Source organism: Paenibacillus rhizolycopersici (genome assembly GCF_014947195.2).
GTDB classification, from domain to species: domain Bacteria; phylum Bacillota; class Bacilli; order Paenibacillales; family Paenibacillaceae; genus Fontibacillus; species Fontibacillus rhizolycopersici.
In genome coordinates this window covers 57,672-101,960 of the sequence record NZ_JADCNN020000017.1, presented here as the reverse complement: position 1 = coordinate 101,960, position 44,289 = coordinate 57,672, and the positions used below count along the sequence as shown (strand labels likewise).

Below are 44,289 nucleotides of genomic sequence, written 5' to 3'. Positions count from 1 at the left end.
GCTTTTTGGCGGCGGGCGGCGGCATTCGCCAATTTATCAGGCGGGCGGGTAGTCGTCCATGATGCACGTGTCCCCTCAGCATATATTTATTAAGACCCAGGAAACGCAAGATAGAATTCCACGAAGATAGGATGAAGAACCTTGGAGAACGTCAAGGAAAATCGGTACGGCGAGGCATATCAAGTCGGATACGAAGAAGGGATCCGGTATGGCGGGTGCCAGGCCGTACTCGAACGAATTCCGCAGGTTACCCGGCCAAAGGTGGATCTGCGGGTGCTATATGTACCCCAGGGGTTCGACGCGATCGACGAAGGGGTTCAAGCGGCACTCAAGGAGCTCACGCGCGAGTGCGTCGTCGCTTCACCGGAAATGATGCTGCAGGAGACGCTGCGCGTCCATCCCGATCTGGTGCTGGTCATGAATTCGCTGCACGTCTTTCCGCCCGACCATGCCTCGCAAATGGCACAGATTCGGAGTATGGGCATTCGGACAGCGGTTTGGTTCGTCGATGACCCTTATTTTACCGACGATTCGATCGAGCTGGCTTTAAGCTACGACGTGGTGTTTACGCACGAAATCGAATGCGTGCCGCTTTACCGGTCCATCGGAGTTCGAAGCGTTTACCATCTTCCGTTGGCTGCCAATCCTCACCAATTTCGGCCCATTCCGGCCAAACCGGAATATCGCTATGACGTGTGCTTTATCGGTAATGCTTTTTGGAATCGAGTCGGCCTGTTCGACCGTTTAAGTTCGTTCCTGCAGGACAAACGGGTCCTGATCGCCGGGTTTCATTGGGACCGACTGCCCCGTTACGAACAGTTGTCGCGATTTATCCGTCCGGGTTGGGTTCCCGTCGAGGAGACGGTTCGTTATTACAACGCCTCCAAAATCGTGCTCAACATCCACCGGCCTACACAAGCCGGCCAAGATAACCGGAACGGACGCGATACCCCGGGGGGATCAATTAATCCACGCACCTATGAGATTGCAGGCTGCGGCGCTTTCCAGATCACGGACATCCGCAGCGATTTGGTCTCCTATTACCAACCGGGTTACGACATCGAGACATTCAGAGATGAAGTGGAGCTGGAGGCAAAGATACGTTATTACCTCGAACACGAGGAAGAACGACGGCAGATTGCCTGGCGTTCGCTGTGGACGACGACGGCCGCCCATACCTATTCGGATCGGGTCAGTCGTCTGCTGGACGCAATCGCTGGAAGCTAGTTCAAGAACCAACCCCAAAAGGAGTGACATTATGTTTATTGAGGAAGCGGATGGTCAAATGACTCAAACCGTTTTGGACCCGGCCGAGAGCGGAAGAAAGAACGGGCTCCGCGACGGCTATGCCGAAGGGTACCTTAGGGGGAGAGCCAGCTATATCGTGAGTCAACCGAAGCCGGCTTTTCCGGTTCGCAAAGTGAAAGTGTTATACGTCAGTTCGGGGAAAGGCTTTCCGTATTCTCCGCTCGACGAGGCGGTATCGTCTACGCTCCGCACCTTAACCACCGAACTGATCGCCACAGTACCGGGCGACCCGATTCCGGATTTGGCTGCGCAGCATAAACCCGATCTGCTGCTCGCTCTCGACGGGCTGGAGCTCCCCGCGGAGCAATTGAACGCCGTACGGGCGATGGGGATTCCGACCGCCGTTTGGTTTACGGATGATCCTTATTACACCGATCTGACCATTCCGTTAAGTTCTCACTACGATTATGTATTTACGCTTGAACGTAATTGCGTCGATCCCTATCGCGCCGCCGGGTGCAGCCAGGTCCATTATCTGCCGTTCGCAGCGTTTCCGGAACACTACCGGCCAACGTTGATCCCCTCCCCACACCGTCGCAATTTGAGCTTTATCGGCTCGGCTTACTGGAACCGGGTGATCTATCTTCAACCGGTGCTTCCCGCGCTGATGGAGCAAGGCTTATTGATCAACGGAATCTGGTGGGATCGTCTGCCCGAGTTCCCGGCGTATTCGGACCGGATCGAGTTGGGCAAGTGGATGGGGCCAGTAGAGACCTCCGAAGTATACAGCGGGTCGAAAATCGTCCTGAACCTTCACCGTTCTCCGTTCGAGGAGTACATCAATAACAACCAAGCTGGGATTCCGGCGGCATCGCCGAATCCGCGGACATTCGAAATCTCGGCCTGTGCCACGCTCCAATTAGTTGATGCGCGCGACGACTTAACCTCGTTTTACCGTCCGGACGAGGAAATCGTAACCTTCTCCTCGCCGGAGGAATTGGTTGATAAAGTGCGCTATTACCTGACCCACGAGGAAGAAAGAAGAGAAATCGCGTTGCGTGCATTGGATCGGACCTTGCGGGATCACACGTATGCCAATCGGTTGGATCAGTTGCTGTCTGTGATTTTCGGGTGATCCCTGCAGTTGAGAGACCTGTTCCGGAACGCCTGGACTTCGTGCAAAAAAAGGAGGGGCAATCGTGCCGGATAAGAAGAAGCTGCTGCTGTTTTCGCATGTATGCAATTCAAGAAACGTAACCGGTGCCGAGAAATTGTTGTTGTTCAACGCGAGGAAGCTATCGGCTTATTACGACTGTACGATTGTAGTTCCTCGGCAGGGCAGTTTGTCCGTTCTGGCCAAACGTTACGGGATCCGTTCCCTCCTGTGCGAAAACGCGCTGCTTTACAGCATGTGTGCCCCGCACGCCAACTTGGCCGATGAACTCCAGTCCATCGCCTGGAGCGAACAGGTGCAGCGCACGATAGAGCTGCTGAATAAGGAGCGGCCAGATGCCGTGCTTGTGAATACCAGCGTGAATGTTTCGTCGGCGATCGCCGCTAAACAGCTGGGAATTCCCGTCATTTGGCAGATCACGGAGGTGATTGCGTCCAACGAATTCACCGCGGAGGCGGTGAATTTGATCGACAAGTACAGCGATCTGATCATCGGGATTTCCGATTCGGTGCTGCTTCCTTTCCTCGGAACGCAGGCTGCGGACAAAACCGTACTGCTGTACCCTTCGTGGAATCCCGAGGATGTCCACCCCGACATCTGGCCGGCACAGCGCTGGCATAAGCGAGCTTGGTGGAAAGTCAAATCGACGGAAGTGCTGGTAGGCTATATTTCTTCTTACTTGATTCCGGAGAAAGGAGCCGATCACTTCATCGACGCGGCGTTAAGTCTGGCCGGCCGATTCCCGGAGGCGAAGTTCGTTATCATAGGTGCGGAGATTCATCCAGAGTATTACCGGAACTTAAAGCGAGCGGTTCAGGGCTCGCCGTATCCGAATCGGTTTAAATTCGTGAGCTTTGAAGATCATGTGGAATCCGCCTTTAGCGCGATGGATATCGTTGTCGTCCCGGGGATTCTTCCGGAAGGGTTTGGGCTAACCGCGCTGGAGGCAATGGTCTTCGGCAAACCGGTTGTCGCTTATGCTTCGGGCGGTTTGCGCGAGATATTGGAAGCGGTGGGCAGCGGGGCTTACCTGGTGCCAACGCGGGACAGCGGTGGACTCGCGGAAAAATGTGCGGAGCTGCTGTCTTCCATGGAATTGACTCGTAGTGTGGGGGAAAGGAATCGGGGTCAAGTAGAAGCGGTGTTCGGCCCGGCAGCCTATGATTTGCGGCTTCAAGGGTTGGTTCAGCGCATACAGGGGCTTTCGGGTCTTGTGGTCCCACTGCCCGAACCGGCACCGATCATGCCCTCTCCGGATGCGGCGGACCTCCGTGTCTCGGACTCGGAGGGATTACCTATCGGGCAAACCACGCTTCCGATGTCCGTCAAACCCGCCGGGCGCCGCAGAAGGATCAAGCTGAAGCGAGCCAAGCGATCACGCAGTAGAAGATTCGGTGCCGGTAGAAGCTTGACCGCCCGGCGCGGCGGAACCGGTCACGTTCGTAGCAAGCCGGCCCATCGCCGCCGCAAGCCCGGCCAGCGCACAGCAAGGGCTCGTACGAAACGCGTGCGCGGGCGTCATAAGTCTGCAAGGAGATGAGACCGTGAAGATCATGACCATTTTAGGAACCCGGCCGGAGATCATCCGGCTTAGCCGGATCATCCCGCTGCTGGACCGGTGGGCCGACAACCACGTGCTGGTGCACACGGGGCAGAATTTTACGGCCAGTCTCAGCGATGTTTTTTTCCAAGAGCTTGGTTTGAGACAACCGGACTATATCTTTCAAGATCATCAAACGACGCTGGGCAGCCAGCTATCGGCTATGTTTGCCCAGATGGAGCGAATCTTAGATGCTGAACGACCGGATCGCGTGCTGCTGCTGGGAGATACGAACAGTGCACTATGTGCGGTTCTGGCCGAGCGGCTGGGCTACCCGGCGATCCACATGGAAGCGGGTAACCGCTGCTTTGACCTGGAGGTCCCCGAGGAGAAGAATCGGAAAGTCATCGATGCGGTGTCGACCATCAACATGCCATATACCCCGCAAAGTAAAGCTCATCTGATCGCTGAGGGCGTTCCGAGCAATCGCATCGTACTGACCGGCAATCCGATTTATGAGGTGATGAAGCATTACGAGCCGCAGATCGAAGCGAGTGACATCCTGCAACGCTTGGGGCTTCAGGAAGGAGAGTATTATCTCGTCACAGCCCACCGCGCCGAGAATGTCGATCGCCCGGCTTCCCTGCACGCCATTATGGAGGGGTTGAACCGGGTGGCAGCCGCCTCGTCCAAACGGTTGGTATGCAGCATTCATCCCCGCACGAGATCACGGATCGAACGCGATTTGAAGCTGGAAATGCATCCTTTGGTGGAATTTTATGAGCCGTTTGGGTTTTTCGATTTCGTGAAGCTGGAAAAGCATGCGTTATGCGCGTTAACCGACAGCGGTACCGTACAGGAGGAATGCTGTATCATGCAGGTGCCTACGGTAACGATTCGCCGAACCACGGAGCGGCCGGAAACGGTAGATTGCGGCAGTAACGTCGTTTCCGGCGTGGACGCCCGCAGCATCGCTGAAGCGGCGGAGATGATGGCGGGGATGGAGCGTTCGTGGCCTTGTCCCGAGGGCTATCTGGAGGAGAAGGTTTCGCAAAAAGTGGTCAAATTCGTGCTTGGAGGGAAATTGAATGTTTAAAGATCAAGTAATTCTGGTCACCGGGGGGACAGGGTCCTGGGGATATGAGTTGATCCGCCAGATCCTCCCTCAGGAGCCGAAGGAGATCATCGTATATTCCAGGGGGGAGGCAGCTCAGGTCGCTATGAGCCGCGCTTTTGACGATGAGCGGCTTACGTTTCGCATTGGAGATATCCGCGATAAGGAGGCGCTGACGGCGGCTTGCCGAAACGTGGACATCATCTACCATCTGGCTGCCTTGAAGCATGTGCCCATTTGCGAAGAGCAACCGGGCGAAGCGCTGAAAACGAATGTGGTCGGCACGCAAAACGTCATCGAAGCCGCCATCGAAAACAAAGTCAAGAAAGTCCTCTACATCTCCACCGACAAAGCCTCCAATCCGTCCAACTTTTACGGTATGACCAAAGCCATCGGCGAAAAGCTGATCGTTTATGCCAATCTGCTTCAGGAGGAGACCCGGTTTGTGTGCATCCGGGGCGGCAATGTGCTGGGCACGAACGGCAGCGTGATCCATCTGTTTAAGCAGCAAATCCGCGAGAAGAAGGTTCGGATCACCGATATGGAAATGACTCGGTTTTTCCTGACGATGCCGGAGGCGATCCAGCTTCTGTTTAAGGCTTCTCAGGAAAGCGAAGGCGGTGAAATCTTCGTCATGCTGATGCCGACCTGTCGGATCGTGGAGCTGGCGGAGGTGCTGATCGAGGATTCGGGAGAAGCGGACATATCGATCGTTGAGTCGGGGATTCGGCCCGGAGAGCGGATTCATGAGCTGCTGCTCAGCGAATACGAGAGCCGGACGACCGTGGTGTACGACAAGGAGTATCTAGTGATTTTACCGGCGCTGGACATCGCGGGCTTGAAGGAACGGTACGGTCATTTGCCGCTTGTCCCTTTCGGCGAGCTGAGCTCGGAGCATGGGCTGATGAGTAAGGAAGAGATCCGCAGCATGCTGAGTAAAGGAGGATTCCTTTCATGAAAATGCTGATCCTCGGGGGCCACGGAATGGCGGGTCATGTCCTGGTACGGCATTTTCGAGAACAGGGGGGTCACCAGGTGTTCTATACCTCGCGTGATCCCGGGGACCCAGGCTCCTTGATCTTGGATGCCGGTGATATCGTTGCCGTTGATCAGGCGGTTCAGTTGGTTCGTCCAGACGTCATTATTAACGCGGTCGGGGTGCTGAACCAGTTTGCCGACCAAGACAAAATCATGGCCTACCATATTAATGGATTCCTTCCCCACCGATTGCGGCATTTGGCGGATAAAACAGGCGCGCGTCTGATTCATATCAGTACGGACTGCGTCTTTCGCGGCGACCGCGGCGGATATCGGGAGGAGGATCAACCCGATGGCGTTACGACGTATGCCGTGACCAAAGCGCTCGGGGAGGTGCAAGACGAAGGACACTTGACGATCCGCACCTCGATTATTGGACCTGAAATTCGCCGTCAGGGCATCGGATTGTTTCAGTGGTTTATGAGTCAGGAAGGCAAGGTATCCGGATATCGCCGGGTCAAATGGAACGGCGTGACCACGGTACAGTTGGCTAAGACGATCGAGTGGCTGCTGGATCGTCCGGTGTCCGGCTTGATCCATCTGGCACATCCGGAGGTTGTCAGCAAATACGAGATGCTTCATCTGTTTCAAGAGATCTGGGGAAAAACCGATCTTGAGATCGAACCGGACGACGGTCCCGCCCTCGATCGAACGCTGGTGAACACCCGTCCGGAGGCGGCGGCCCCTCTCCCTCCATTCCGGCAGATGTTGGAGGAAATGGCCGACTGGATGAGACGGCATGGGTGACGGGGCGGCGGTTCTGGTCACGGGGGCTGGCGGGTTTACCGGCCGCCACGCCAGCCGCCGTCTTGCCGCCAAGGGATACAACGTCTTCGCTTTAGTGAGAAGCGAAGCCGGACTGCCTGCAATCGAAGGTGTCGAGTACGTCATCTGCGATTTGACGGACAAAGTGGGAGTCAAACGCGTCATCGATCGGACCCGGCCGCAGTTCGTGCTGCACCTGGGCGGCAAGAACTCGGTCCCAGACTCCTGGTCCGAACCGCTTCTTTATATAGAAACTAATGTCATGACAACCCTGTACCTGCTCGATGGCCTGCTGGCTTTCGGACTGGAGGATACCCGCATTCTCGTTGTCGGATCACGCCTCAAATTCGGACTAGATAGACCGCTTCACCCAACACACCCTTACGGATTGAGCAAATCGTTACAAGAAGCCGCAGCTCTGGCCTGGGGAAAGCTGTACCGTCTCAGCGTCATGATCGCCGAACCGGGCAACTTGATCGGAGCCGGACCGTCCACGGGCGTCTGCTCTCTGCTTGCCCGGCATATCGTCGGGTTAGAGCGAGGGGAAGCCCCTCCCCCTTTCCTCTTGTCGTCGGCGGAGGCTCGGCGTGACTTCCTTGATGTGCGCGACGCGGTGGATGCCTACGAGATCCTGCTTCGCAAAGGTGAGGTTGGCGAGGTATACCCGGTTTGCTCGGGGCAAGAGAGGAGTTTGGCTGAGCTGGCGGAGGATTTCTCGCAGCTGACGGAAGTTGCGGATTTGAAATTAATGATGGGTCGCCCGTCAGGAGGAGAACCCCTTGTTAGCACTGGGCCGCTCCTTCCCGAAGCGCTTCAGGCTTTAGGGTGGCGCTCAAGTTTGGCCTGGGAACAATCCCTGCAGGATGTACTGGACTATTTTCGCAAGGAGGGAACCGCTTCGTCATGAATCCACGTGTAAGTATCATTATTCCGTTCTATAACTGTCCGTATATTGAACAGGCCGTGCAAAGCGCGCTGAACCAAACGTACCCGCATACGGAGATTATCGTCGTTGATGACGGTTCGACTGTGCATGCCGAGCGGCTCGCTCCGTACCGGGGGCATATTTATTATCTGGGAAAAGCCAACGGGGGGACCGCCTCCGCCTTAAACCACGGAATCCGCCATGCTTCCGGAGAGTATATCGCTTGGCTCAGCTCGGACGATCTGTTCTCGCCAGAGAAAGTTGCGGTACAGTTGAATTTCATGCGGGAGCAAGGCGCTGAAATTTCCCACACCAACTTCCATTATATCGACGAATACGGCCGAATCACCCAATACAATGCCGGCATGCAGCCTCTGGGGATGCGGGAGCTGGCGAACACGTTATACAGCGGCAATCCCGTGAACGGCTGTACCGTGATGATTCGCCGCAGCCTGATCGAGCGCGTCGGTTTGTTTGATGAGGCCCTGCCGTATACTCATGATTACGATTTGTGGCACCGGGTGTTGCTGTCCCGCGCCGCTTTTCCTTATTTAAACGTACCGTTAGTGAATTACCGGCGCCATTCGGGGATGGGAACGCTGCGCCATGAAGCGGCGATCACGGCGGAAATTGCCTTCCTACAGAACCGCTACCGCGGTGCCCTGACTCATCTCATCGCTACTTCTTGACGAATGAGGTGAACCCCTGATTGGGAAGAGAGACAAAATAAGCGGTTATCTTGATCAAGTTGTCTATACCAAAACGGAGCTCCGATCATAACCTGTACTAGATTACAAGAAGGTGGTGATTAAGAGATGGGTGTCTTTCTTGATGCCAGAAGCTCCGTAAACTCCAACCAACCTGGGTTCCCTGGGACTCCGCTCACAGATACTCCCGCTTTGTTCGGGGTTATCGGCCTGCAGACGCAAAACGTACCGAATCCGATCGTCATTCTGTCCGGATCCGTTGGGATTTTGGGAGGAGTCGGCGATACGTTTACGATCGAAATCGTCCGCGGCTTGACGTTTGCTCCGGCCAATGTCATTTTTACCCTCGACGGTGTCGTCAATAGTGCTACGTCGACGGAGGTTACGTCCTTCGTAGCTGCCGATTTGCAAGCTCCTGCTGCTCCCGAAACGATCTATACGTCCTATATTTCCGGGGCTACAACAGCTATCCGTAACGGCCCAGAATCATTTACTGGCATTGCCGAACAGGGCTAGGTTATGCCCAGAAAACCTGCCTCGGGGTGTCCCGGGCAGGTTTTCTGCTAAATGAAATCGTCGACCTCTGACAGAAAAGGACTTGAAGGGATGAAGCGTCTAAAAATCTTGTTTGTAACGAAGGATTTCAGTCATTATCTGGAGCGGAATATTCATTACATGCAATTGGAACTAAGAAAACATGCCGATTTGGCATTGGATTATAGAGGCGGGGAGGTACGTTCGATTCTCCGGCGGACTCCCTTTCAACCCGATTTTATTCTGTTTAACGACATGTTCCATGCATCCTACTGCCCGCCCGTAAATGGGCTTGCCCAGTTGAAGGTGCCCTGGGGCATGATCATGCATGATCTGCACGCTAGGCCTGAGCAACGTCGGGAGTTCTTACATCGGTTTCCGTCCGCGAATATCTTTGCGATGTATAGGCAAGCGTTCCGGCAGCGGTTTCCCGAGTTCAAGAGTCGTCTGTTTTGGCTCCCCCACTTTGTGGAGCCGACCGTGTTCAGGGATTACCAACGTCGAAAAAACATCAATGTTTTGCTCATGGGGGCAACCAACCCTAAGGTGTACCCGCTTCGCCATAAGATGAAGATGGCCTTGTCCGGGCATCCCGGCTTTGTATCCCACAATCACCCCGGGTACACGGATTTCGGCTCCGACGCTCAGGCGCACGTAGCGCGCGGCTTTGCGCTTGAAGTGAACCGAACCAAGATCTTCCTGACCTGTGATTCGATTTACCATTATCCGCTGCGCAAGTATTTTGAGGTCCCCGCTTGCAACACGCTGCTGCTAGCTTCCGACAACGCCGATTTGCAGGCCCTTGGCTTCAGATCTGGCGTTCATTATGCGGCTGTGACGGAAAGGGATTTCCTGGCTAAGCTTCACTTCTATCTGCATCCGAACAACGAATCGCTGCGGGCCAAGATCAGCCGGCAAGGTTATGAGTTCGTCAGGGAGAAACATACGACCTCCGTCCGTACCCTGCAGCTTCTCGAAATGATAGGTTCGATCGTCGGCTGAATTTCCGGGATCGACCTATAACCCAACAACAAGCGAAAGGGGAGATGGATATTGTCACGTATCATCGCCATCGTAGGCATGGGCTATGTCGGCCTGCCCCTGGCAGAAACGTTCCTGGACCAGGGCTTTCGCGTCATCGGCCTTGACAAGGACGAAGAGAAATTACGGCTATTGCGAGCGGGACGCAGTTACATCGCGGACGTTCCCGATGTGAAGATCAAACGATATGCCGATGCTCAGCAATTGACGGTAACTTCGGACTTCGGCGGGATCGCAAGCGCAGAAGCCATCATTATTTGCGTGCCGACCCCATTGACGGATCAGCATGTCCCGGACATGACCTATCTGATCGATGCCGCGGAAAAAATCGGGGAGCATCTGCAGCCCGGGCAGTTGGTCGCGTTGGAAAGTTCTACTTACCCCGGAACTACCCGGGAAGTGATCTTACCTCTTCTGCAAAAAAACGGTTTAAACTCGGGAACGGATTTTTTTGTCGGGTTTTCACCGGAACGGGTTAATCCCGGAAGTCGCCGCTATTCGCTGCGGGATATCCCCAAAATCGTCAGCGGCATCACCGACGCTTGCACGGATCGGATGGAGGAACTCTATCGCGCGGCTTTTCAAACCATCGTACGGGTTTCCTCGACGGAAACGGCTGAAATGGCCAAACTGCTGGAAAACACCTTCCGCTTCGTCAATATTTCATTTATTAATGAGTTCGCTTTGCTCTGTGATCAACTGGGAATCAACGTTTGGGAAGTGGTGGAGGCGGCTTCATCCAAGCCGTTTGGATTTAAGCCGTTTTATCCCGGTCCCGGCGTCGGTGGACATTGCATCCCGGTAGATCCGATCTACTTGCAATGGAAAGCGCAACAGATGGGGGCGACCAGCTCGTTTATCGAGATCAGCGCGCGGATTAACCGCGAGATGCCGGCGTACATCGTTTCCCGGCTACAGGAGGAATTGAACAGTTCCACTCTTTCCGGAAAGCGGATTTTAGTGATTGGCATTACGTTTAAGGAAGATGTCGCCGATATCCGCGAATCGAGCGTGATCGAGTTGATCCGGCTGTTGATGGCCGCAGGGGCAAAGATCGATTATCACGACCCGCTGATACCGGAGGTGGAGATCGACGGAGTTAAGCTACATTCGGTGGAGTTGGAGGAGGAGCGTTTGGCTACCTCAGATGGCGTGGTTCTGGCGGTTCATCACCATGGATTACCGCTAAAGGAGGTTATGGAGCACGCGCCATTCGTGTTCGATACGCGAAACGCGGCCGCCGGCATTCAAGGTAAAGCGCGGATTGCTACGCTGGGGGGCGGGAAGTCGGGTTTCAGAGAAAAAAAAGCCGATTCATAAACGGAAATTCACGGGCGAATATAGTCACGAAAGGAAGGTAGAAGGATGTTTAGAGACAAGACGATTTTGATTACCGGGGGAACTGGATCTTGGGGGAAAACGCTGACAAGGAGGCTGCTGCAGGAGGGGCCGCGGGAGATCCGCATTTTCTCGAGAAATGAATATGCGCAGGTTTTGATGCAGCGGGAATTTGGCGGGCATGCCTCCGTGCGGTACCTCATCGGTGATGTCCGCGACTATGCTGCGGTGGATGCGGCCTGCAAAGGGGTCGACTATGTCTTCCATCTTGCAGCGCTTAAACATGTGCCGGTTTGCGAATTTCAGCCGGAGGAAGCGCTCAAGACCAATGTGCTTGGATCGGAAAACATCATTCGAGCGAGTATCGCGCACAAAGTAACCAAGGTGATAGACGTATCCACCGACAAAGCGGTAGATCCGACGAACACGTACGGGATGACGAAAGCGATCGGAGAAAAACTGATGATCCGCGCAAACGATTTAAGCGAACATACTCGGTTTACTTGTATTCGTGGGGGGAATGTGCTTGGAACGAACGGCAGCGTCGTCCCTTTGTTCATCAACCAACTGCGGGAAGGGAAGGATTTGACCCTTACGGTTCGGGAGATGACTCGGTTCTTTCTGACCTTAGCCCAAGCGATCGACCTGCTACTCAAAGCAGCCACGACGGCGATTGGGGGCGAAACCTTCGTCATGAAAATGAAGGCATGCCGCATCATCGATATTGCGGAGGTGCTGGCTGAGCATTATCGTGGGCATCGCGTTCCCGTTAAGGAAATAGGGATTCGGCCCGGAGAGAAGCTGCATGAGGTGCTGGTCTCCCGCTATGAGGCTCCTTATACGTTGAAATATAGCGGTCAATATTACGTCATCCTTCCTCCTGGCTCCAAGGAGCTGGCCGCCCATTATTCGGACTTCTCACGCGCTCAGTTCTCCGAGTACCATTCCAATGCTTCCTTGCTCAATAAGGCCGATGTAGCCGAGCTGCTGAAGGAGGGAGGTTTTCTCAACTGATTACCATCAGCTTATGCATGATTGTCAAAAATGAAGAGGCTCGTCTTCCCGTCTGCTTAACCTCCGTTGCCGATTTGGTGGACGAAATCGTGATTGTGGATACGGGATCCAGCGACCGTACCCAGGAGGTCGCCGCAGATTATGGAGCTAAAATTTTTGAGTTCGCCTGGCAAGATGACTTCGCGGCTGCGCGGAATTATGCCTTCTCGCTGGCGTCCTGCGATTATATTCTCTGGTTGGACGCCGACGACGTCATCACCGAGCCCAACCGCATCAAGTTCCTTCAATTGAAGCAAGAGTTGCCCTCCGATATCGATGCGGTTCTGATGAAATACGTGCTTCGCGAGCAGGAGAAGACCGGGGAACCCTTGGCTTCAACGCGCCGCAACCGGTTGGTCAAGCGAAGCCGAAACTACCGTTGGATCGGTATCGTGCACGAATATCTTGATGTCACCGAAGGGAAACAGATGTTGACGGATATCTCCGTCACCCATCGCGGTGTCGAGAGCCATTCCGGACGGAATCTACAGATTATTGAACACTATTTGGCTTCCGGCGGTATGTTGGAAGGGCGCTTGCGCTTTCATTTGGCATGTGAGCTAGCCGATGCGGGACGTTATGAGGAGGCGGTGCCGCATTTTGCGGAGTTCCTCCTCGACCCGAAGGCGAATCGGGATGACCTGGTTCTGGCCTGCGCTCGTTTAAGCGATTGTCATGGCCATTTGGGGCACGAACGGGAGAAGCTGGAGATGCTGTTGCAAACCTTCCAATTTGAAATTCCGCAGCCGGAAATTTGCTGTGCCATAGGCAAATGTATGGAAGACCGCCAGGAGTGGACCCTGGCCGTGTATTGGTATGTTCAGGCGCTGCAGAACGCAAATGGCAGCAACTGGACGGCCATCGTACATGCGGCTTCCCGGACATGGCTGCCCCATAGCCGGCTATGCCTGTGCTATGCGCGGCTTGGCCATTTGGGCAAGGCTTATGAGCATAATCGGGAGGCGCTTCGCTATTTACCGAACGACCCCGGGCTTCTCGATAATGAGAAGAAGCTGAAGTTGGCTTTAGACACGGCATCTCCCCAATAGTATATGTCATTTTGCTAAAAAAATTTGCCAAGCAAAAAACCTCCAGCGATCTGGAGGTTCTTTGGCTTTTTCTTATTGCACCCCTAAACGCTTCAGCATTTGACGGAACGAATCGGCATATTGCTGCGGCGACAACCACTGGTGAATATGGCTTTGTCCTGAGCTGCGGATATTCTCCCGCACTGCGGAATTGTCCATCAGCTCCAAAGCGCCGGTTACCGCTTGGCCTACTTGCGGATAAGCGAAGAACTTGCCCGTTTGATTATGCTTAATAAAAAGACGAACCCCGTCGGAATCGGTGGTAAGAACGGGGCAGCGGCAAGCCAATGCCTCGGCGACGGCATAGCCAAAGCCCTCCAAGGTAGATGTGGAGATCAAGAGCCCCCCGGAATCCCCAACCCGCGATAAATAATAAGGCATCTCCCGGTTGGGTGTATTCGGGTATAGCTTTATGATGGATTGAAGTCCAAGCCGACTGACATGTTGCCAAAAGGCGTTTTTGGTGTCCTCGGTCGGTAGTTGATAATCGAGAAACACCCATATTTCCATCTTGGGACGCTGACGATGCAGCGCGGCGGCAATTTCTAAGAATAACCCCCAATTTTTGTTGGGCTCCAGCCTTCCGACCCATGCGATGATCGGCACCGGATATTTGGACTGGGCCTTGTAATGGAAGTGCTGCGTATCCAGCGGATTCGGGAACACGAACCTGGGCAGCGACGGGTAATAGGAGGAAGCGAGCTCCATCAGATGGGGCGTCGGCGGCATCAGTGAAGCCTGGCAATGACGAAGAATTTCTTGCGTCCCTTCTCGCAGTGTCTTCTCTGCTTCATCCCGGGTTCCCAAACCCTGAATTTCATAAACAATCGGTTTCTGAAATCCAAGCCGGCGCAGCCTTCCCGGCATCCAGAAATCCGAAGTAGCCACTACCGCATCATATTGAGGTAATCGTTGACTCAGTTCGACATCCCCTGGTTCCACCATAACGGGAATGTTCGCCAACTGTGTATTCACAAGACCGGATCCGGGGCGTAAATACATAATATGTCCTTCAATGTCCCGACTCTTCAGCGCGATGCAGCGCAAGCGGTTTAGGGTCTCAACCCCTCCGCTCGGAACATAGAACGTAAACAGTACTTTCATGGGCTAGCACCCCTTGAAGTTATTGAGCGTCTTAGGATTAGTTTACGCGCTGTCCGAATCGGACGTGTGGGTTGATTTACCTTGATAACGCCCGCCTTCAGGCAAGCGTTAGGTGGGTCGCTCGGTTATGTTTACCTGTATGACGACTACGGGATTTGGCGCATGATAAGTCCTGTTTCATACATCAATTATTACGGATGGAGGATGACTACATGCGAGGAGCGAAAGTCGTTAACTTATCGTTGTCCGCAGCATTACTGGCCGGGGTTGCTTTGGTGGCAGGTTGTGGTGACGGTAAAGACAACAATAATGTGCGCACGCAAAGCTTGCGGGGCAATAACCGTAACTATGACGTCAATTCCCTGAACCAGGGTAACCGCCTGTTCTCCCGCAGCGCCGGCAACGGCCAGGATCAGCGCATCCGTTCCCTGCGCTATAGCCCCGCGCTGAGCAATAAAGTCGCGCAGCTTCGCGATGTTCAAACGGCACATGTCGTTGTTACCGACCGTGATGCTTATGTCGGCGTCACGCTCCACGGCAATCATACGACAGGACGCACCACCGCTTACGGCATGCAGCGCCCGAACGGAATCGGTCTCGGGACGACCAATGTTGGCGGACCTTACGGCGCGGACTACGGAACTCGCGGTGCAGCGGATAACGGATTGTCACGCGGCACTGACCGTACAGGTACCGGGAGCCTCTTTGATCTTGGACGGGGCGGTTTGTTCGGGGCGGGGTATGACAACCGCAGCGATAACAGCTCCATGCTAGGCAATGGAACGACCGGTTACCGCAGTGGGAACGGCTCCATGCTAGGTACCGGCACCACTGGAAACCGCTTCGGATCGATGTATCCTGGGGGCAGCATGGGAATGTCCAGCGTAAACCGCGGGACGGGGACATCGGCTTATGGAACCAGTACGAATAGGGGGACGATGAACAACACCCCTACCGGTTTTACGACAGGAAATGGAGCCTTGGGTGCCGGTACAGATAACGTATCCCAAGATGTAAAGAACCGGATAACGGCTGCCATTAAGCAATCGGCACCGCACATCCGCAATGTCTATGTGTCCGGAGACGCCGACTTTGTCTCCCGCATTGGAGATTACGGGACGCAATCCCGAGGCGGCGGAACGCTGAACAATTTCATTAGCGATTTCGAAACGATGATCAATCGCGTCTTTCCCGGACGCACAGGAACAATGACCGGCCCGAACGGCTATGCGCCGACAGGTCCTAACGCCGGCATGGGCAACGGGACAAGCAATATGGGGACTACCGGTACTGGTGCACGAGGGACGAATGCTGGCTTCACCGGCGGAACGACCCGCTAATAGCAGCCCACACGAATCACAAAAAGCGCGAGAAGCGGGAGGTTCACTTATCCCTGCTGCTCGCGCTTTATCTTTTGAATGGAGGTGTCGCCTTATTCGTTCTCGCGGAAAGAACGCCCTTTGACCCAAACCCGCTGCAAATCCAAATCCCGGTCAACCAGCAGCAAGTCGGCTTGCTTACCGGTTTCCACTGAACCGGTTAGGTGGTCGATGCGAATCAGCTTCGCTGGATTGCCGCTGGCGGCTTCCGACGCACGCTCCACCGATAATCCAACCTCACGTACGAGATGACGGAAGCCTCGGATCATTGTCAACGTACTTCCAGCCAACGTCCCCTCGCTATCACGCAATGTGCAGACATTATCCTTGACGACAACCGGCAAATCGCCCAGCATGTAATCCCCGTTGCCAAGCCCCGCTGCCGACATCGCGTCGGTGATGAGAATCAGGTTGCCGCCGGTTTTTACGCTGGCCAGCAGCCGGATCGCCGCATGATGAACGTGGATGCCGTCGGCGATAATTTCTGCGCTGATTCCAGGCGTGCTAAGGATCGCGCCCGCAGTGCCCGGTTTACGATGATGCAACGGGGTCATGGCGTTAAACATATGAACGGAGTGGTTTAGGCCCACTTCGTAAGCGGCCATGATTTCCTCGTAGGTGGCATCGGTATGGCCTGCCGCGGCGACGATTCCCTGCTTCCGCAAATAGCGAATCAGCTCATGAGCCCCTTCTCGTTCGGGCGCGAACGTCACCTGCTTGATCAATCCCGGATATTGCTGGTCCCAGGCCTCAACCCATTCCCGGTTAGGCGGGACAATGTGCTCGGGATTTTGCGCCCCCGGCCATTTCGGACTGATGAACGGTCCTTCCAAGTGGACGCCAACCAATTGGGCATAAGGCATCCCCCCGGTGATATATTGATGGACTTCCGCCAGCACGTTGTCGATCATCGCTTTGGGGAGAGTCATCGTGGTAGCCAGCATCGAGGTGGTACCCTGGCTGCAATGGAGCTTAGTGATGGCATCGAGACCTTGCTTGCTGGGTTTCGAGAAATCCTCCAGCATTCCGCCATGCACATGCACATCGATAAAGCCGGGCAGCACGTAGCTGCCTCCCGCATCGATGGTCTCGGCCTCGGCAGGGTTTGGCAATCCGGCGGTCGTGCCGACGTAAGTAATTACGCCATCTTCAACCGCAACGGCGCCGTCCCGGAACGTTCCACGCGGGGTTACGACTTCGGCGTGAACGAGGTTGAAAGTTCGATCGTTTCCGCTCATTACAGATATCTCCCTGCGGCTTGGTCGACGACCACAACGACGTTGGAGTGGGTTTGCAGCAGCGACGCCGGACATTGGGTCGTGATCGGACCTTTCAACGCTTTAGCGATAACCTCCGCCTTGTCTTCGCCTTTGGCCATCAACAGGATTTGCTTGGCCTGAAGGATCGAGCCGATCCCCATCGTCAACGCATGCGTTGGCACCTCATCGATGGATGAGAAGAAGCGTGCATTCGCGAGGCGCGTGCGTTCTTCCAGCTTCACGACATGCGGCGGCCCTGTAAGTTCTTCGCCCGGCTCATTGAAGCCGATATGCCCATTATGGCCGAGTCCTAGCAACTGCAAATCGATTTGGCCAACTTCGTCCAGCAGCTTCGTATAATCTTTGGCAGCTTGCTCGGGGTCCGCTGCAGCACCGGATGGCACATGCGTATTTTCGGACAAAATATCGATATGGTTAAACAGCTTCTCGTCCATGAAGCGACGATAGCTCTCCGGATGGCCCGCCGGCAATCCGATATATTCATCCAAATTATAGCTGCTGGCTTGTTTGAAGCTCACGCTGCCTTCCTTATAAAGCTCTATCAGCTTCTCGTACACCCCGACCGGCGTACTGCCCGTAGCAAGGCCTAGGATCGCCCGGGGGTTGGATTGCAAGAGACTGGCGATGATGCCTGCCCCGGTTTCATTGAACTGCTGTTCGCTGTTTGTTTTGATAATATTCAACATTAGTGTTGCCCTCCTTGGATTTTACGGTAAATTTGAACATTCTGGTACGAGGTTTCCAGCTTCGGAATGAAGTCTTGAAACTCGAGGCTGACCATGCCTGTAAACAAAATATCGATGACATGCAGCTGTGCGATCCGTGAGGCCATATCCCCTCGGCGCATGCCTTCCTCCAGCGATGACGAGAATAAAGAGGTATCCGCCAGCGAAGCGAGAGAGTTGTTGCTGTACTGCGTGAGTGACAGCGTAGTCGCGCCGCTGTCCTTGGCGCATCGAAGGGCGTCGATGGTTTCCGGCGTTTCCCCCGAATACGAGATCGCCAGCGCCACGTCTCCTTCGCTTAGCGAGGAAGCCGAGGTAATCTGCATATGCGAATCGGCGAAAGCCGTGCAGTTCTTACCGATTCGAACCAGCTTCTGATAGAAGTCCTGGGCGACGATGGAGGAGGTTGCGACGCCGTACAGATCGATGCGTTTCGCGTGGCATAACGCCTCTACGGCGCGGGAAAGCTGATTCATATCCAGCAGCCGAGTGGTGTCGGTAATGGAGGCCACGTGATTGGCTTCCATCGCTTCGACGATTTTTTGCAGGTCGTTGCCGGCGATGATGTCTTGGTAGTGGTTCTCCGCGGGCTTATGGGCCAGCTCAGAGGCCAGCTTCATTTTGAAATCGGGGAATCCTTTAAAGTGAAAGGTTTTGCAGAACCTGGTCACCGTTGAAGGGCTGATTCCACACGCGTTCGCCAGCTCCGTGATCCCCTGGTGAACGACGGAGGCAGGCGCTTCCAAAATGTATTCGCCGAGCTTGCGCTCCTGAGCCGACAACGTCTCCAGATGGCTGGATACGGCATGCAATATGGGTGTCATAGTTTGGATCCTCCCTTAAGGAAGTGCGGCAATGGAATTCGTTCATCGCGAAAATTATTTTTATTTACCATGCCTTAATCGTGAAAATTATTTCTATTTACGGTTTCATCATAAAGGAATTCTAGAGCTTTTTCAAGTAGGGTAACCCGTCAAATGACGACAGATTCCTTGTATTTTCGGGGGTTGCATAATAAACTAAAAAATAGGGTTATTTTCCGGAGAGAGGAATGGTTTGGTTGTCCTTTGATCTCGACAATTACATAGATCGGATCGATTCGGTGTGGTCCAATTCGTTTCGCAAAATGAAAACCGAATTAATGCATCACCATGAGCTTGGCCTGACCGGCCCGCAATTTCATATGTTGACGCTGATTGCTCGGAAGAAAACGTGTAATGTCAGCTATTTGGCGGACAAGCTTGAGGTTAAGCCCAGCGCGATCACGGTGATGATCGACCGGCTTGTCCAAAGCGGTTACGTGGAGCGGCGGCACGACGAGCAGGACCGGAGGGCTGTGCTGCTGTCGGTGACTGAGCGCGGGGCAGAGGTGCTTGGGGAAGCTCGGAAGAAGTCGCGGGAAGTGTTGAAAACGCATTTATCCGTGCTAAGCCAGCAGGAATTGGAAATGATGATCACGATTCTGGAGAAGCTCTCCAAGAGTTACAAGCCGTAAGGTTGGCGGTTGGGAAAGAACCACGGGGTATCCCCGTGGTTCTTTGTTTCATTCCGTTCCTTTATTGGGAAGCTGATAGCGCACCCGAGGCTTGTCGGGTTATGATAGGAGTAGAAATGTAAGCGTTACTTCACCAACTGAAACGGGGGAGATCGATGGAGAAGTATATCTTGGCCTTGGATCAAGGCACGACAAGTTCGCGGGCAATCCTGTTCAACCGGCAGGGGGACATCGTCTACTCGGCGCAGCGGGAGTTTCCGCAGTATTTTCCCGAACCTGGCTGGGTAGAGCAAAATCCGAACGAAATCTGGGGATCTATCCTATCGGTCATCGCCTCCTGCCTATCGGAATCCGGCATCAAGCCGAGGCTAATCGCCGGTATTGGCATTACGAACCAGCGGGAGACCACGGTCGTTTGGGAGAAAGAGAGCGGCAACCCGATTTATCCGGCGATTGTCTGGCAATCCCGGCAGACGGCCTCCATCTGTGAGGAACTGCGCGAAGCGGGACATGACGCCCTGTTCCGGGCAAAGACCGGCCTGCTGCTCGACCCGTATTTTTCTGGCACCAAGGTCAAGTGGATCCTCGACCATGTCGAAGGCTCACGGGAACGGGCGGCAAACGGAGAATTGCTGTTCGGCACTATCGATACGTGGTTGATCTGGAAGCTGTCCGGCGGACGCCTGCATGTGACGGATTACTCCAACGCATCCCGGACGCTAATGTACAACATCCACGAGCTGACCTGGGATGACGAGTTGCTGGCGCTGCTCGATGTACCGAAGGCGATGCTGCCTGAAGTCAAGTCCTCCTCCGAGGTGTACGGTACGACCATTCCCTATCATTTCTTCGGGGAAGAGGTACCGATCGCAGGAGCGGCGGGGGACCAGCAAGCCGCGTTGTTCGGGCAGGCTTGCTTCCAACCGGGAATGGTCAAGACGACCTACGGAACCGGTTGCTTCATGCTCATGAATACGGGGAGTACCCCCGTCGTATCCGAGCATGGGTTGATCACCTCGTTGGCTTGGGGATTAAACGGAAAAGTGGAATATGCGCTGGAGGGCAGCATTTTTGTGTCCGGTTCGGCGATCCAGTGGCTGCGCGACGGGCTGCGTCTATTTCGGGATGCGAAGGACAGTGAGGTATACGCCTCGCGCGTCGCCTCGACGGAAGGCGTCTATGTTGTTCCCGCATTCGTTGGCCTCGGCAGCCCTTACTGGGACAGCGATGTACGCGGGGCCGTATTTGGCCTGACGCGAGGAACAAAGAAGGAGCACTTCATTCGGGCGACGCTTGAGGCGTTAGCTTACCAGACTAGAGATGTCCTTAGCGCGATGGAGCAGGACTCCGGGCATGCCGTACAGTCCATGCAGGTGGACGGAGGGGCCGTCTCGAACGGATTCCTGATGCAGTTCCAAAGCGATATTCTCGGGGTTCCTGTAGAACGTCCGGCGATTGGCGAAACGACGGCGTTGGGGGCGGCCTTTTTAGCGGGGCTGGCGGTAGGCTACTGGAGTCATCTGGATGAAATTTCGCAGTGCAAAAGGCTGGATCGCCGGTTTGAACCGGCCATGTCGCAGCCTACTCGGGAAGTCCTCTATCAAGGCTGGCTGAAAGCGGTTCATGCCGCGATGGCCTTTAAATAACAGACCGCCCATTTCTAAATGGCACCGCACCATTGCCCCTGTTCTTTCATAAGATGTGTTGACTGTATCCCTGAACCTTGTTAAAACCACAAAACCCGAGCAAGGAGGGGTGACGCATTTTGAAGAGCAGCGATCGTAACAGCAAATTTCTGTTAACTCATCGTGAACGGGAGGTCTTTGAACTTCTCGTGCAGGATAAAACGACGCGCGACATTGCCGGGCAACTATTCATCAGTGAGAAAACCGTCCGTAACCACATTTCTAACGTCATGCAAAAGTTGAATGTCAAAGGTCGCGCGCAGGCGGTTGTCGAGCTGATCAAGCTTGGGGAGCTGAAAATCTGACGGTAGACTACGCGTGCGTAGAAAGCCGCAAGCCTTCTTTTTCATCCCGTAAGGGGGGAGAGAGGAGGTTTTTTTGTATTTTCAGGCGAATATCTACTTGTTTATCCCGTTTTCAATGAAAGGAATCGGAATGAAGAACAGAGTTGTGGAAGATCTGAATACGGAATACCATAAATTATCTTTCTATAATGCAGTGATCAAACAAAGCCGGTCTCAGGTCCATTTCTGGCTGTCAATTAGCTTCGGTGTCCAAGGATATCTGGGATATCTCTATTTTGTCATGAAGATGAGTAACTACCCGCTTTCGTTTACCTATTTAAGCGTTTCTCTGCTGATTGCTTTCCTGTTTCTCTTGTTCACGGTTGCCCGAATGAGCAAGTTTATGAAGCGAGATGCCCGTTACCGTGCATATTGCAATACATGGAAGTCGGGATGGTCTATGTTTCGTTACCGGGCGGCTCTCGATGCCTATCGTTATGATCGGATCAAGGCTTACCTCGGTCATAAGAATATGGACCGTAACGATAAGCTCGAACAATTGATCGCTTTATTGGAAACAGAACAACAGGCCTGGACCCAAGCGAATTGGAAACCTATTGCGATCATTGGGTTAATGCTATTTCCTTTAGTCGGGGAGTATGTCGGATTTCGATATAATTTAGTTTTGGAGAAGCAAAATGCTTCATTAGCCCATATGCTCGAACAATACCCGGACGAACTCAAACAAAACACGGTTTACGAATCGATATTTAGAGATGCAATGGATTTTTGGAGCCGTCAGGCACAATGGGATGGGCTAGCCTTAATGCTGCATGGTTTAGCTCCATTTCTAATCAGTCTTGGTTTATACATATGGGGGATTAATATAATGCTGGAGAGAGTGGTTTTGAGGAAAAGGCATGAACGGCTTGCGTTAATTCGAATCCTCAGATTAATTCGTATCAACCAATGATGGCGAAAAAACGAAAACCTCCGAGCTCCCTTAGTAGGGTGCCGGAGGTTTTTGATGTCCAATGCCTTACAGCGATTTCAAATAATGAACGATCGTGAGCAGCCCTTTGTCGAAGTTCTCCAGGTTGAAATGCTCGTTAGGCGCGTGCAGGTTCTCGTCCGGCAGCCCAAAGCCCATCATTACAGCCGGAGCCGAAAGGACGCGGGACAAGGTCTCGACAATCGGAATCGAACCGCCGTCCTTGGTGAACAGCGCCCGCGTGCCGTAAACGGATTCGTAGGCATCGGCCGCTTTTTGCAGCATCGGATCTTCCGGATTGCACGTAAAGGCTCGGGCTTTCTCGGTTGCTCTAACCTTCAGGGTCGCTCCCGACTGCAGGTGTTTGTTCAGATGACGCTCAATGCGGTCAATCGTGGCCTGCGGATCCTGGTCGTCGACGAGGCGGCAGGTGATTTTGGCGTGGGCTTCCTTCGGCAAGACCGTCTTGGTCCCTTCTCCTTGAAATCCGCCGTAGACCCCGTTGAGTTCCAGCGTCGGCCGGGCACCCGTCCGTTCGACGAAAGAGTAACCTGTTTCGCCGTAAAGCTCGTTCAAGCCGAGGTCGCTCTTCAGCTTCTCTTCGTCAAATTGCTGCTTGACGAATTCTTCGCGTTCCAGCGCGGACAGTTCGTGAACGCCTTCGTAGAAGCCCTCGACCGTTACCCGGCCCTGATCATCGTGAAGGGAGGCGAGCAACGCCACGAGTGCGTGCAGTGCGTTAGGCACACCGCCGCCAAACGTCCCGGAGTGCAGATCGGTATTCGCGGTGAACACCGAGACCTCCATCGCACATAAGCCGCGAAGACCGATGCAGATGGCCGGTTTGCCCGGTGCCATCAGGGCCGTATCGGAGATCAGGATTACGTCGGCGGCCAGCTTCTCCTGATTGTTTTCCAGGAAGGAGGGCAGGTTTGGACTCGTGACTTCCTCTTCCCCCTCGATACAGAATTTGATGTTGATTGGAAGCTCTTTCTCCTGTTTCAAAATGGCTTCTACCGCCTTGATATGCATAAACACTTGGCCTTTATCGTCTGTCGCCCCGCGAGCGTAAAGCTTGCCGTTCCGGATAGACGGCTCGAAAGGCGGCGTTTCCCACAGATTCAGCGGGTCCACCGGCTGGACGTCATAGTGTCCGTACACCAAAACGGTCGGCTTGCCCGGAGCATGCAAATGCTCTGCATAAACGACGGGGTGTCCGGCGGTTGGATGGACCTCCACCGCTTCCATGCCGGCCTGGCGCAGCGCCTCGGCGATCCATTCGGCCGCCTTCAGCACATCGCCTTTGTGTTCGGACAAAGCGGAGATGCTGGGAATCCGAAGCAAGTCGCCAAGTTCTTTCAAATGTTGTTCGCGGTTCGTAGAAAAGTATGCTTGATAATCCATCGTCGATTCGTTCCTCCCGAACTAGTTTTACCCGTATATTCTACACCTTTTTTGCCGAGAACACGAATGACGGGGTTCACGCTGATCGCCAAGGTTTCTGGAGCTACCTTAAATTCTTCTTAAAAACAGCCAAGCTTTTTTTAGGAATATTTAAGGTAAGGCCGGATAATTTCTGGTAAAGTCAAGAAAGTACGCTGAATAAAAAAGAATGCTTCAGAAGAAGGGAGTCGCAAAGACATATGGACGAAAAGGACAAAAAAGAGCTGGAGGTAACCGGGGGCGAAGCCGGAGCCGCTGAGGAGGAGACGCAGACACCGGATGGACAAGCTGAACCGGCGGACGTCGCAGCGGACGAGCCGAAGGAAGCGGAATACGATCCGGCAGACGATGCGGATTTTATCGCCGAAGCCGACGAGGATTCGACGCCGGTGATGGTCTCCCAATACGGGGAGCCTGAGGCCGCAGCGGTCCAAACATCCAAATCCGGCAGCAAGGTATGGCCGATCGTGTCGCTGATCTTAGCCGTTTTGCTGATCGTTGTGCTTATAAAACCACCGTTTGCCTCAACCAAAGCGGAGGCCGTGGCTACGGTCAACGGGGTGGAAATTACGAAGGATCGACTTTATGACGAATTGGCTGCCAGCGGCGGGGAACAAGCCCTAACGAACCTCATTAACCAGGAGCTCGTGAACCAAGAGGCTGCCAAGAAGAATATTACGGTCACGGACGCCGATATCGACGCCGAAATCGAAAGCTACAAAACCCAGTTCGGCTCGGAGGATGCCTTGAATCAAGCTTTGGTGCAGTACGGCATGAGCTTGGATGACTTGCGCAAGCAGGTTGTTATGGAACTCAAGATGACCAAGCTGCTGGAACCGCAAATCAAGGTAACCGACGATCAAATCAAGGAAACGTTTGAAACCTACAAGGAGTCCTTCAATACGCCGGAGCAGGTTCGGGCCTCAGTTATTTTGGTAGCTACCGAGCAAGAAGCGAAGGATATCGTGAAGCAGTTGAATGAAGGCGCAGACTTCGCGGAGCTGGCCAAGAGCCAATCGCTTGACACGGCAACGAAAGAGCAAGGTGGCGACACCAATTTCTTTGCTCGCGGCGAGAAGGAAGAAGCGGTGGAAACGGCAGCCTTTAAGCTGGCGAAAGGGGAAGTCAGCGAGCCTGTGAAGACGACCGAAGGTTACCAAGTCATCAAAGTGACCGACAAGAAGGAAGCTCACACGGCGACTCTAGAGGAGAAGAAGGAAGAGATCCGTAAAGGTCTCGTCTCCCAACAAGTATCCAGTTTGTCTGGTACGTGGCTGGAGGATGTGCGGGGCAAGGCGAAAATCACCAATACATTAACGGATGCAGCCGCTGCCGAGTAAGAAGGCGTCGGAGCTCGCGTGGTACCGCCGGAGCACAATGCTTCGGCGGTTTTTTGTATTGCCGACACGCTCCCCTAACGGCTTTGTGTTTCCAGGAGTCTGGCGGTACAATGAGGATAAAACGGTTCGTGACGTATCCGATCGGAATGGATGGTTTGGAGGCAGGGGTAAATGACGGATTGGTATGAGCTAAGTTTCGGTGATGACTATCTGCTGGTGTACAAACACCGCGATGCGCAGGGGGCCAAACAGGAAGTGGAGAGGATGATCGGTTGGCTGCGTCTGGCGCCCGGGGCGAAGGTGCTGGATTTATGCTGCGGCATGGGACGCCATTCGTTAGCGTTGGCCGAAGCCGGATACAGGGTCACCGGCGTGGATCTGTCTGAGGTGCTGTTACGTGAGGCGAAACGCTTCGACACCCGGGACCAGGTGACTTGGCACCAGGCCGACATGCGCCGTTTGCCGCTGGAACACGGAGAGTTTGACGCGGTGGTGAACTTGTTTACTTCGTTCGGATACTTTAGGGAAGACGTAGAGCAGATCAAGGTGTTGCGAGAGGCTGCACGCGTGCTGAAGCCGGGCGGACGCTTTCTGCTCGATTTCCTGAATCCCGCTTATACAACGACCCATCTTGTTCCGCATTCGGAACGGGAGGATGAGGGACAGCGGATCGTGGAACGGCGTCGGATTGAAGACAGGTATGTCATCAAGGATATCGTCATTACCTCCCCCGGCGGGGAACCGAGACATTACATAGAGCGGATTAAGCTATACGGGTTGGATGATTTTCGGCGTATGCTGAGGGAGGCTGGATTGGACTTGCAGAACGTTCATGGAAATTATGACGAAGAGATCTACGATCCGGAAACGTCACGGCGCATGATCCTAGTGGGGGTGCGCCAATGACGTTACTGCCGGAAATTCAGCTTTGGGAGCGGGAGGTCGTCGCCCGCGTTCCCATTTCCATGGCCCCTCCCCTTCGACGGGTGAACAGTTACGTGCTGCGAGGGGAAGAGGGGATTACGATCATTGACCCGGGGCCGCGGACGGACGAAACGATAGGCGAATGGCGGGCCGCCTGGCAGGAGCTCGGAATCACGCCCCGCGACATCACCCAGATCGTCCTAACCCATCATCATCCCGACCATTACGGTTTGGCGGGATATTTGCAGGAGGTTACCGGGGCGGTTATCCATATGTCCCCGCGGGCTTATGAGGAGACGCGGTTAATGTGGGGCAAAGACAGCCGAATGCACGAGGCACTCCCCGAATTGTTCCGGCGACACGGGATGCCGGAATCGTGGTGCGGTCAGCTGCCCGGGCATTTGAACGGTTTTATTGCCCAGGTGACTCCGGCTCCTGAGGTGACGTTCCTCCGTGAGGGAGAACCGATCTGGATGGGTGGACGAGCCTGGCTGCCGATTGAAACGGCCGGACATGCCCCGGGGCATCTGTCGTTTTACGATGCCGGGCATAAGCTGATGTTCTGTGGGGATGCGGTGCTGCCGCAAATCTCCCCCAACGTCAGCTTCCTGCCCGGCAGCGATCCACAGCCGCTGCAGTCGTTCCTGGATTCACTCGTGAAACTGAGCGCTTATGAGGTCGTGACCGCTTATCCGGGACACCGCAACCCGTTCGATTATTTCGCGGAGCGAATCCGATTGTTGCTTGAGCACCATGAAGAGCGGCTTCTGCGCATCGAAGGTTTGCTGCGGGAGCGGCCGCAGACGGCCTTCGATGTTTGTTCTACCTTGTTTGGCACAGAGCTCGGTATTCACCAAATGCGATTCGCGATGTCGGAGACGCTGGCGCATCTGGTGGAGCTGGTTCGGCAAGGGCGAGCTGAAGAGCAATCGTTTGGAGATCGTGATAACGAGGTCATCCGGTTTGCGCCGGTATAGTGAATCCAAAAGGAGGGCGGCATCGAATGCCGCCCTCCTTTATTCCCCGCGTGCGGATCACCGCTCTGAATCCAGTGACTCCTCGCCGCGTTCTTTTTCCCGCTCCGCTTGCTTGCGGTGGGCGATCCGGCTGCTGGCTGAGGCAGCGATCGCACCGACGATATCGTCCAGAAACGTGTTGCACGGTCCCAGAGACTTATCGTTAAGCTGTTCCAAGATGCCCGGCTTGAGCTTGTCGACATAGCCGTAGTTGGTAAAGCCGATGCTGCCGTATACGTTAACGATAGAGAAGGCCAAAATTTCGTCAACCCCGTACAAACCTTCATCATTGGCGATCATGTCCTGAAGCTCGGGGATCAACATCCCCTGCTCCGCCAAAATATCAAGCTGAATGCCGGTTAATACCGCATTTTGCACCTCGCGTTTGGTCAGCACTTGCTCCACGTTATGTATGCACTCTTCCATCGTCAGGTTCGGGTAGTATTTTTGCTGCAAAAACAGAACAAGTTCGGCGATTTGCTCCGTGGTGACGCCGCGCTTCTGCAACCATGCCTTGGTGGCGTCGGCGACCTTCTTACTGTTCAGGCTGTAAGGCGTTTTGGCTTTCGGTTGTTCCATCCCCATACACTCTACTCCTCGTGGTTGAATTGGATGACAAGATATGAAGCAGTTTGTCCAGATCCCGGAAAAATATAGTTATTTTTCGGGACAGGTCTCGTATATATAGTAATACAAACCTTAGCCAAATGAAAAACTCAGGGAGGCACGAGCAAAATGAATTGGAACCGTCGAATACGAAATACGGCTGCCGTCGGGGTAATCTCGCTTCCGTTATTGCTGTCGGGTTGCGGGTTGTTTGGGGGGAGCTCTGCCCAAATTGATCCTCCGCCCACAGATATGGAAACCCAGATGCTGAAGGGACTTGACGCTGTTGAACAGACAAGCTTTAGCCAAGAGGAAGCACTCTCCACGGTTTATTTGGTGAACGAGCATGGCAAGCTGGCACCGGTTGCCTTGCACCTGCCCGAGGGCGAAGCTTCGCTGAAGTTAAATCGGATGCTGGAGATGCTCGTGAAGAACGGCAAGTATGCGGGCCTGCTACCGGCGGGATTTAGCGGGATCCTTCCGGCGGGCAGCGAGGTCAAGGCGGTCACCGTCAAAAAGGACGAAAAGCTGGCCGTCGTCGAATTCAACAAGGCGTTTGCCGGCTACGAAGCAGCGGACGAGCGCAAAATCCTTGAGGCATTGACTTGGACGCTAACCGGAACGCCGGACGTGGAGAAGGTTCAGCTATGGGTTGAAGGAGAAAAGCTGAATGAGATGCCGGTGAACGGCACGCCGCTGGATCGTCCGCTCAGCCGCAACTTCGGCATCAACCTCGAATTGAAAGGGGAATCCGGCCTGTCTCAACTGAGCCCGGTGATCGTGTACTTCTCGGCGGCCACGCCGGATGGCGTCCAATATTTCGTCCCGGTGACCCGATTTGTTCCGGCTGATGGCGATTCCGTCAAATCGGCGCTGGGCGAGCTGCTAAAGGGGCCGCAACAGGGCGACGGCCTGGAGCGGGTTGTGACGGACAATACGAAGCTCGACAGCGTCGAGGTTTCGAAAGACGGCGTCGTTACCGTCGCGCTGACGGACGACATGTTCGAAGCCGGGGAGAAGCTGCCGGCGCAAATGCTGCAATCGCTGGTGCTCACGGTGACCGAAAACAAGGATGACAGCAAGGTACGCATTTGGCTAAACGGGCAAAAGGAAGTTGTTGGCCTGGACAACCAGACCTACAGCGAACCGGTGATGCGGCCGGAGACAATTAACGAAATTCCGCTGTAGACCGTGCTCATTAACGGTATGCTAAACCGCCGATAAAAGGGAACCCTGCGAGGTGCAGGGTTCTTTTTTTGGCCGAATGGAAAGGTGCTTTTATGACCACACTTTGGTAGAATAGGGAAAGCAAACAGACAGCAAGAAAACGTAGGAGGCAGTAATGATGAGAAGCAACGGACGCCAGGCGAATGATCGCCGGCCGATGAATTTAACCGTGAATATTAATAAATACGCGGAGGGTTCCGTTTACATTGAGGTAGGCGATACCAAAGTGATGTGTACCGCAACCGTCGAGGAGAAGGTCCCGATGTTTATGAAAGGCCAAGGCAAGGGTTGGGTAACGGCCGAGTATTCGATGCTGCCCCGTGCGACCCAAACGCGTAACCAACGGGAATCCGCCCGCGGCAAGCTGAGCGGCCGGACGATGGAAATCCAGCGTCTGATCGGACGCTCGCTGCGTTCGGTCGTTGATCTGCAGGCGTTGGGCGAACGCTCAGTCACGATCGACTGCGACGTGCTACAGGCGGACGGGGGAACGCGGACCACGTCGATTACCGGAGCCTTCGTGGCGATGGCGCTGGCGATGCACAAGATTGCTCAGAAGCATGCGCTGCCGAAGTTTCCGATCACCGATTTTCTGGCATCCGTCAGTGTGGGTATCGTCGGAGAAGATACATTGCTGGACCTCAACTATGAAGAGGATTCCAAAGCCAAGGTGGATATGAACGTTGTCATGACCGGGCGAGGCCAATTCGTTGAGATACAAGGAACCGGTGAGGAGAATCCGTTCTCCCGTTCGGAATTGGATGGCTTGCTGGCGATAGCTGAGAAAGGGATCCGGGAGATGATCGAGCTGCAGCGTGAAGCGCTCGGACCCATTGCGCTGCAGATCAGCAGCAGGCAGTCCGGATCGGCGGTGTAAGCATGATCGAAGGACCGGTGGTTATCGTTGCGACCCGCAATGCCGGGAAAGTGAAGGAGTTCGCCCATGCGTTGGCTCCGTTAGGCAAAGAGGTCCAGAGCTTGGCCGATTATCCGGAGGCACCGGAAGTTGAGGAAGATGGAACAACGTTCGCGGAGAATGCCCGTAAGAAGGCCAAAATGGTCGGCGACGCGCTTGGCCGGCCCGTGCTGGCCGACGATTCGGGGCTCTGCGTCGACCAGTTGGACGGCGCGCCGGGCGTTTACTCGGCAAGATATGCCGGGGAAGGCGCCAGCGACGAGGACAACAACGAGAAGTTGCTTGCCGAGCTGGAGAAGCGGCGGCTTGGCGAAGATACGGAACAGCCGCTGTTGAGCACGGCGCGTTTTGTCTGCCACCTGGCTTTGTATGATCCGGCTAATGGGCAGTTTATCGAAGCCTCCGGCGAAGCCCAAGGCTGGATCACTTCCGACCCAGCGGGCGGCGGCGGGTTTGGTTATGACCCGCTGTTTTATCTGCCGGCCTACGACAAGACGTTCGCCGAGCTGACGCTGGAGGAGAAGCAGGCTGTCAGCCATCGGGGCGCTGCATTGCGAGCGTTGTCGGAGAAGCTGAGCGGGGCAGCCGCAGGGAAGTAGGTCTACGGTTCATTTTGCCCCAAAGGCCCAAAAAGGCCTAGTCGCCCGAAATTAACGCCAGGAAATACCGTTAATTTGCGTCGAGGCGCTAGAATCGGTAAAATGAACATTAGGTTTTCCAGTTAGCGGCAGAAAAAAAGCAAGCCAGGTCCCCTGTGGGATCCCGGCTTGCTTTTTTGTGCTTTTTCTTAACGAATTTTCACGTTGTACTTGTTTAGCCAGAAGTTCACCTGCGACAAATAAGCGAACAATTGCGGGCCGCTCATCAGCTGGCCGAACCACGGCAGGTTGGAGGACGATTCCTTGGATGCGGCGATAGCGCGGATTTTGTCCGCATCGATCAGCGGCAGGATCGGCGAGGTGGGATCGTCGAGAATTTTCAGCATCTGATCGCGCACCGCGGTAAGGTAATTCGGATTATGCGTTTTGGGGTAAGGGCTTTTTTTGCGATACAACACGTCTTCAGGCAGGATGCCTTCGAGCGCTTTGCGCAGAATGCCTTTTTCCCGATTCCCCGTCGTTTTGATCTCCCACGGAATGTTCCAGACGTATTGCACCAGTCGATGGTCGCAATAAGGAACGCGAACCTCCAGTCCGGCAGCCATACTCATGCGGTCTTTGCGGTCGAGCAGTGTGGGCATGAACCGCGTGATGTTCAGGTATGACATCACTCGCATCCGGGCCCGTTCCCCCGTCTCCCCTTCCAGCTTCGGCGTCTCCCCTACCGCTTCGCTGTAACGATCGGCGATGTATTGTTCCGGTTTGATCCATTCGCGGATTTCCGGTGACAACAAATCGGCGCGCAGTCCCGTCGCCACCGACCATGGGAACGTTCCTGAATTCAGCAGCTCTTCACGGTGAAACCAGGGGTATCCGCCGAAAACTTCGTCCGCGGCTTCACCCGAGATGGCGACCGTCGCCCCTTTTTTGATTTCCCGGCAAAACAACAGCAGTGAAGCGTCAACGTCGGCCATCCCGGGAAGATCGCGGGCAATCGTCGAATCGGGCAGGGCATCGACCAGCTCGGGGGTATCGAATTGGATCGCGTGATGGGCGGTCTGTAACTCCTCCACCATGCGCTTAATCCATGGGCCATCCGCGCCAGGCTGGTAGCTGTGGGCCTGAAAATGCTTGTCATTGTCGACGTAATCGATCGAATACGTATGCACTTGCCCTTGGCCGGTCCGCTTGTAGTAATCAACGGCCAGCGCGGTCAACGCACTGGAGTCCAGACCGCCGGACAGCAAGGTGCACACCGGCACATCGGAGATGAGCTGGCGATCCATGGTATCCTGCAGCAGCTTTCGAATCGTAGCCGCGGTCTCTTCCACATTGTCCGTATGAGGCTCGGCTTCTAGCTTCCAATAGGCATATTTACGCAGCCCGTTGCGGCTGAAGATCATTACGTGGCCAGGACGTAGCTCCATCAAATCCTTGTATACGCCATGGCCGGGCGTCCGCGCCGGACCCATGACGAAAATTTCGGCAAGACCTTCGGGCCCAACGACAGGCTCCACCTTTGGATGGCGTAAAATCGCCTTCGGCTCGGAACCGAAGATCAGCGTACCGTCAATTTCGCTGTAGAATAGCGGTTTTACCCCAAGGCGGTCCCGGGCAAAAAAAACATGCTCCCGAACGCTGTCCCAAATCGCAAACGCATAGATCCCGTTCAGCCGGTACACGCAATCCGGCCCCCACTCGATATACGATTGCAGTAACACCTCCGTATCGCAGTTGGTACGAAACTTACGTCCTCTCCGCTGCAGCTCAGCCTTCAGTTCAGGAGCATTATAAATCTCCCCATTATATACAATCGTAAACACCGCATCGTCTTCATGAATGATCATCGGCTGGGCCCCATTCTCGGGGTCCATGACGCTAAGGCGCCGATGTCCGAAAGCACACGGACCGGAAATCCAAGTTCCCTGGGCATCGGGTCCCCGTTTTTCCAGACAGGACGTCATGGATAATACCAGATCCGATTCTTTGGTCAAGTCCCGGTTCCATTCGATAAAGCCGGTTATTCCGCACATTTTTGCTATCTCCTCTCCGCATTGCTTTACAGTCCCCGCTTGCCGACCGGGTGAAAAGTATTAACAAATTATGCCGAACAAGGGCATAAAATGTCTGTCCATTATGGAAAACTATGGCTTGAGGGCAGCAAGGCGCGAGGTGAATACAAGCAATAGGAAGGAGGAATTCACTTGGAAAAGAGGCCTTTTTTCGTTTCTGTTCAAGGGCGCTCGCTGCTTGAGGATCCTGGAGCCGCGGCGTACGAATGGGAGGTCCAAGCAACCCGCCAGGAGGCGGACACCTTAAGCCATATGCTCGAGCAGTTGGGGGAGAAGGAGGAAAGCGGCTTTCTGGCTTTTACGTACCCTTGGCCGGATACGCCGGAGGGCGAGGTGAACCGCAGCTACGACAGCCTCCTGAACGCGTTGTACCGTGAGATTTATCGGCTGGGTACGGCAGAGACCCGGGCGCAAATGGAGCGTTCCGGTTTTGCGGCTCAGCTGTAGTTTCTTTGGATTCCACCCGAAAGGAGCAACACCTGTGACGTATTATATCAAGGACGCTGAGTTTCGGCGGATGGACGAGCATCAAGACCGGCCCTGCGCGGTGATTCAGGTGTACCCGGGGGCGGTGGGCGACCCCGATCTATTTGTTTACGTGGCTCGTGCTAAGGCGGGAAATGAGTATGAAATCATCCGAATGATTCGCAGCGATGCCGATTTGGAGATCGACTGGTACGATAATAGCCTGCATCAGGCGTTCGCCGACGTGGCGGAAGACCAGTTCGGAGACCGGGGGTGGCCGGAACCGGAAGCTCAACGTAAGGAGTTTTTGCAGAACCTGCTCGCCAATGAGCAGATTGCCGCCCGGCTGGAGCAGTTGCCTACTTGAGACCACGCCAAGAATTTGCCAAAAAGCGCTTTGAAAAAACAAAAGGGATGCGCTATAATTATTAACGCATCCTTTTTTCATACCTGTGTCCCAGTAGCTCAGCTGGATAGAGCAACGGCCTTCTAAGCCGTCGGTCGGGGGTTCGAATCCCTCCTGGGACGTAACAAGAGAGCACCCGTAAGGGTGCTTTTTTTTGTTGCGTCCCAGGTTGGTATGAGAACCCCAACAGGGGTTCGTCGAAGCGAAACCGCCCGCGCAAGCGGGGCGGAGGAGCGGAGTTTCGTGTTCCCGATTTGGGTTGAGCTAGATGGATTTTCTACATCTATTTTCGTTGTTTTCAGGCAAAAGGAATAATTGAGTTGGAAATCCTACAGTTAAATCTACCCGAAATAGCCTCCGAACGAGAAATCAAGAAAAATAGCTGTAGATTTTCCACCTCGTACCGTCCCCAAGAGACAAAACCGAAAAATGAAGTGTAGGTTTTCCAGTTAATGATCCTTCCGGACCGAGGTATCACTCTACTTCATTACGTCCTAAATTGGGGCGAGCTCCCCTTAGGGGATTCATCGAAGCTAGGCTGCCCAAACGAGCAGGGCGGATGTGTGAAGTCTCGAGCGTTGCGTGAGAGTACCTCGATACAGGACCGTCGTCCAACTAAATTAAAAAATCAAAAACCCCTTTGAGATCAAAGGGGCTGGAGGTTACTAGGTTATGGAGCGGGTGAAGGGAATCGAACCCTCGCCTCAAGCTTGGGAAGCTGGCGTTCTACCATTGAACTACACCCGCAAAAGCTAAGCAAGAAATATTATAACGCGAACCAAGAAGAGAATCAAGCCCCGCCAAATATTACCGGTCGGGGCTTTTGCTTGTTACTTGACGATGATTCTTCGGGCTGCTGCCATCCCTCTTAACTCGATGTTTAGTTTCTCCTTTTCTTCGGGGTTCAATTCCAGGCGTAATCCGTAATGTTGGCTTGAGGGCTCAAGCTCCTTCTGCCAGCGAATTTCCCCTGGAAAGGTGCGCATCTCGTCACTTAACCGTACATGCAGTAGGATGCGCAAGTCGTGAGAAGACGCGTGCAGATTCAATTCGGTGCGGACCCGGCAGCCCGATTTACTGATGTCGATTAGATCGATCTGAGCGGGCTTGCAGGGCAGCGGTTGCCCATCAATGGATAGGATTTCAAGCGAGGCCTCGATCGGCGGATACAGAGAGTAACGGAAAGGTTCAGTTCTTCTAGTTGTTGTCATAAATAAGATTATAGCGAAATTTGTCGAGAGATACATGGATTTTTCAAAGGAGGAGAGGGCGAAATTTTTTTTACATTTTTACATAACCTTACAATCTACGAGAATTGATTTAACAATTGTATACGACAATCAAATCGTAGTTACATATGCCAATATAAAAGGGTGAAATGAATGAAGACGAGTAAGGTATTGGGGATGATTTTGGCCTCCGCGGTCGTAGCGACGACGGCGATGGCATCAAGCGCAGCAGCTGAAGCCGGCTACAAGACGGCCGCAGCCAAATCTAGCGTAAGCCAGCTGAAAGTAGTGAGCCAGAGCGTAGTCATCGACGGAACCAAAGTGTCGTTGAAATCCGTGTCGGTGAACAAAGCGGTCTTGTACTCGCTTCGCGACTTGGCCGGTGGACTCGGGGCAACCATTAAGCAATCCGGTGCCGAATTGACCGTTACCGACAGCCTGGGGCAACACGCAGTCACTTTGAAAGCCGGCGCGAAAGCATATCGGGTCGATGGAGTTAGCGCTCAGTTTACGGTTGCTCCGCAATCCGTACAAGGCTCGCTTTACGTAGAACCTGCCACGCTGATTCAAGCACTGGGTGGCGAAGTGCTCCCGGGTACAGGCGAGGTTCGCAGCACGGGACGCTTGAGCGGCCAATTCTCCGCCCCATGGTTCAACGCAGCTGGCAGTATCATTGTTAGCCAGGACGATGCAGAAACGGCACAGTTGTTCAAATTGGGCAATGACGGACAATTTGAACTCTTTTCCGATAACGGGAATCTCACTGGGGCTGCCTTGTCGCCTGACCTTACCACAGCGGCCTTTACGGATGAAAATGGCGCTTTGTTCTTGATCAATACAGGGAACGGTACCGTGAAGAAGCTTGGCTCCGACACCACGGTGAAGACGGATTTGACCTGGTCGGCGGACGGCAAGAAAATCTATTTCATCCAAGGCGACAAACAAGAGAAGATCGCATACATAAGCCTGGATACCGCTCAAGTGACGGAAGTGCTGGCGGATAAAGTGGAGAACAAAGCCGAGGTTCAAGTGTCTCCGGACGAGAAGAAGCTGGTGTATTTCGTTAACGTGACCGGCAAAGCCGAAACGGATAAAGAAGGCACGGAGGAATCGTTGACCATCGATTACTCTAAAGCGGGGACGCAAGTACACTCTCTGGAGCTTGGCAAGAAGGACGCTAAACCAGTGCAATTGACAAAAGAACTGGACAACAAATTGTATCTTTCCCTGCTTTCCGACGGCAGCGCGGCATATATCAGTGCCGATCCCGACGGGGCGACGGACGGCAGTGTGCTGAAGCTGATTTCGGCAGACGGTACCAAAATCAGTAACTTGGTCGCCGATGCAGACGTCTTATCGAGCCTCGTAGTTAACGGTAAGTTGGTCATTCTTGCTGAAAATGCCAACGGAAGCCATCTGTTTGAAGTGGCTCCAACCGGCGCGAAAACGGAATTGTATGGCACCAAAGCGTCCGTCTCCGATTGGTCCGTAGCGAAGAATGGAACGATCGTACTCATCGAGGACGGCAAGGTAATCTTGGTTCAAAGCGGCAAATCGACAGAGCTGACAAAATAATGGGATTCGGAAGGGGTTTATTTGAATGAACTGGTTGAAAAAATTATCATTGGTCGCGGTAGCCTCGGCAGTACTGCTGTCGACGACGATTTCGGGCTCTGCTTGGGCGAAAGATGACCTTAAGGGCAAAATTACGGTTAACGGCTCGACAGCGTTGCTGCCTCTGACTTTGCAAGCCGCCAAGGAGTTTCAAAAGCTGCATCCGAAAGTGAAGATCGCTGCTTCCGGTAAAGGCTCCGTAACCGGACCTCAAGCGGTTAAGAAGGGGATCGCGCAAATCGGCGCTTGCGACTGGGATGCCAGCACAGACGTTCCCGGATTTAAGGCGTTCGACGGGCAAGTAGCCAACAAAGTCGCAGTGATTCCGTTTGCTACGATCGTGAATAAGAGCGTGAGCGTGGACAGTCTGACGACCGAGCAACTGAAGGGCATTTTCGCCGGTAAAATCACCAACTGGAAAGAGGTTGGCGGCGATGACGAAGATATCGTGGTTATTACTCGCTCGTTTGGCTCGGGCACACGCGTTAACTACCAAGCCAAAGCGCTCGGCGGCGGGGATATCGTGAAAAAAGAAAAGAACTACAAGGAAGTTGGCTCCAGCGGCGACATGAAAACAGCCGTAGCCACGACGCCGAATTCGATCGGCTACATCGATTTAACGTATATCAGCGGGAAAGACATTAAAGCCGTGAAGCACAACGGAGTTGAAGCTTCGGTGGAGAATGTCATCAACGGCAAATATAAAATTTGGTCGTACGGTTATTACATGACGAAGGGTCAACCAACCGGCGCGACAAAAGCATTTATCGAATACGTACAAAGCAAGAAGTTCCAAGAAGGTTCCCTGAAAAAATTGAAATTCATTCCGATTTCGGCAATGAAATAAGCAGAAGCTTGCATTAACCCGGCCAGCCCCATCACCTACGGGGCTGGTCTTACGCATGGGAGGAACCAGGGTGAATCTACCTGCTCAACATACCGCATCGCACGCCGGAGCGGCATCCAAACCCCAGCGTGACCCGCATGGCCTAACGGCCGGGAATAAACGGGCACGGCTGATGGACCGGCTATTCAAGAATTACTTTCTGTTCAGCATTTTGGCCTTATGCCTCGTACTGGCAATGGTCGTTTTCTTTATCGGCAGGACCGCGATTCTGACCTTCGGGGAGGTTTCGTTTGCAGAATTCTTCTTCTCCTTCAATTGGACGCCGGAGGAGGATCGGTTCGGCGCTGCATTGTTTATCATTAACACGTTGTCCTTAACTGCGTTGACCATGATCATCGCGGTTCCGATTTCCGTAGGGATGGCGATCCTGATCGCAGAAATTGCCCCAAATTGGCTCAAAAAAATCATCCGTCCGCTGCTGGACCTGCTGGTCGGCATCCCCTCGATTGTTTACGGGTATCTCGGGTTGACGGTGCTGCTTCCATTCCTCCGCGAACTGAGCGGCGAGGGTTTGGGCGACGGGCTTCTGGCTGCCGCACTGGTTCTGACGATCATGATACTGCCAACGATCAGCCGTATCAGCGACGATGCGATCTCGGCCGTACCGAAGAAGTATCGCGACGCTTCCTACGCCTTGGGCTCGACTCGGTTGCAGACCATCTTTAAAGCCGTGCTGCCGGCGGCCGGACGGGGTATCGTTGCCGCTATCATTTTAGGGATGACCCGCGCCATCGGCGAGACCATGGCTGTGGTGATGGTCATCGGGAATACGCCTCAGCTGGCAAAGTCGCTGTTTGCGCCCGCCTCGGTGTTGACGAGTAATATCGTCATGCAAATCTCCAACGTAGAGTTCGAATCTACTTGGAATTACAGCTTGCATATGATGGCGTTTTTGCTGCTGCTCATTTCCTTCGCCCTGATTTTGCTCATCCGCTACGTCGGACGAAAGAGAGAGGTGTAGCCAATGAACGGGTTTCAACGATCCCGAAAATTTAGCCGTTCCTTGCTGTGGGACCGCGCTGCCACCGGTGTCTTTTATGGATTGGGAGCGCTGATCTTGCTGTTGATTGCTTGGCTGCTGTTTACGATCCTGAGCAAAGGGCTGCCGCAAATTTCCTGGGGGTTTCTGTTCAAGCTGCCGGAGGAGATCGATGCCGGCGGCGGCATCGGTCCGATGCTGTTCAACTCCTTTTACGTCCTCTTCCTCTCGCTGGTGATCTCGATTCCAATTGGCATCGGCGCGGGCATTTATATGGCGGAATACGCACCGAACAATCGGTTTACAGAAGTGCTGCGCATTTGCGTGGAATCGTTGTCCTCCGTGCCTTCGATTGTCTTCGGCATGCTGGGCTTGGCGATTTTCGCGGAATATTTCGGGATCGGCCTCACGATCCTTGGCGGGGCGGTTAGCCTGGCATTCCTCAACCTGCCCATGCTGGCTCGGGTAACGGAAGAGGCGGTTCGCGCCGTGCCAAACGATCTCAGAAATGCGGCTTACGCGCTGGGTACCACCCATTATCAAGCGATCCGTACGGTCGTGATCCCTGTGGCGATGCAGGCGATCGTCACCGGAATCTGTCTGGTGGCAGGCCGCGCATTCGGGGAGTCGGCCGTCATCATTTTGACGGCAGGACTCAGTACTTCGGGGGAAATGTGGGACTTCAATCTGTTCTCCCCCGGAGAAACCTTGGCCGTTCATCTTTGGTACGTCCAATCGGAGGCGATCGTCGAGGATGCCCGGGAGATCGCCGACAAATCGGCCGCCGTACTCGTGTTCGTCGTGCTGTTGATCAACTTGGTGTTCCGCGTACCGCTCTGGTTCAATAATCGTAAACTGAAGAGATAATGCCAGGCGTAGGAAGGAAAACTTGAAAAGCCGCGGGAGCGTTTTGCTCCTGCGGCTTTATTGGCGTGGTATCCATATTAGGTTCTCAAGCTTTGCGCTTTGCCGCCGGACGGGCCAGCAGATCCCGAATATCCGATTCGATATCCGCGGGCTCGGTGCGGGCGCCGTACCGCTTGACGATCGCTCCCTCCCGGTCCACAAGGAATTTCACGAAGTTCCACTCGATATCACCGGTGTCGTAAGGATCTGGCGTATGCTCCCGCAGATATCGGTACAACGGGTGAGCTTGCGCTCCGTTAACGTCGATTTTAGCGAAGAGCGGGAAGGTGACCTGATAATTCGTTTCGCAAAACGTCTTAATCTCTTCTTCACTTCCCGGCTCCTGCTCCGCAAATTGGTTGCAAGGAAAGCCAAGGACGGAGAAGCCTTGGTTCTTGTATTCGCTGTACAGGTGCTGCATCCCAGCATAGTGTGGAGTCAACCCGCAGGCACTGGCGGTGTTCACGATCAATAGTACGTGGCCTTGGTAAGGTGCAAGCGTCGTTGTTTCGCCCGAGATGGTACGGACCTCGATATCGTAGATGCCCTTAGGCTCTGAACTCATAACATCACCTCTCGCATAATTGATAACGTTTACCTCTATTCTACTCCAAAAGTTCCCAATATTTCAAATTTGAATAGATCGCCCGAAGAATAGCTGTCATAGACATGACATTAAGAAATTTTCTATTGTCTATCCTGTGAAAATGCTGTAAAGTAACTTATCAAACAAACATTTTTCTGTTTTGTGTCAGTTAACTTAACACTTCAATTGACCATAGTTCGATTAATCGTCACTTTTAGCGAAAAAACGGCAAAAAAATGTGATTTATCATATATCACTTTGATTACAGCAGTTGCTTAAGTTTGGACTTTAGTTGGTTGCAGTGAGGAAGTGAGAATATACATTCGTCCGCTCTATAGGGACAAAACGACAGGGTCCGACCTTCTGCAAAACAGAGTTGGAAGGTAGTTGTATAACTTGTTGCTTTAGCAAATCACAGCAAGATAGAACGTTTGCACATTTGTCTGCCATTGACGGACATTGTCGAAACCGTGATATTCCATTTTTTCAGGAAAAGAGGCTGTAACATGATTCAACCCATTTTGCAGATTGAGGATTTGCACACCCACTTTTTTACCGATCGAGGCGAAATCCCTGCGGTGGACGGCGTGAACCTGTATGTCAATCCGGGGGAGGTGCTAGGCGTCGTTGGGGAATCGGGCTGCGGCAAGAGCGTAACCTCATTGTCGATCTTAAAGCTCATCCCACAGCCTCCCGGCAAAATCACCAGCGGGTCGATCTTGTTTAAAGGGCAGGATATCGTCCCGATGAAAGAACGGGAAATGCGATCGATTCGAGGGAACTCCATCTCGATGATTTTTCAGGAACCGATGACGTCGCTGAATCCATTGTTTACGGTCGGCCAGCAGATTGGAGAGACGGTCCGGTTGCACCGAGGGTTAAGTAAAAAGGAAGCCCGCGAGCATACGATTGACATGCTGAAAAAGGTCGGCATACCAAGACCGGAAGCCATTATCGACGAATATCCCCACCAGTTATCCGGCGGGATGAGGCAGCGGGTCATGATCGCGATGGCGATCTCCTGTAATCCTGAGCTGCTGATCGCTGACGAACCGACTACGGCGCTCGATGTGACCATCCAGGCGCAAATCCTTGACCTCATTCGGCGATTGAACGAAGAGAATGGTACCGCCGTGATGATGATTACCCACGATCTTGGGGTCGTTGCTGAAATGTGCCACCGCGTTGCGGTCATGTATGCCGGAAAGGTCGTAGAGGAAGGCAGTGTACGGGATATTTTCAAAAATCCGCTGCACCCCTACACGCAAGGGCTGATCAAGTCAGTGCCGCGTATGGACGAGGAACGCAAGCGACTGTTCTCCATCCCAGGCAACGTGCCCATTTTGAACACTCAGATGAAGGGGTGCCGCTTTGCCGAACGTTGTCCGCACGCAATGCCGATTTGCCTGGAACAGCTGCCCGAACTGAGGGAATACGAAACGGCGCACAACTGCCGGTGCTGGCTCCATGAAACGCCACAGGAGGAAGTCGTATGAGTGAACCATTACTGCAAGTAGAGCATCTGAAAAAATACTATCCCCTCGGGGGCGGTTGGTTCGGCCAGACACAACAATTCGTCAAAGCAGTGGACGACATCTCGTTTACGGTGAATAAGGGCGAAACGTTTGGGCTGGTAGGGGAAAGCGGCTGCGGGAAATCGACGACAGGCCGTTCCTTGCTCCGGTTGATCGAGCCGACCAGCGGGAAAGTGATGTTTGAAGGGGAAGAAATCACGGCCCTGTCTCCGGAAGCGCTGCGTAAGAAACGCAAAGATATGCAGATCGTATTCCAGGATCCATTCTCATCGCTGGACCCGCGCCATACCGTACAACGTATCCTTGAGGAACCGTTGATCGTACACGGCGTGGGCAACGCCAAGGAACGGCGAGCGATGATCGACCGATTAATCGACGTCGTTGGCCTGACACAAAGTCATTTGCAGCGTTATCCGCATCAGTTCTCCGGCGGACAGCGGCAGCGGATTGGCATTGCAAGGGCGTTGTCCTTGCAGCCGAAGCTGATCGTCGCCGACGAGCCCGTCTCGGCGCTCGACGTGTCGATCCAGTCGCAGGTGGTGAACCTGCTTCAGGATCTGCAGGAGGAATTCGGCTTGACTTATATCTTTATCGCCCACGACCTTAGCGTCGTGAAGCATATCTGCGATCGGGTCGCGGTGATGTATCTAGGCCGGATCGTCGAGATCGCCGACAAGCACAAGTTATATTCGGCGCCTCAACATCCGTACACGCAGGCGCTCCTGTCCGCGGTTCCGGAGCCCGATCCGGACAAGAAGGCAGAACGGATCATCCTGCAGGGCGAAGTGCCCAGCCCGGCCAATGCGCCGGTCGGCTGCGCGTTCCATACGCGGTGTCCGATGGCGATGGAGGTCTGCCGGACGCACCGCCCAGAGCTGGCCGAGACGGAAGCGGGCCATTTGACGGCGTGCCACTTGTTCACGGAAGCGAAGACGGCAGGAAGCGCGAGTTTAGCGTAAGGGTTAGGTTTCGAGCACCGAGAAGGTTGGATGAAGCTAGGGAGTGAGTAGCGGAGCGTAGCTGGAAGCTACGTGAGCAACTGAAATGTTTCCGAAGGAAACATGCTTCGGAAGCATCGGCTTGGACCGGCTGAATTCAAGATTCGACGCCGAACAACTACTTGATATCGCATCGTGATCGAAGGATGACGTTTTGAACTACCATTTCAATAAAGGTTCAAAAGGTTAGGTTTCGAGCACCGAGAAGGTTGGATGAAGCTAGGGAGTGAGTAGCGGAGCGTAGCTGGAAGCTACGTGAGCAACGGAAGGACCGGCTGAATTCAAGATTCGACGCCGAACAACTACTTGATATCGCATCGTGATCGAAAGATGACGTTTTGAACTACCGCTATGGTTTATAGCTGGGAACTAAGCCCGGCTTCTTATAAACAAGAAATTATATATCGTGATTCAGAAGGGAGCCACAATATGAAAGCAAAGAGATGGAGTAGTGTCGTTTTAGTCATGATGCTTAGCGCAGCCGTTGCCTTGACGGGTTGCGGAGGGAACAACAATGCCGGCAGCAGCAATACTGGCGGAACCAATGCGGGTACGAATACGGAAGCGAACGCTCCGGCTAATTCTGCCCAAGACACCTTGATTGTCGGTCGCGGTGGGGATTCTGCATCCCTGGATCCGGCGATCGTCACGGACGGAGAATCGCTGAAAATCGCGCACCAAGTGTTCGACTCCCTGCTGGAGTACAAAGAAGGAACTACAGAGGTTCAGGGTTCCCTGGCCGACAGCTGGACCGTGTCCGATGACGGTTTGAAATACACCTTCAAGCTGCGTCAAGGCGTGAAATTCCATGACGGCACCGAATTTAACGCCGATGCGGTCGTATTCAACTTCAACCGTTGGACGGATCCGAGCAGCGAATTCAAATTCGAAGGCGACTCCTTCGACTATTATGATTCCATGTTTGGTCCGGACGGCAAACGCGTCATTAAAGAGGTTAAAGCCGTTGACCCAAGCACGGTAGAATTCACATTGAACCAGCCGCAAGCTCCATTCTTGCAAAACCTGGCTATGACCTCCTTCGGAATCGCCAGCCCGACGGCCATCCAGGAGAAGAAGGAGAACTTCAAGAACGAACCGGTTGGCACAGGTCCATTCGTGTTCAAAGAGTGGAAACGCAACGATTCGATCACGTTGGAGAAGAACGCAAGCTACTGGAAAGAAGGCCTTCCGAAGCTGAATAAAGTCATCGTTCGCTCGATTCCGGACAACTCTGCACGCTTCAATGCCTTGCAAAGCGGAGAGATCGATTTGATGGAAGACTTGAGCCCGGACGATCTGGCGACGCTGGAAGCCAACCCGGACCTGCAAAAGATCGAGCGTCCTTCCAACAACGTTGGTTACGTCGGCTTCAACACGAAGAAAGAACCGTTTAACAACGTGAAAGTAAGACAAGCGCTGAACTATGCTGTCGACAAGCAAGCGATCATTGACGCTTTCTTCGCCGGCCAAGCGGAACCTGCCAAGAACCCGATGCCGCCGTCCCTGTGGGGCTACAACGACAGCATCGCCGATTACGAGTTTGATCCAGAGAAAGCTAAATCATTGCTGGCGGAAGCAGGTTATCCGAACGGCTTGCCTGGTGAATACGTCTTTTATGCCATGCCAGTATCCCGTCCGTATATGCCAGACGGCAAGAAAGTTGCCGAAGTCATTCAACAAAACTTCGAAGCCGTTGGCGTGAAGGTTGTCATTGAGTCTCCGGAATGGGCCACTTATCTGGATGATGCACAAGCCGGCGAGAAAGACGATCTGTACATGCTGGGCTGGACCGGCGACAACGGTGACCCTGACAACTTCTTGTACACGTTGCTGGACAAAGACGCGATTCCGTCTAACAACTACAGCTACTATGCGAACGACGAGCTTCATGAATTATTAGTCGCGGCGCAAAAAGAAACCGAGCAATCGAAACGTGAAGAGTTGTATAAACAAGCTCAAGAAATTATCAAAGCCGACGCTCCATGGATTCCGCTCGTGCATACGACGCCGCTC

Annotated in this window: 42 protein-coding genes and 2 tRNA genes (1 of these 44 cut by a window edge); 34 read left to right on the top strand and 10 right to left on the bottom strand. The window is 53.9% G+C overall.

Annotation, left to right across the window (positions count from 1 at the left end; genetic code table 11):
* Nucleotides 1-141 precede the first annotated feature (141 nt).
* The 13 genes from IM700_RS17070 (at nucleotide 142) to IM700_RS17010 (ending at nucleotide 13,526) form a co-directional block, all read left to right on the top strand.
* A complete protein-coding gene (locus IM700_RS17070; protein WP_193418162.1) occupies nucleotides 142-1,227 on the top strand; it encodes a CgeB family protein in 1,086 nt (361 codons plus the stop codon).
* A gap of 31 nt (nucleotides 1,228-1,258) precedes the next feature.
* Complete coding sequence (locus IM700_RS17065) at nucleotides 1,259-2,383, top strand: CgeB family protein (RefSeq protein WP_193418160.1); 1,125 nt, start codon at nucleotides 1,259-1,261, stop codon at nucleotides 2,381-2,383.
* Between the two features lie 64 nt (nucleotides 2,384-2,447).
* Nucleotides 2,448-3,962 carry a glycosyltransferase gene (locus tag IM700_RS17060; RefSeq protein WP_336244911.1) on the top strand — a complete coding sequence of 505 codons (1,515 nt, stop codon included), beginning with the start codon at nucleotides 2,448-2,450 and terminating at the stop codon, nucleotides 3,960-3,962.
* A gap of 4 nt (nucleotides 3,963-3,966) precedes the next feature.
* Nucleotides 3,967-5,058, top strand: coding sequence for a non-hydrolyzing UDP-N-acetylglucosamine 2-epimerase (gene wecB / locus IM700_RS17055; RefSeq protein ID WP_193418158.1), 1,092 nt, complete (start codon nucleotides 3,967-3,969; stop codon nucleotides 5,056-5,058).
* Nucleotides 5,051-6,034: a polysaccharide biosynthesis protein gene (locus IM700_RS17050; RefSeq protein WP_155606290.1), complete on the top strand. Its 984-nt coding sequence runs from the start codon at nucleotides 5,051-5,053 to the stop codon at nucleotides 6,032-6,034. The genes wecB and IM700_RS17050 overlap by 8 nt, the downstream gene beginning before the upstream one ends.
* Entirely contained in the window at nucleotides 6,031-6,861 is an 831-nt protein-coding gene (locus IM700_RS17045; protein ID WP_155606291.1) for an SDR family oxidoreductase, read from the top strand. The genes IM700_RS17050 and IM700_RS17045 overlap by 4 nt, the downstream gene beginning before the upstream one ends.
* Nucleotides 6,854-7,786: an NAD-dependent epimerase/dehydratase family protein gene (locus IM700_RS17040; RefSeq protein ID WP_193418156.1), complete on the top strand. Its 933-nt coding sequence runs from the start codon at nucleotides 6,854-6,856 to the stop codon at nucleotides 7,784-7,786. Before IM700_RS17045 ends, IM700_RS17040 begins: the two co-directional genes overlap by 8 nt.
* Entirely contained in the window at nucleotides 7,783-8,493 is a 711-nt protein-coding gene (locus IM700_RS17035; protein WP_193418154.1) for a glycosyltransferase, read from the top strand. Before IM700_RS17040 ends, IM700_RS17035 begins: the two co-directional genes overlap by 4 nt.
* A gap of 126 nt (nucleotides 8,494-8,619) precedes the next feature.
* Nucleotides 8,620-9,027 carry a hypothetical protein gene (locus IM700_RS17030; RefSeq protein WP_193418152.1) on the top strand — a complete coding sequence of 136 codons (408 nt, stop codon included), beginning with the start codon at nucleotides 8,620-8,622 and terminating at the stop codon, nucleotides 9,025-9,027.
* 90 nt (nucleotides 9,028-9,117) lie between these two features.
* Nucleotides 9,118-10,047, top strand: a complete 930-nt coding sequence (locus IM700_RS17025) for a glycosyltransferase (RefSeq protein ID WP_193418150.1) — start codon at nucleotides 9,118-9,120, stop codon at nucleotides 10,045-10,047.
* A gap of 51 nt (nucleotides 10,048-10,098) precedes the next feature.
* Nucleotides 10,099-11,406 (top strand): nucleotide sugar dehydrogenase, encoded by a 1,308-nt coding sequence (locus IM700_RS17020; protein WP_239483990.1) that lies wholly within the window; start codon nucleotides 10,099-10,101, stop codon nucleotides 11,404-11,406.
* 45 nt (nucleotides 11,407-11,451) lie between these two features.
* A complete protein-coding gene (locus IM700_RS17015; RefSeq protein ID WP_193418148.1) occupies nucleotides 11,452-12,438 on the top strand; it encodes a polysaccharide biosynthesis protein in 987 nt (328 codons plus the stop codon).
* 17 nt (nucleotides 12,439-12,455) lie between these two features.
* A complete protein-coding gene (locus tag IM700_RS17010) occupies nucleotides 12,456-13,526 on the top strand; it encodes a glycosyltransferase family 2 protein (protein ID WP_239483989.1) in 1,071 nt (356 codons plus the stop codon).
* Between the two features lie 72 nt (nucleotides 13,527-13,598).
* Here the strand turns inward: IM700_RS17010 and IM700_RS17005 are convergent, their stop codons facing one another.
* Nucleotides 13,599-14,669: a glycosyltransferase family 4 protein gene (locus tag IM700_RS17005; protein ID WP_193418146.1), complete on the bottom strand. Its 1,071-nt coding sequence runs from the start codon at nucleotides 14,667-14,669 to the stop codon at nucleotides 13,599-13,601.
* A gap of 212 nt (nucleotides 14,670-14,881) precedes the next feature.
* Here IM700_RS17005 and IM700_RS17000 point away from each other — a divergent pair, with 212 nt between their 5' ends.
* Nucleotides 14,882-16,009 carry a YhcN/YlaJ family sporulation lipoprotein gene (locus IM700_RS17000; RefSeq protein WP_193418144.1) on the top strand — a complete coding sequence of 376 codons (1,128 nt, stop codon included), beginning with the start codon at nucleotides 14,882-14,884 and terminating at the stop codon, nucleotides 16,007-16,009.
* A gap of 92 nt (nucleotides 16,010-16,101) precedes the next feature.
* On the opposite strand, the gene nagA is transcribed toward IM700_RS17000, so the two are convergent.
* Genes nagA through IM700_RS16985 form a run of 3 tightly spaced genes read right to left on the bottom strand, consistent with a single transcriptional unit; the run spans nucleotide 16,102 to nucleotide 18,877 of the window.
* Entirely contained in the window at nucleotides 16,102-17,286 is a 1,185-nt protein-coding gene (gene nagA, locus IM700_RS16995; RefSeq protein WP_193418142.1) for an N-acetylglucosamine-6-phosphate deacetylase, read from the bottom strand.
* A complete protein-coding gene (nagB, locus tag IM700_RS16990) occupies nucleotides 17,286-18,014 on the bottom strand; it encodes a glucosamine-6-phosphate deaminase (protein WP_155606301.1) in 729 nt (242 codons plus the stop codon). Before nagB ends, nagA begins: the two co-directional genes overlap by 1 nt.
* On the bottom strand, nucleotides 18,014-18,877 hold the full coding sequence (locus IM700_RS16985; protein WP_193418140.1) for a MurR/RpiR family transcriptional regulator: 864 nt from the start codon (nucleotides 18,875-18,877) through the stop codon (nucleotides 18,014-18,016). The genes nagB and IM700_RS16985 overlap by 1 nt, the downstream gene beginning before the upstream one ends.
* A gap of 227 nt (nucleotides 18,878-19,104) precedes the next feature.
* Here IM700_RS16985 and IM700_RS16980 point away from each other — a divergent pair, with 227 nt between their 5' ends.
* The 4 genes from IM700_RS16980 (at nucleotide 19,105) to IM700_RS16965 (ending at nucleotide 22,490) form a co-directional block, all read left to right on the top strand.
* Nucleotides 19,105-19,548, top strand: a complete 444-nt coding sequence (locus IM700_RS16980) for a MarR family winged helix-turn-helix transcriptional regulator (RefSeq protein ID WP_155606303.1) — start codon at nucleotides 19,105-19,107, stop codon at nucleotides 19,546-19,548.
* A 155-nt stretch (nucleotides 19,549-19,703) separates the two neighbouring features.
* Nucleotides 19,704-21,194, top strand: coding sequence for a glycerol kinase GlpK (glpK, locus tag IM700_RS16975; protein ID WP_193418138.1), 1,491 nt, complete (start codon nucleotides 19,704-19,706; stop codon nucleotides 21,192-21,194).
* Between the two features lie 119 nt (nucleotides 21,195-21,313).
* Nucleotides 21,314-21,538 (top strand): helix-turn-helix domain-containing protein, encoded by a 225-nt coding sequence (locus IM700_RS16970; protein ID WP_009225122.1) that lies wholly within the window; start codon nucleotides 21,314-21,316, stop codon nucleotides 21,536-21,538.
* A 73-nt stretch (nucleotides 21,539-21,611) separates the two neighbouring features.
* Nucleotides 21,612-22,490, top strand: a complete 879-nt coding sequence (locus tag IM700_RS16965) for a hypothetical protein (RefSeq protein ID WP_193418136.1) — start codon at nucleotides 21,612-21,614, stop codon at nucleotides 22,488-22,490.
* A 66-nt stretch (nucleotides 22,491-22,556) separates the two neighbouring features.
* On the opposite strand, the gene IM700_RS16960 is transcribed toward IM700_RS16965, so the two are convergent.
* Nucleotides 22,557-23,912 (bottom strand): dipeptidase, encoded by a 1,356-nt coding sequence (locus IM700_RS16960; RefSeq protein ID WP_193418134.1) that lies wholly within the window; start codon nucleotides 23,910-23,912, stop codon nucleotides 22,557-22,559.
* 239 nt (nucleotides 23,913-24,151) lie between these two features.
* Here IM700_RS16960 and IM700_RS16955 point away from each other — a divergent pair, with 239 nt between their 5' ends.
* The 3 genes from IM700_RS16955 (at nucleotide 24,152) to IM700_RS16945 (ending at nucleotide 27,192) form a co-directional block, all read left to right on the top strand.
* The gene (locus IM700_RS16955) at nucleotides 24,152-25,291 is read left to right on the top strand and encodes a peptidylprolyl isomerase (protein ID WP_193418132.1); all 1,140 of its coding nucleotides are present in this window, start codon (nucleotides 24,152-24,154) and stop codon (nucleotides 25,289-25,291) included.
* 171 nt (nucleotides 25,292-25,462) lie between these two features.
* On the top strand, nucleotides 25,463-26,197 hold the full coding sequence (locus IM700_RS16950; RefSeq protein WP_193418131.1) for a class I SAM-dependent methyltransferase: 735 nt from the start codon (nucleotides 25,463-25,465) through the stop codon (nucleotides 26,195-26,197).
* Nucleotides 26,194-27,192, top strand: a complete 999-nt coding sequence (locus tag IM700_RS16945; protein WP_193418129.1) for an MBL fold metallo-hydrolase — start codon at nucleotides 26,194-26,196, stop codon at nucleotides 27,190-27,192. The genes IM700_RS16950 and IM700_RS16945 overlap by 4 nt, the downstream gene beginning before the upstream one ends.
* A gap of 57 nt (nucleotides 27,193-27,249) precedes the next feature.
* On the opposite strand, the gene IM700_RS16940 is transcribed toward IM700_RS16945, so the two are convergent.
* Nucleotides 27,250-27,816, bottom strand: a complete 567-nt coding sequence (locus IM700_RS16940) for a phosphatidylglycerophosphatase A family protein (RefSeq protein ID WP_193418127.1) — start codon at nucleotides 27,814-27,816, stop codon at nucleotides 27,250-27,252.
* 150 nt (nucleotides 27,817-27,966) lie between these two features.
* Between IM700_RS16940 and IM700_RS16935 the strand changes: the two genes are divergently transcribed.
* The 3 genes from IM700_RS16935 to IM700_RS16925 all read left to right on the top strand — a co-directional run bounded on the left by IM700_RS16935 (nucleotide 27,967) and on the right by IM700_RS16925 (nucleotide 30,579).
* Nucleotides 27,967-29,025, top strand: coding sequence for a GerMN domain-containing protein (locus IM700_RS16935; RefSeq protein WP_193418125.1), 1,059 nt, complete (start codon nucleotides 27,967-27,969; stop codon nucleotides 29,023-29,025).
* A 157-nt stretch (nucleotides 29,026-29,182) separates the two neighbouring features.
* Nucleotides 29,183-29,941 (top strand): ribonuclease PH, encoded by a 759-nt coding sequence (gene rph, locus IM700_RS16930; RefSeq protein ID WP_193418123.1) that lies wholly within the window; start codon nucleotides 29,183-29,185, stop codon nucleotides 29,939-29,941.
* Between the two features lie 2 nt (nucleotides 29,942-29,943).
* Nucleotides 29,944-30,579 (top strand): XTP/dITP diphosphatase, encoded by a 636-nt coding sequence (locus IM700_RS16925; RefSeq protein WP_155606311.1) that lies wholly within the window; start codon nucleotides 29,944-29,946, stop codon nucleotides 30,577-30,579.
* Between the two features lie 188 nt (nucleotides 30,580-30,767).
* On the opposite strand, the gene asnB is transcribed toward IM700_RS16925, so the two are convergent.
* Nucleotides 30,768-32,612: an asparagine synthase (glutamine-hydrolyzing) gene (asnB, locus tag IM700_RS16920; RefSeq protein ID WP_193418121.1), complete on the bottom strand. Its 1,845-nt coding sequence runs from the start codon at nucleotides 32,610-32,612 to the stop codon at nucleotides 30,768-30,770.
* A 171-nt stretch (nucleotides 32,613-32,783) separates the two neighbouring features.
* On the opposite strand from asnB, the gene IM700_RS16915 reads away from it, so the two are divergent.
* The 3 genes from IM700_RS16915 (at nucleotide 32,784) to IM700_RS16905 (ending at nucleotide 33,644) form a co-directional block, all read left to right on the top strand.
* Nucleotides 32,784-33,098 carry a hypothetical protein gene (locus tag IM700_RS16915; RefSeq protein WP_193418119.1) on the top strand — a complete coding sequence of 105 codons (315 nt, stop codon included), beginning with the start codon at nucleotides 32,784-32,786 and terminating at the stop codon, nucleotides 33,096-33,098.
* Nucleotides 33,099-33,132: 34 nt separating this feature from the next.
* Nucleotides 33,133-33,483: a hypothetical protein gene (locus tag IM700_RS16910; RefSeq protein WP_336244910.1), complete on the top strand. Its 351-nt coding sequence runs from the start codon at nucleotides 33,133-33,135 to the stop codon at nucleotides 33,481-33,483.
* Nucleotides 33,484-33,570: 87 nt separating this feature from the next.
* A tRNA-Arg gene (locus tag IM700_RS16905) sits at nucleotides 33,571-33,644 on the top strand.
* Between the two features lie 551 nt (nucleotides 33,645-34,195).
* Here the strand turns inward: IM700_RS16905 and IM700_RS16900 are convergent.
* Both IM700_RS16900 and IM700_RS16895 read right to left on the bottom strand, forming a co-directional pair.
* Nucleotides 34,196-34,269: transfer RNA gene (locus IM700_RS16900), tRNA-Gly, on the bottom strand.
* Between the two features lie 83 nt (nucleotides 34,270-34,352).
* Nucleotides 34,353-34,733, bottom strand: a complete 381-nt coding sequence (locus IM700_RS16895) for a PilZ domain-containing protein (protein ID WP_167521210.1) — start codon at nucleotides 34,731-34,733, stop codon at nucleotides 34,353-34,355.
* A gap of 171 nt (nucleotides 34,734-34,904) precedes the next feature.
* Between IM700_RS16895 and IM700_RS16890 the strand changes: the two genes are divergently transcribed.
* From IM700_RS16890 to pstA, 4 genes are all read left to right on the top strand, one after another.
* A complete protein-coding gene (locus tag IM700_RS16890; protein ID WP_193418118.1) occupies nucleotides 34,905-36,326 on the top strand; it encodes a stalk domain-containing protein in 1,422 nt (473 codons plus the stop codon).
* A gap of 25 nt (nucleotides 36,327-36,351) precedes the next feature.
* A complete protein-coding gene (locus IM700_RS16885) occupies nucleotides 36,352-37,212 on the top strand; it encodes a phosphate ABC transporter substrate-binding protein (protein WP_155606317.1) in 861 nt (286 codons plus the stop codon).
* A gap of 70 nt (nucleotides 37,213-37,282) precedes the next feature.
* Nucleotides 37,283-38,233: a phosphate ABC transporter permease subunit PstC gene (pstC, locus tag IM700_RS16880; protein WP_336244909.1), complete on the top strand. Its 951-nt coding sequence runs from the start codon at nucleotides 37,283-37,285 to the stop codon at nucleotides 38,231-38,233.
* Between the two features lie 3 nt (nucleotides 38,234-38,236).
* Nucleotides 38,237-39,118, top strand: a complete 882-nt coding sequence (gene pstA, locus IM700_RS16875; protein WP_155606319.1) for a phosphate ABC transporter permease PstA — start codon at nucleotides 38,237-38,239, stop codon at nucleotides 39,116-39,118.
* A gap of 85 nt (nucleotides 39,119-39,203) precedes the next feature.
* Here pstA and IM700_RS16870 read toward each other — a convergent pair whose 3' ends face one another.
* The gene (locus IM700_RS16870) at nucleotides 39,204-39,722 is read right to left on the bottom strand and encodes a glutathione peroxidase (protein WP_193418116.1); all 519 of its coding nucleotides are present in this window, start codon (nucleotides 39,720-39,722) and stop codon (nucleotides 39,204-39,206) included.
* Nucleotides 39,723-40,249: 527 nt separating this feature from the next.
* On the opposite strand from IM700_RS16870, the gene IM700_RS16865 reads away from it, so the two are divergent.
* The 3 genes from IM700_RS16865 to IM700_RS16855 all read left to right on the top strand — a co-directional run.
* Complete coding sequence (locus IM700_RS16865; RefSeq protein ID WP_193418114.1) at nucleotides 40,250-41,239, top strand: ABC transporter ATP-binding protein; 990 nt, start codon at nucleotides 40,250-40,252, stop codon at nucleotides 41,237-41,239.
* Nucleotides 41,236-42,237 (top strand): ABC transporter ATP-binding protein, encoded by a 1,002-nt coding sequence (locus IM700_RS16860; RefSeq protein WP_193418112.1) that lies wholly within the window; start codon nucleotides 41,236-41,238, stop codon nucleotides 42,235-42,237. The genes IM700_RS16865 and IM700_RS16860 overlap by 4 nt, the downstream gene beginning before the upstream one ends.
* A gap of 468 nt (nucleotides 42,238-42,705) precedes the next feature.
* On the top strand, nucleotides 42,706-44,289 hold the 5' portion of the coding sequence (locus tag IM700_RS16855; RefSeq protein WP_193418110.1) for an ABC transporter substrate-binding protein. Its footprint extends 81 nt past the window's final position; 1,584 of the gene's 1,665 nt are visible here — the first part of the coding sequence; its start codon is at nucleotides 42,706-42,708; its stop codon lies off the right edge, out of view.

Bases quoted from the DNA above. Each gene is read 5' to 3' on its own strand.
- IM700_RS17065 (WP_193418160.1), top strand. From the start codon at position 1,259: ATGTTTATTGAGGAAGCGGATGGTCAAATGACTCAAACCGTTTTGGAC.
- IM700_RS17050 (WP_155606290.1), top strand. From the start codon at position 5,051: ATGTTTAAAGATCAAGTAATTCTGGTCACCGGGGGGACAGGGTCCTGG.
- IM700_RS17045 (WP_155606291.1), top strand. From the start codon at position 6,031: ATGAAAATGCTGATCCTCGGGGGCCACGGAATGGCGGGTCATGTCCTG.
- IM700_RS17040 (WP_193418156.1), top strand. From the start codon at position 6,854: ATGGGTGACGGGGCGGCGGTTCTGGTCACGGGGGCTGGCGGGTTTACC.
- IM700_RS17035 (WP_193418154.1), top strand. From the start codon at position 7,783: ATGAATCCACGTGTAAGTATCATTATTCCGTTCTATAACTGTCCGTAT.
- IM700_RS17030 (WP_193418152.1), top strand. From the start codon at position 8,620: ATGGGTGTCTTTCTTGATGCCAGAAGCTCCGTAAACTCCAACCAACCT.
- IM700_RS17025 (WP_193418150.1), top strand. From the start codon at position 9,118: ATGAAGCGTCTAAAAATCTTGTTTGTAACGAAGGATTTCAGTCATTAT.
- IM700_RS17015 (WP_193418148.1), top strand. From the start codon at position 11,452: ATGTTTAGAGACAAGACGATTTTGATTACCGGGGGAACTGGATCTTGG.
- IM700_RS17010 (WP_239483989.1), top strand. From the start codon at position 12,456: ATGATTGTCAAAAATGAAGAGGCTCGTCTTCCCGTCTGCTTAACCTCC.
- IM700_RS17005 (WP_193418146.1), bottom strand. From the start codon at position 14,669: ATGAAAGTACTGTTTACGTTCTATGTTCCGAGCGGAGGGGTTGAGACC.
- IM700_RS17000 (WP_193418144.1), top strand. From the start codon at position 14,882: ATGCGAGGAGCGAAAGTCGTTAACTTATCGTTGTCCGCAGCATTACTG.
- nagA (WP_193418142.1), bottom strand. From the start codon at position 17,286: ATGAGCGGAAACGATCGAACTTTCAACCTCGTTCACGCCGAAGTCGTA.
- nagB (WP_155606301.1), bottom strand. From the start codon at position 18,014: ATGTTGAATATTATCAAAACAAACAGCGAACAGCAGTTCAATGAAACC.
- IM700_RS16985 (WP_193418140.1), bottom strand. From the start codon at position 18,877: ATGACACCCATATTGCATGCCGTATCCAGCCATCTGGAGACGTTGTCG.
- IM700_RS16980 (WP_155606303.1), top strand. From the start codon at position 19,105: ATGGTTTGGTTGTCCTTTGATCTCGACAATTACATAGATCGGATCGAT.
- glpK (WP_193418138.1), top strand. From the start codon at position 19,704: ATGGAGAAGTATATCTTGGCCTTGGATCAAGGCACGACAAGTTCGCGG.
- IM700_RS16960 (WP_193418134.1), bottom strand. From the start codon at position 23,912: ATGGATTATCAAGCATACTTTTCTACGAACCGCGAACAACATTTGAAA.
- IM700_RS16955 (WP_193418132.1), top strand. From the start codon at position 24,152: ATGGACGAAAAGGACAAAAAAGAGCTGGAGGTAACCGGGGGCGAAGCC.
- IM700_RS16950 (WP_193418131.1), top strand. From the start codon at position 25,463: ATGACGGATTGGTATGAGCTAAGTTTCGGTGATGACTATCTGCTGGTG.
- IM700_RS16945 (WP_193418129.1), top strand. From the start codon at position 26,194: ATGACGTTACTGCCGGAAATTCAGCTTTGGGAGCGGGAGGTCGTCGCC.
- IM700_RS16940 (WP_193418127.1), bottom strand. From the start codon at position 27,816: ATGGGGATGGAACAACCGAAAGCCAAAACGCCTTACAGCCTGAACAGT.
- IM700_RS16935 (WP_193418125.1), top strand. From the start codon at position 27,967: ATGAATTGGAACCGTCGAATACGAAATACGGCTGCCGTCGGGGTAATC.
- rph (WP_193418123.1), top strand. From the start codon at position 29,183: ATGAGAAGCAACGGACGCCAGGCGAATGATCGCCGGCCGATGAATTTA.
- IM700_RS16925 (WP_155606311.1), top strand. From the start codon at position 29,944: ATGATCGAAGGACCGGTGGTTATCGTTGCGACCCGCAATGCCGGGAAA.
- asnB (WP_193418121.1), bottom strand. From the start codon at position 32,612: ATGTGCGGAATAACCGGCTTTATCGAATGGAACCGGGACTTGACCAAA.
- IM700_RS16895 (WP_167521210.1), bottom strand. From the start codon at position 34,733: ATGACAACAACTAGAAGAACTGAACCTTTCCGTTACTCTCTGTATCCG.
- IM700_RS16890 (WP_193418118.1), top strand. From the start codon at position 34,905: ATGAAGACGAGTAAGGTATTGGGGATGATTTTGGCCTCCGCGGTCGTA.
- IM700_RS16885 (WP_155606317.1), top strand. From the start codon at position 36,352: ATGAACTGGTTGAAAAAATTATCATTGGTCGCGGTAGCCTCGGCAGTA.
- pstA (WP_155606319.1), top strand. From the start codon at position 38,237: ATGAACGGGTTTCAACGATCCCGAAAATTTAGCCGTTCCTTGCTGTGG.
- IM700_RS16870 (WP_193418116.1), bottom strand. From the start codon at position 39,722: ATGAGTTCAGAGCCTAAGGGCATCTACGATATCGAGGTCCGTACCATC.
- IM700_RS16865 (WP_193418114.1), top strand. From the start codon at position 40,250: ATGATTCAACCCATTTTGCAGATTGAGGATTTGCACACCCACTTTTTT.
- IM700_RS16860 (WP_193418112.1), top strand. From the start codon at position 41,236: ATGAGTGAACCATTACTGCAAGTAGAGCATCTGAAAAAATACTATCCC.